This is a genomic window from Microbacterium sp. Ag1, assembly GCF_001005635.1.
GTDB lineage: Bacteria > Actinomycetota > Actinomycetes > Actinomycetales > Microbacteriaceae > Microbacterium > Microbacterium oxydans.
Window position 1 is genome coordinate 1 of record NZ_LBCR01000024.1, and the last position, 55,923, is coordinate 55,923.

The 55,923-nt window shown below is 67.5% G+C and carries 56 protein-coding genes, 2 tRNA genes and 1 pseudogene (1 of these 59 only partly in view); 21 read left to right on the top strand and 38 right to left on the bottom strand.

The genetic code is table 11. The annotated features are described in order from the left end of the window. Positions 1-55 precede the first annotated feature (55 nt). Positions 56-1,015, top strand: coding sequence for a HesA/MoeB/ThiF family protein (locus tag AAY78_RS03535; RefSeq protein ID WP_197077668.1), 960 nt, complete (start codon positions 56-58; stop codon positions 1,013-1,015). Between the two features lie 610 nt (positions 1,016-1,625). On the opposite strand, the gene AAY78_RS19155 is transcribed toward AAY78_RS03535, so the two are convergent. The 4 genes from AAY78_RS19155 to AAY78_RS03555 are packed head-to-tail and all read right to left on the bottom strand — an operon-like array spanning position 1,626 to position 5,315. Continuing rightward, positions 1,626-2,054 (bottom strand): NUDIX domain-containing protein, encoded by a 429-nt coding sequence (locus AAY78_RS19155; protein ID WP_052748633.1) that lies wholly within the window; start codon positions 2,052-2,054, stop codon positions 1,626-1,628. Between the two features lie 45 nt (positions 2,055-2,099). Further along, positions 2,100-4,457 (bottom strand): ATP-binding cassette domain-containing protein, encoded by a 2,358-nt coding sequence (locus AAY78_RS03545; RefSeq protein ID WP_046746991.1) that lies wholly within the window; start codon positions 4,455-4,457, stop codon positions 2,100-2,102. 43 nt (positions 4,458-4,500) lie between these two features. After that, complete coding sequence (locus tag AAY78_RS03550) at positions 4,501-4,911, bottom strand: VOC family protein (RefSeq protein ID WP_046746992.1); 411 nt, start codon at positions 4,909-4,911, stop codon at positions 4,501-4,503. A gap of 5 nt (positions 4,912-4,916) precedes the next feature. Beyond that, a complete protein-coding gene (locus AAY78_RS03555) occupies positions 4,917-5,315 on the bottom strand; it encodes a helix-turn-helix transcriptional regulator (RefSeq protein WP_046747086.1) in 399 nt (132 codons plus the stop codon). A gap of 195 nt (positions 5,316-5,510) precedes the next feature. Between AAY78_RS03555 and AAY78_RS03560 the strand changes: the two genes are divergently transcribed. Then, a complete protein-coding gene (locus AAY78_RS03560; RefSeq protein ID WP_046746993.1) occupies positions 5,511-6,107 on the top strand; it encodes an HdeD family acid-resistance protein in 597 nt (198 codons plus the stop codon). Between the two features lie 67 nt (positions 6,108-6,174). Here AAY78_RS03560 and AAY78_RS03565 read toward each other — a convergent pair whose 3' ends face one another. After that, complete coding sequence (locus AAY78_RS03565) at positions 6,175-6,939, bottom strand: SDR family oxidoreductase (RefSeq protein WP_046746994.1); 765 nt, start codon at positions 6,937-6,939, stop codon at positions 6,175-6,177. A 123-nt stretch (positions 6,940-7,062) separates the two neighbouring features. On the opposite strand from AAY78_RS03565, the gene AAY78_RS03570 reads away from it, so the two are divergent. The 4 genes from AAY78_RS03570 (at position 7,063) to AAY78_RS03585 (ending at position 9,755) form a co-directional block, all read left to right on the top strand. After that, positions 7,063-7,536, top strand: a complete 474-nt coding sequence (locus AAY78_RS03570; protein ID WP_046746995.1) for an NfeD family protein — start codon at positions 7,063-7,065, stop codon at positions 7,534-7,536. 9 nt (positions 7,537-7,545) lie between these two features. Continuing rightward, complete coding sequence (locus AAY78_RS03575) at positions 7,546-8,475, top strand: SPFH domain-containing protein (protein WP_046746996.1); 930 nt, start codon at positions 7,546-7,548, stop codon at positions 8,473-8,475. Next, the gene (locus AAY78_RS03580; RefSeq protein WP_046746997.1) at positions 8,472-9,248 is read left to right on the top strand and encodes a glycerophosphodiester phosphodiesterase family protein; all 777 of its coding nucleotides are present in this window, start codon (positions 8,472-8,474) and stop codon (positions 9,246-9,248) included. The genes AAY78_RS03575 and AAY78_RS03580 overlap by 4 nt, the downstream gene beginning before the upstream one ends. A 123-nt stretch (positions 9,249-9,371) precedes the next feature. Beyond that, entirely contained in the window at positions 9,372-9,755 is a 384-nt protein-coding gene (locus AAY78_RS03585) for an RNA polymerase-binding protein RbpA (protein ID WP_021200565.1), read from the top strand. On the opposite strand, the gene lnt is transcribed toward AAY78_RS03585, so the two are convergent. From lnt to AAY78_RS03630, 9 genes are read right to left on the bottom strand one after another with little or no spacing between them, the layout of a single operon-like run. Further along, positions 9,752-11,284: an apolipoprotein N-acyltransferase gene (lnt, locus tag AAY78_RS03590; RefSeq protein WP_052748634.1), complete on the bottom strand. Its 1,533-nt coding sequence runs from the start codon at positions 11,282-11,284 to the stop codon at positions 9,752-9,754. The two genes, AAY78_RS03585 and lnt, sit on opposite strands and share 4 nt — an antisense overlap. Before the next feature lies 1 nt (position 11,285). Next, complete coding sequence (locus AAY78_RS03595; RefSeq protein WP_046746998.1) at positions 11,286-13,760, bottom strand: DEAD/DEAH box helicase; 2,475 nt, start codon at positions 13,758-13,760, stop codon at positions 11,286-11,288. Beyond that, the gene (gene tatC, locus AAY78_RS03600; RefSeq protein WP_046747088.1) at positions 13,757-14,515 is read right to left on the bottom strand and encodes a twin-arginine translocase subunit TatC; all 759 of its coding nucleotides are present in this window, start codon (positions 14,513-14,515) and stop codon (positions 13,757-13,759) included. Before tatC ends, AAY78_RS03595 begins: the two co-directional genes overlap by 4 nt. A gap of 57 nt (positions 14,516-14,572) precedes the next feature. After that, the gene (gene tatA / locus AAY78_RS03605; protein ID WP_021200561.1) at positions 14,573-14,809 is read right to left on the bottom strand and encodes a Sec-independent protein translocase subunit TatA; all 237 of its coding nucleotides are present in this window, start codon (positions 14,807-14,809) and stop codon (positions 14,573-14,575) included. Positions 14,810-14,853: 44 nt separating this feature from the next. Then, positions 14,854-15,837, bottom strand: coding sequence for a helix-turn-helix transcriptional regulator (locus AAY78_RS03610; RefSeq protein ID WP_046746999.1), 984 nt, complete (start codon positions 15,835-15,837; stop codon positions 14,854-14,856). Next, on the bottom strand, positions 15,834-16,826 hold the full coding sequence (locus tag AAY78_RS03615) for a helix-turn-helix transcriptional regulator (protein ID WP_046747000.1): 993 nt from the start codon (positions 16,824-16,826) through the stop codon (positions 15,834-15,836). Before AAY78_RS03615 ends, AAY78_RS03610 begins: the two co-directional genes overlap by 4 nt. Further along, on the bottom strand, positions 16,826-17,737 hold the full coding sequence (locus AAY78_RS03620) for a hypothetical protein (protein WP_046747001.1): 912 nt from the start codon (positions 17,735-17,737) through the stop codon (positions 16,826-16,828). The genes AAY78_RS03615 and AAY78_RS03620 overlap by 1 nt, the downstream gene beginning before the upstream one ends. A 10-nt stretch (positions 17,738-17,747) precedes the next feature. Beyond that, positions 17,748-18,767, bottom strand: coding sequence for a tRNA (adenine-N1)-methyltransferase (locus AAY78_RS03625; RefSeq protein WP_046747002.1), 1,020 nt, complete (start codon positions 18,765-18,767; stop codon positions 17,748-17,750). Continuing rightward, positions 18,764-19,456, bottom strand: coding sequence for an HAD family hydrolase (locus AAY78_RS03630; protein ID WP_371861856.1), 693 nt, complete (start codon positions 19,454-19,456; stop codon positions 18,764-18,766). Before AAY78_RS03630 ends, AAY78_RS03625 begins: the two co-directional genes overlap by 4 nt. Positions 19,457-19,536: 80 nt before the next feature. On the opposite strand from AAY78_RS03630, the gene AAY78_RS03635 reads away from it, so the two are divergent. Continuing rightward, positions 19,537-20,385 (top strand): PAC2 family protein, encoded by an 849-nt coding sequence (locus AAY78_RS03635; protein ID WP_046747004.1) that lies wholly within the window; start codon positions 19,537-19,539, stop codon positions 20,383-20,385. A gap of 7 nt (positions 20,386-20,392) precedes the next feature. Here the strand turns inward: AAY78_RS03635 and AAY78_RS03640 are convergent, their stop codons facing one another. After that, complete coding sequence (locus tag AAY78_RS03640) at positions 20,393-21,217, bottom strand: undecaprenyl-diphosphate phosphatase (protein WP_017830635.1); 825 nt, start codon at positions 21,215-21,217, stop codon at positions 20,393-20,395. A gap of 41 nt (positions 21,218-21,258) precedes the next feature. Beyond that, entirely contained in the window at positions 21,259-22,554 is a 1,296-nt protein-coding gene (locus AAY78_RS03645; protein ID WP_046747005.1) for a M20/M25/M40 family metallo-hydrolase, read from the bottom strand. A 111-nt stretch (positions 22,555-22,665) separates the two neighbouring features. Here AAY78_RS03645 and AAY78_RS03650 point away from each other — a divergent pair. Beyond that, positions 22,666-22,748, top strand: a tRNA-Leu gene (locus tag AAY78_RS03650). Positions 22,749-22,860: 112 nt separating this feature from the next. Here AAY78_RS03650 and AAY78_RS03655 read toward each other — a convergent pair. Further along, entirely contained in the window at positions 22,861-23,958 is a 1,098-nt protein-coding gene (locus AAY78_RS03655; protein WP_046747006.1) for a VIT1/CCC1 transporter family protein, read from the bottom strand. 146 nt (positions 23,959-24,104) lie between these two features. Continuing rightward, a complete protein-coding gene (locus tag AAY78_RS03660; RefSeq protein ID WP_046747089.1) occupies positions 24,105-25,847 on the bottom strand; it encodes a DEAD/DEAH box helicase in 1,743 nt (580 codons plus the stop codon). Between the two features lie 147 nt (positions 25,848-25,994). On the opposite strand from AAY78_RS03660, the gene AAY78_RS03665 reads away from it, so the two are divergent. Next, positions 25,995-26,822 carry an SGNH/GDSL hydrolase family protein gene (locus tag AAY78_RS03665; protein ID WP_046747007.1) on the top strand — a complete coding sequence of 276 codons (828 nt, stop codon included), beginning with the start codon at positions 25,995-25,997 and terminating at the stop codon, positions 26,820-26,822. Between the two features lie 3 nt (positions 26,823-26,825). On the opposite strand, the gene AAY78_RS03670 is transcribed toward AAY78_RS03665, so the two are convergent. Continuing rightward, positions 26,826-27,626, bottom strand: coding sequence for a TrmH family RNA methyltransferase (locus AAY78_RS03670; protein WP_046747008.1), 801 nt, complete (start codon positions 27,624-27,626; stop codon positions 26,826-26,828). Between the two features lie 114 nt (positions 27,627-27,740). Between AAY78_RS03670 and AAY78_RS03675 the strand changes: the two genes are divergently transcribed. Both AAY78_RS03675 and AAY78_RS03680 read left to right on the top strand, forming a co-directional pair. After that, a complete protein-coding gene (locus tag AAY78_RS03675) occupies positions 27,741-28,580 on the top strand; it encodes a Sir2 family NAD-dependent protein deacetylase (RefSeq protein ID WP_046747009.1) in 840 nt (279 codons plus the stop codon). Further along, the gene (locus AAY78_RS03680) at positions 28,577-29,164 is read left to right on the top strand and encodes a histidine phosphatase family protein (RefSeq protein WP_046747010.1); all 588 of its coding nucleotides are present in this window, start codon (positions 28,577-28,579) and stop codon (positions 29,162-29,164) included. Before AAY78_RS03675 ends, AAY78_RS03680 begins: the two co-directional genes overlap by 4 nt. Here AAY78_RS03680 and AAY78_RS03685 read toward each other — a convergent pair whose 3' ends face one another. From AAY78_RS03685 to AAY78_RS03705, 5 genes are read right to left on the bottom strand one after another with little or no spacing between them, the layout of a single operon-like run. Then, positions 29,165-29,971: an HpcH/HpaI aldolase/citrate lyase family protein gene (locus tag AAY78_RS03685; RefSeq protein ID WP_046747011.1), complete on the bottom strand. Its 807-nt coding sequence runs from the start codon at positions 29,969-29,971 to the stop codon at positions 29,165-29,167. After that, the gene (locus AAY78_RS03690; RefSeq protein ID WP_046747012.1) at positions 29,968-30,456 is read right to left on the bottom strand and encodes a MaoC family dehydratase; all 489 of its coding nucleotides are present in this window, start codon (positions 30,454-30,456) and stop codon (positions 29,968-29,970) included. The genes AAY78_RS03685 and AAY78_RS03690 overlap by 4 nt, the downstream gene beginning before the upstream one ends. A gap of 9 nt (positions 30,457-30,465) precedes the next feature. Further along, a complete protein-coding gene (locus tag AAY78_RS03695; RefSeq protein WP_046747013.1) occupies positions 30,466-31,614 on the bottom strand; it encodes an acyl-CoA dehydrogenase family protein in 1,149 nt (382 codons plus the stop codon). A 2-nt stretch (positions 31,615-31,616) separates the two neighbouring features. After that, positions 31,617-33,548, bottom strand: a complete 1,932-nt coding sequence (locus AAY78_RS03700; protein ID WP_046747014.1) for an acetyl/propionyl/methylcrotonyl-CoA carboxylase subunit alpha — start codon at positions 33,546-33,548, stop codon at positions 31,617-31,619. An 11-nt stretch (positions 33,549-33,559) separates the two neighbouring features. Beyond that, complete coding sequence (locus AAY78_RS03705) at positions 33,560-35,113, bottom strand: carboxyl transferase domain-containing protein (RefSeq protein WP_046747015.1); 1,554 nt, start codon at positions 35,111-35,113, stop codon at positions 33,560-33,562. Positions 35,114-35,225: 112 nt separating this feature from the next. Between AAY78_RS03705 and AAY78_RS03710 the strand changes: the two genes are divergently transcribed. Continuing rightward, complete coding sequence (locus AAY78_RS03710) at positions 35,226-35,834, top strand: TetR/AcrR family transcriptional regulator (protein ID WP_046747016.1); 609 nt, start codon at positions 35,226-35,228, stop codon at positions 35,832-35,834. Here the strand turns inward: AAY78_RS03710 and AAY78_RS03715 are convergent. From AAY78_RS03715 to pdhA, 3 genes are read right to left on the bottom strand one after another with little or no spacing between them, the layout of a single operon-like run. Next, positions 35,827-37,191 carry a dihydrolipoamide acetyltransferase family protein gene (locus AAY78_RS03715; RefSeq protein ID WP_046747017.1) on the bottom strand — a complete coding sequence of 455 codons (1,365 nt, stop codon included), beginning with the start codon at positions 37,189-37,191 and terminating at the stop codon, positions 35,827-35,829. The two genes, AAY78_RS03710 and AAY78_RS03715, sit on opposite strands and share 8 nt — an antisense overlap. Next, complete coding sequence (locus AAY78_RS03720) at positions 37,188-38,198, bottom strand: alpha-ketoacid dehydrogenase subunit beta (RefSeq protein WP_046747090.1); 1,011 nt, start codon at positions 38,196-38,198, stop codon at positions 37,188-37,190. Before AAY78_RS03720 ends, AAY78_RS03715 begins: the two co-directional genes overlap by 4 nt. 2 nt (positions 38,199-38,200) lie before the next feature. Beyond that, positions 38,201-39,316, bottom strand: coding sequence for a pyruvate dehydrogenase (acetyl-transferring) E1 component subunit alpha (gene pdhA, locus AAY78_RS03725; RefSeq protein ID WP_046747018.1), 1,116 nt, complete (start codon positions 39,314-39,316; stop codon positions 38,201-38,203). 171 nt (positions 39,317-39,487) lie between these two features. Between pdhA and AAY78_RS03730 the strand changes: the two genes are divergently transcribed. Beyond that, entirely contained in the window at positions 39,488-39,961 is a 474-nt protein-coding gene (locus tag AAY78_RS03730; RefSeq protein ID WP_045265266.1) for an Lrp/AsnC family transcriptional regulator, read from the top strand. Here the strand turns inward: AAY78_RS03730 and AAY78_RS03735 are convergent. Beyond that, positions 39,933-40,832 (bottom strand): alpha/beta fold hydrolase, encoded by a 900-nt coding sequence (locus tag AAY78_RS03735; protein WP_046747019.1) that lies wholly within the window; start codon positions 40,830-40,832, stop codon positions 39,933-39,935. The two genes, AAY78_RS03730 and AAY78_RS03735, sit on opposite strands and share 29 nt — an antisense overlap. 138 nt (positions 40,833-40,970) lie before the next feature. Here AAY78_RS03735 and AAY78_RS03740 point away from each other — a divergent pair, with 138 nt between their 5' ends. Next, positions 40,971-41,882, top strand: coding sequence for a helix-turn-helix transcriptional regulator (locus AAY78_RS03740; RefSeq protein ID WP_046747020.1), 912 nt, complete (start codon positions 40,971-40,973; stop codon positions 41,880-41,882). A gap of 197 nt (positions 41,883-42,079) precedes the next feature. Next, the gene (locus tag AAY78_RS03745; protein WP_046747021.1) at positions 42,080-42,397 is read left to right on the top strand and encodes a DUF7882 family protein; all 318 of its coding nucleotides are present in this window, start codon (positions 42,080-42,082) and stop codon (positions 42,395-42,397) included. A gap of 94 nt (positions 42,398-42,491) precedes the next feature. Here AAY78_RS03745 and AAY78_RS03750 read toward each other — a convergent pair whose 3' ends face one another. Continuing rightward, on the bottom strand, positions 42,492-42,752 hold the full coding sequence (locus AAY78_RS03750) for a DUF6458 family protein (protein WP_046747022.1): 261 nt from the start codon (positions 42,750-42,752) through the stop codon (positions 42,492-42,494). Positions 42,753-42,868: 116 nt separating this feature from the next. After that, positions 42,869-44,113, bottom strand: a complete 1,245-nt coding sequence (locus AAY78_RS03755; RefSeq protein WP_269430545.1) for a globin domain-containing protein — start codon at positions 44,111-44,113, stop codon at positions 42,869-42,871. A 106-nt stretch (positions 44,114-44,219) separates the two neighbouring features. Here AAY78_RS03755 and AAY78_RS20265 point away from each other — a divergent pair. Next, positions 44,220-44,393 (top strand): annotated as a pseudogene (locus AAY78_RS20265) (helix-turn-helix domain-containing protein); the annotation flags it as partial. Between the two features lie 90 nt (positions 44,394-44,483). On the opposite strand, the gene AAY78_RS20035 reads toward AAY78_RS20265, so the two are convergent. From AAY78_RS20035 to AAY78_RS03775, 3 genes are all read right to left on the bottom strand, one after another. Then, positions 44,484-44,792 carry a hypothetical protein gene (locus AAY78_RS20035; protein ID WP_046747024.1) on the bottom strand — a complete coding sequence of 103 codons (309 nt, stop codon included), beginning with the start codon at positions 44,790-44,792 and terminating at the stop codon, positions 44,484-44,486. A 54-nt stretch (positions 44,793-44,846) separates the two neighbouring features. Beyond that, positions 44,847-44,920, bottom strand: a tRNA-Ile gene (locus AAY78_RS03770). A gap of 30 nt (positions 44,921-44,950) precedes the next feature. Beyond that, the gene (locus AAY78_RS03775; RefSeq protein ID WP_046747025.1) at positions 44,951-45,487 is read right to left on the bottom strand and encodes a gamma carbonic anhydrase family protein; all 537 of its coding nucleotides are present in this window, start codon (positions 45,485-45,487) and stop codon (positions 44,951-44,953) included. A gap of 130 nt (positions 45,488-45,617) precedes the next feature. Here AAY78_RS03775 and AAY78_RS03780 point away from each other — a divergent pair, with 130 nt between their 5' ends. Next, positions 45,618-46,103: a Dps family protein gene (locus tag AAY78_RS03780; protein ID WP_046747026.1), complete on the top strand. Its 486-nt coding sequence runs from the start codon at positions 45,618-45,620 to the stop codon at positions 46,101-46,103. Between the two features lie 75 nt (positions 46,104-46,178). On the opposite strand, the gene AAY78_RS03785 is transcribed toward AAY78_RS03780, so the two are convergent. From AAY78_RS03785 to AAY78_RS03805, 5 genes are read right to left on the bottom strand one after another with little or no spacing between them, the layout of a single operon-like run. After that, positions 46,179-47,675, bottom strand: a complete 1,497-nt coding sequence (locus AAY78_RS03785; protein WP_046747027.1) for an amidohydrolase — start codon at positions 47,673-47,675, stop codon at positions 46,179-46,181. After that, positions 47,672-48,319 carry an FMN-binding negative transcriptional regulator gene (locus AAY78_RS03790; RefSeq protein ID WP_046747028.1) on the bottom strand — a complete coding sequence of 216 codons (648 nt, stop codon included), beginning with the start codon at positions 48,317-48,319 and terminating at the stop codon, positions 47,672-47,674. Before AAY78_RS03790 ends, AAY78_RS03785 begins: the two co-directional genes overlap by 4 nt. 38 nt (positions 48,320-48,357) lie before the next feature. Continuing rightward, the gene (locus AAY78_RS03795) at positions 48,358-49,356 is read right to left on the bottom strand and encodes an Fpg/Nei family DNA glycosylase (protein WP_046747029.1); all 999 of its coding nucleotides are present in this window, start codon (positions 49,354-49,356) and stop codon (positions 48,358-48,360) included. Between the two features lies 1 nt (position 49,357). After that, complete coding sequence (locus AAY78_RS03800) at positions 49,358-49,843, bottom strand: ribose-5-phosphate isomerase (protein ID WP_046747030.1); 486 nt, start codon at positions 49,841-49,843, stop codon at positions 49,358-49,360. Positions 49,844-49,881: 38 nt separating this feature from the next. Beyond that, positions 49,882-51,066, bottom strand: a complete 1,185-nt coding sequence (locus AAY78_RS03805) for a ferrochelatase (protein WP_046747031.1) — start codon at positions 51,064-51,066, stop codon at positions 49,882-49,884. Positions 51,067-51,245: 179 nt separating this feature from the next. Between AAY78_RS03805 and pepN the strand changes: the two genes are divergently transcribed. The 4 genes from pepN to AAY78_RS03825 all read left to right on the top strand — a co-directional run. Next, positions 51,246-53,798 carry an aminopeptidase N gene (gene pepN, locus AAY78_RS03810; RefSeq protein WP_046747032.1) on the top strand — a complete coding sequence of 851 codons (2,553 nt, stop codon included), beginning with the start codon at positions 51,246-51,248 and terminating at the stop codon, positions 53,796-53,798. 147 nt (positions 53,799-53,945) lie between these two features. Continuing rightward, the gene (locus tag AAY78_RS03815; RefSeq protein ID WP_052748635.1) at positions 53,946-55,019 is read left to right on the top strand and encodes a mechanosensitive ion channel family protein; all 1,074 of its coding nucleotides are present in this window, start codon (positions 53,946-53,948) and stop codon (positions 55,017-55,019) included. After that, the gene (locus AAY78_RS03820) at positions 55,016-55,465 is read left to right on the top strand and encodes a globin (protein ID WP_046747033.1); all 450 of its coding nucleotides are present in this window, start codon (positions 55,016-55,018) and stop codon (positions 55,463-55,465) included. Before AAY78_RS03815 ends, AAY78_RS03820 begins: the two co-directional genes overlap by 4 nt. Next, on the top strand, positions 55,462-55,923 hold the start of the coding sequence (locus AAY78_RS03825; protein ID WP_046747034.1) for an FAD-binding dehydrogenase. 1,203 nt of this gene lie beyond the right edge of the window; the window shows 462 of its 1,665 coding nt (coding positions 1-462); the start codon lies at positions 55,462-55,464; its stop codon lies beyond the right edge, outside the window. Before AAY78_RS03820 ends, AAY78_RS03825 begins: the two co-directional genes overlap by 4 nt.

Genomic DNA, 55,923 nt, shown 5'->3' on the forward strand with positions numbered 1-55,923 from the left:
ACCCCATCCTGACGCACAGGGGGGTGAGCGAGCGGAGATCGCACACTTGCGAGTGGTGGATCGTCCCCAGCTGACGCTCGCACCTGGCCCGCTGCCGGCAACACTGGTGGACCCGGGCTACGACAGGCAGACGCGCATCTTCGGCGACCGTGGTCAGGCCGTGCTCAAAGGATCGAAGGTTGCGGTCGTCGGGCTCGGTGGCGCGGGCTCGCTGATCTCCGAGTATCTCGCTCGTCTCGGGGTCGGGGAGTTGGTTCTCATCGATCCAGATCGTATCGACCCGACGAACCTTCCTCGCGTCGTGGGGGCGCGTCGCAGCGACGCGCTGACATGGCTGCGAGGTCCGCGGAAGCCTACCTTCCTCCGGGCAGTAGGCGACCGATTCGCTGCCTTCAAGGTGCGGATTGCCGCCCGGGTCGCTCGGGAGGCATCTTCGACAGTTCGGGTCACAGCGGTGCCTCGCTCTGTGCTCGAACCAGACATCGCGGCGATGCTGACTGACTGCGACCACATCTTCCTCGCGGCGGATTCTGCCCTCGTGCGACGTCTGGTGAACTCCATCACGCACCAGTACCTCGTGCCGCACACGCAGGTCGGAGCGAAGGTGAGCGTGAAGGATGGCAAGGTCACTGACATCTTCTCGGTCTCGCGCATGAGCTCGCCGGGGAGTGGATGTCTGCAGTGCAACGGCCTGATCCCAGCCTGGAAGCTCACGGAAGAAGCCACCAGCCCGGAACAGCGGCGACGGCAGCGCTACATCCAGGACGACGATGTACACGCGCCGAGCGTGATCACCCTCAATGCCGTCGCCGTATCACGCGCCGTCGATGACTGGCTGATGGCCGTCGGCGGCCTCGTCGAGCCCGCCGCTTCCCGTGACCGATGGGTGATGTATCACCCGATGACAGACGAGTTCGTTGAGGTCGATCCGGCGAAGAACGAGAAATGCCTCCAGTGCGGGTCGACGCGATTTGCCAGGGGTGACGGCGCCGCGCTTCCCGTCCTGATGCGCTGAGATCATGCCATGTTTCAGCGGCTTGGTAGTAGCGGTTACCAGCAGAGGAAGGGCCGCCGCGCAGCTGATCCAAGGCGGCGGCCCACCTGTTACTGGGACCGACACGAGAAGGGCGCACACCGTTGAAAAGCCCCTCGCCATAGCCGCCGCTGGATTGCCGGGGCACCGCGCAGGGTGCGACGTCTCGTGTGCGTCGTGGCTCATCAGGGTCGTTGCTTGGTCGAAGATTACTCGATGCCAGCGTGGGGCGTGGAGCGTGACGCTCGGCATCCCACCCTTCGGGAACCACGCCAGCGGCTCGACGCTAAGCGGGAAGTTCGAGTCGCGGTGGAACGAGAACAAGCAGAATCTCCCAGTTCAAACAGCAGAACCTGGGGAGGTTGCGCTAGTGCACGCTCGTCGGCGAGGCTACCTCGGAGGAGTCCCTTCCGATGCCATTCATCCCGGGTCAGGCGATGTTTCCGGATCGCCGAGGATAACTTATCGGTTCGACACCTAAGCGCAAGATCCGCCGATGGGGGAATAACTAGCTGACATAATGTGCATTATCGGATATAGCACACGAGTCGAGAGTGGCGCGAAGAGATGGGACTCTGTGCTCTCGGGCCCCTCATGCTCCCTGGGCTGCTGCATGGGAGACGACGTCGCGAATCCAGCGGTTCGCCGCTGACGGGTACAGCGGTGCCGACACATCGTCGTCGTCGAATGGGCGCCATAGGATCGGCACGATCGATCCGTCGGACTCCGTGAGGGTGCCGCCCTCCAATGCAGGTTCTGGGTGCAGCCTGCCGCAGTACAGCGCAACGATTTCATGACCGAGCTCGCCGTCGTATCGGAAGATGTTCTCAACGACGCCCAGGAAAGCCAGATCGACCACATCGGCTTGGAGCTCCTCCTGGACTTCGCGGAGTATCGCCTTCTCGTGTGTCTCGCCGAGTTCGACACCGCCGCCGATCAGCCGGTGAAAGCCGAGCGGGTTCTCCACCGTCGCACCGTGCTGGCTGACGAGGTGCCGAGCGCCGTCGCTGTGGGTGGCCACAACATGGCTTTGACACGAATGTGGGAGCGGTCGACCGGCATGCCCCTACGCTCCAACGTAGGCGGCGAGGTGCTCCCCCGTCAGTGTGGATTTTTGGGATACCAAATCTGCAGGTGTCCCTTCGAACACGATCTTGCCGCCATCATGACCGGCGCCGGGCCCGATATCGATGATCCAGTCTGCATGGGCCATCACCGCCTGATGATGTTCGATGACGATCACCGTCTTCCCGGCGTCGACGAGCCGATCGAGCAGCCCGAGGATCTTGTCGACATCGGCGAGGTGCAGGCCGGTCGTGGGTTCGTCGAGCACGTAGACGTCGCCCTTCTCCCCCATCTGGATGGCGAGCTTGATCCGCTGGCGCTCACCACCCGAGAGGGTCGACAACGGCTGCCCGAGCGACAGGTAGCCGAGACCCACGTCTTCCATCCGGCCGAGGATGGCGGAAGCCGCCGGGAGCTTCGCCTCGCCCTCACCGAAGAACACCCGCGCTTCGGACACAGGCAGATCGAGCACCTCGGTGATGTCCTTGCCGGCGAGTTTGTACTCGAGAACAGCTGCCTGGAAGCGCTTGCCGCCGCAGTCCTCGCAGGGCGTCTCGATCGTGTCCATGAATCCGAGTTCCGTGATGATCACGCCGGCGCCCTTGCACGACGGGCAGGCGCCCTCTGAGTTCGCGCTGAATAGAGCCGGCTTCACGCCGTTGGCCTTGGCGAACGCCTTGCGGATCGGCTCCAGGAGGCCTGTGTACGTCGCGGGGTTGCTTCGTCGCGAGCCCTTGATCGCGGCCTGATCGATCGCCACGACGCCGTCGCGCTTCGAGACCGACCCGTGGATGAGGGAACTCTTGCCCGAGCCCGCGACGCCCGTGACGACCGTGAGCACGCCCGTCGGGATGTCGACGTCGACGTCCTTCAGGTTGTTGGCCGTCGCGCCTCTGACGTCGATCGCGCCGGTGCCGGTGCGCACCGATTCCTTCAACTGCGCCCGGTCCTCGAGGTGATCGCCGGTCTTGGTGCCGCTGGCCTTGAGACCCTCGACCGTTCCCTCGTAACAGATCTCTCCGCCGGCGCTGCCCGCACCGGGACCCAGGTCGACGACATGGTCGCCGATCATGATCGTCTCGGGTTTGTGCTCGACCACGAGCACCGTGTTCCCCTTGTCGCGCAGCCGCAGCAGGAGCCCGTTCATGCGCTGGATATCGTGCGGGTGCAATCCGATGGTCGGCTCATCGAACACGTAGGTGATGTCGGTGAGCGAGGAACCGAGGTGGCGCAGCATCTTGATGCGCTGTGCCTCTCCCCCGGACAGCGTGCCCGAAGGCCGTTCGAGACTGAGATAGCCGAGTCCCAGGGTCACGAAGGCATCGAGGTTCGCGCTGAGCGCCTGAAGCAGTGGACCCGCGCCGGGAAGGTCGAGCCCCCGGACCCAGTCAGCGAGGTCTGTGACCTGCATGCGGCATGCGTCCGCGATGCTCACGCCCTCGATCTTCGACGACCGTGCACCCTCGGTGAGTCGCGTGCCTTCGCACTCCGGGCACACCGCGAAGGTGGCGACGCGCTCGACGAAAGCACGGATGTGCGGCTGCAACGCATCGAGATCCTTCGACAGCATCGACTTGGTGATCTTCGGGATGAGGCCCTCGTAGGTCATGTTGATCCCGGAGATCTTGACCTTCGTGACCTCTCCGTAGAGGAAGAGCTGACGCTGTTTGTCGGTGAACTGCGAGATCGGCTTATCGGCGGGATAGAACCCCGACTGAGAGAAGCCCTTCACCATCCAGCCGTCCGCCGTGTAGCCGGGAACCATGATGGCCCCTTCGTCGAGAGACCGCGACTCGTCGACGATCTGGGCGAGATCGAGGTCGGACACCGCTCCCCTGCCTTCGCATCGCGGGCACATGCCGCCGAGGTAGATCGCGTCCTTCACGATCTTCTTCTCACCGCCAGGGCCCGTCATCACCCCGCTGGCTCTCTGCGTCGGGATGTTGAACGAGAAGGCGGTGGGTCCGCCGATGTACGGCTGCCCGAGTTTGCTGAACAGGATGCGCAGCATCGCGTTGGCATCCGTCACCGTGCCGACCGTCGAACGCGGGTTCGCGCCGAGCCGCTCCTGGTCCACGATGATCGCGGTTGTCAGTCCCTCGAGGACATCGACGTCGGGCCTCGGCACCGACGGCATGAAGCCCTGCACGAAAGCGCTGTAGGTCTCGTCGATCATGCGGCGCGATTCCGCGGCGATCGTGTCGAAGACGAGCGAGCTCTTGCCCGAGCCGGAGACACCGGTGAAGACGGTCAAACGGCGCTTCGGGATGTCGACGCTGACCTCTTTGAGGTTGTTCTCACGCGCGCCCTGGACGCGGATGAGGTCGTGGGTGTCGGCAGGGTGCGCTTCGGTGCTCATCGGGGTCCTTCGGTTCTGCGGTGGAGATATCAGGTGGTCTGGTCTAAGCGGTCTGATTGATACGGAGCAGATTCCCGGCCGGGTCGCGGAACGCGCAATCGCGCACGCCGTAGGGCTGGTCCATCGGCTCCTGCACGACATCGGCGCCGTGCTCGACCAGGCTCTCGAAGAGCGTGTCGAGGTCATCGCTGGCGAGCGTGAGAGCAGCGTAGCTGCCCTTCGCGATCAGCTCGAGGATCGTTTGCCGCTCGGAATCGGTGATGCCGGGATCTGTTGCCGGCGGGTGGAGGACGATCGACGTCTCAGGCTGACCGACGGGGCCGACGGTGAGCCATCGCAATCCGTCGTAGCCGACGTCGTTGCGCACCTCGAATCCGAGAGCGTCGCGGTAGAACGCGAGAGCGGCTTCCGCATCGGTGTGCGGAAGGAATGCGTAGTGGATGCTGATTCTCATGGCTCTCACGTTAGGTGGGTATCGGGGCGCGGCGCTTCTCTATTCCTGATCGGTCTCGTGACCTGCTTCGCCTGGAAGGACGGTATTCCCTCGATGGTGGTGGCGCGTTCACGGTACACGCTGGGAGAGACACCGATGAGCTCCGAGAACCTCGTGCTGAAGGTGCCGAGCGAGGAGCATCCGACTTCGAAGCACACCTCCGTCACCGTCAGGTCGCCGCGCCGCAGCAGAGCCATGGCGCGTTCGATCCGCCTCGTCATCAGATACGAGTACGGGGACTCCCCGTAGGCTTCGCGGAACTGCCGGCTCAGGTGCCCGGCCGACATGTGCACTCCGCGCGCCAGCGCTTCGACATCCAGAGGTCGGGCGTACTCCCGATCGATGCGATCGCGGACCCGTCGCATGACGGCGAGCTCGCGCAGCCGAGCGTGGTCGAGGTCCGTCACGAGGATGATCTTGCCACGTCGGGGAATCGTGTCGGGGAGTTTCCCGACGTGACGAAGAGAAACGCGGGCGGGCGCTTCTCCCCCGCTCCTGCCCTCAGGGGCGCTACCCTGAGGGGCATCCTCACAGGATTTTCTCAGAAAGGGGTCCCCACCATGTCTGAACCACTCGCAGAGGCGAAGTCGTTGTTCAAGTCGATCCGCGTCACGCTGGCCGTCGCCGGCGTTCTCGCGCTGATCGCGGGTATCGTCCTCCTCGTCTGGCCGGTCAAGTCCGCGGTCATCGTGACGGCGATCTTCGCCTCGTACCTGATCGTCGCCGGGCTCGTCTACGTCGGCCTCGGCATCTTCTCGAGTGCCAAGGGCGGGTGGGCGCGCGTCGGTCACATCGTCCTCGGACTGCTCTACATCGCTGCAGGTGTGATCGCGTTCTTCAACCTGAACGTCGCTGCGGCCACGCTTGCCTTCGTCGTCGTGATCTTCATCGGTGTCAGCTGGATCGTCGACGGCATCGTCGCTCTGTCCTTGCTGGGCAGCGACGGATCGCGCGTCTGGACGGTCCTCTACGCGATCCTGAGCATCGTCGCGGGAATCATCGTGCTGTTCTCGCCGCTGATCGCCGGCTTCGCCTTCTGGCTGCTGCTGGGGATCTCGCTGGTCGTGCTCGGAATCATCCAGATCGTCCGTGCCATCACGCTCGGTCGGGATGCGAAGGAGTACGTCTCCGCCGTTCAGGGCGGAGCGACGAGCTGACGCTCATCGCCTGAAACGAGAGCGGCCCCGACTTGCGATGCAAGACGGGGCCGCTCTTCTCGTGCTCTTACTCGGCCGCGAAAGCGCTCACGTCACCGACGAGGCGCGTGTTGTCAGCGGGCACCGCGTCGACGGCCGCCCTGGCGACCTCGGCAGCGAACTCCGAGACGTTGTAGAGCTTGCCCGCCGACTCCCGGCGCTCGGCGATCGCCCCCGGGTTCGCGCGCTCCAACAGCGTCGCCGTGATGGTGCCCTCGATCATGTCGCCCGACACGACCGTGAAGCCGATGCCCTTCTCGGCGAGGCCGGGGATGCGCTCCCGGAGGGCGTCCTCTCCGGCACGCTTGGAGAGGGCGACCGGCTCGTACTCCGGCATGGTCGGTGTGGTGCGGATGAAGTGCGCCTGGTGGCTGGTGACGAACACCACGCGTGCTCCGTCAGAGAGCAGCGGGGTAGCGGCGTCGAGCACGTTGAGCTGCGCGTCGCGGTTCAGGGTGAGCGCGTAGTCCGCAGCCATGCCCGACTCCATGCCCCCTGAGGCGTTGAGCACGAGTACGTCCAGGCGGCCGTACTCGGCGCGGATAGCCTCGAACATCGCAGCGACGGACTCGGGGTCGGTGAGGTCGGCACCCACGACGAGCGCACGGCGACCGAGTTCCCGCAGCTGGGCGGCGAGCTTCTCAGCGCGCGGGGCCTTGTTGCGGAAGTTGATGACGACGTCGGCACCGGCCTCCGCCAGGTAGCGGACGGTGTCGGCGCCGATCCCCCGCGATGAACCGGTGACAAGGGCGACCTTGCCGTCGAGGGATCCTGCGGGAAGAACGTCGGTCACGGTGACTCCTCATGATGCGCGAAAAAAGCCGTGATCGCACGGCCTTCACACCCTACCAAGCGCACGCAGTGGCGCCCTGATCCAGCGCTCTGCGCGTGATACGTTGACCACAAAGGAGGCCGCATGGACAACATCGTGACGTTCGTCACGTTCATCGAGCAATGGGCGTGGATCGGCTGGCTGGTTCTCATCGCCGTCTTCCTGGTGATCGAGATGCTCTCGCTGGACTTCACGTTCCTCATGCTCAGCTTCGGCGGAGTCGTCGGTCTCGTCACGGATCTGGTCGGCGTCCCGGTGTGGCTGCAGGTGATCATCGCCGCCGCCGCTGCCGCCCTGTTCATCCTGTTCCTGCGCCCTCCCCTTCTCAGACGCCTGCACCGCGGCGAGGATCCGACCAGGTCGAACGTCGACGCCCTCATAGACCTTCGCGGGATCGCGCTGAACGACATCACGCAGATCTCCGGCCAGGCCAAGCTCGCGAACGGCGACACCTGGACCGCGCGCACCGCCACCCCCGTTCCCATCCCCCAGGGTGCCCCGGTCGCCGTGACCGCGATCAACGGCGCCACGGCCATCGTCCGTCCCGTGAACGACTAGGAGAACCCCGTGAACGACGCATCGTTCATCCCCACAGCGATCCTGTGGATCCTCGTGATCGCCGTGATCATCTTCGTGGTGGTCACCGTCGCGCGAGCGATCCGCATCATCCCGCAGGCCACGGCCGGGGTGGTCGAGCGTCTCGGGCGCTATCACAAGACGCTGACGCCGGGCCTCAACGTGCTCGTGCCGTTCATCGACAGGCTGCGGCCTCTGATCGACATGCGCGAGCAGGTCGTGTCCTTCCCGCCGCAGCCGGTGATCACCGAGGACAACCTCGTGGTCTCGATCGACACCGTCGTCTACTTCCAGGTGACCGACGCGCGTGCGGCGACTTACGAGATCGCGAACTACCTGGGCGCCGTCGAGCAGCTGACGACCACCACGCTTCGAAACGTGGTCGGTGGCCTCAACCTCGAGGAAGCGCTCACGAGCCGTGACAACATCAACGGTCAGCTGCGAGTCGTCCTCGACGAGGCGACAGGTAAGTGGGGCATCCGCGTCGGCCGGGTCGAGCTCAAGGCCATCGACCCGCCCATCTCGATCCAGGACTCGATGGAGAAGCAGATGCGAGCCGAGCGTGACCGCCGCGCCGCGATCCTGACCGCTGAGGGGACCAAGCAGTCCGCGATCCTCGAAGCCGAGGGTGCGCGGCAGGCGGAGATCCTCCGCGCGGAAGGTGACAAGCAAGCCGCAGTGCTGCGCGCTCAGGGCGAGGCCGAGGCCATCCAGAACGTCTTCAGCGCCATCCACCAGGGCGAGCCGGACGACAAGCTTCTGGCCTACCAGTACCTGCAGATGCTTCCGAAGATCAGCGAGGGGCAGTCCAACAAGCTCTGGATCATCCCCAGCGAACTCACCGAGGCGCTCAAGGGCATCGGCAGCGCGTTCACGCCGAAGCCCGGCCAGGGCCCGTCGAACACGCTTCCCGGCGCGTGACGCACCCGTACTTCTCGAAGACGCGGAATCCCCGAGTCCTCGCCCACCGTGGTCTGATCACCGCGGCGGGCGAGGACTCCGGCGTCTGGGAGAACTCCGCCGGGGCTTTCGCGGCCGCCCATGCCGCCGGCGTCGAGTACATCGAGACCGATTGTCAGGTCACAGCGAGCGGCGACGTGGTGCTCTTCCACGATGACGACATCGCACGACTCACCGGCGACCCCCGGCCGGTCGGCGAGGTGAGTACACGTGAGCTGCGCACCCTGTTCGAGGACCACGGGGGCCTGCTGACCGTCGCAGAAGCACTCGATTCCTTCCCGGACGTGCGGTTCAACATCGACGTGAAGACGTCGTCCGCTGTCGAGCCTCTCGGGAAGATCCTGGTCGACGACACGCACCGGGTGCTCGTGACGAGCTTCTCCGACGCCAATCGACGGGGAACGGTGGCGTCCGTGTTGCGGGCAGGGGCGGCGCTTCGTCCGGCCACGTCCGGAGGCAGCGCGACGATCGCCTCCCTGCGCGCGCTCTCGGCACTCCGCCTCTCCCCCGCGCGCATCCTTCGCGGCATCGATGCTCTGCAGATCCCGGAGCGCCACCGCGCGCTGACGGTGCTGACTCCTGCTCTTCTGCGGGCCTCGCACCGGCACGGGGTGGAGGTGCACATCTGGACCGTCAACGAGGCCGCAGACATGCGCCGTCTCATCGACCTCGGTGTCGACGGCATCGTGTCGGACCGCGCTGATCTCGCCCTGAAGACTCTCGCCCCGCGTTAGCGGCGACCCGCCTAATAACCTCCTCCGCTGGGATTAACCTGTGAGTTCCGCCGAGAACTCGCCCGCGTGGATGAAGCCCACAGGCTGGAGCGTTATACCTGACAGCGACGAGAGGACCACACAATGGCAGATCGCAGCCTGCGCGGCATCCGACTCGGCGCCCAGAGCCTACAGAGCGAAGAGGGCGTCGTTTTCATGGAGCGCCGTGAGACCACCTACACCTGTGACACATGCGGCCACGTCACGAACCTGATGTTCGCGGCGGATGCCGAGCCGCCCCAGACCTGGGAGTGCCGCGCCTGCGGTGCCGAGGCTCGACTGAACGTCGACGGCCAGGCCGTCACGCTCGAGGCGAGCGACGAGAAGGCCGCCCGCACCCACTGGGACATGCTGCTGGAGCGCCGTACGCGCGCCGAGCTCGAGGAGCTGCTGGAAGAGCGCCTCGCCTTCATCCGGGCCCGCCGCGGTGCCGGAGAAGACCCGACCCGCGAGAAGATCGGCGCCTAGCGCCTCCTGGCGCGCCACCACCCGACGAGGAGCGCGCCGAGACCGCCCCACAGCACGACTGTCTGGATCCAGGGGCCCAGCACCACACCAGCCGTGAGGCCGGAGCGCAGCTCGACATCCTCGAGCATGGCTCCGGCCTCATCTGCGTCCAGGCTCGTGACCGTGGAGCCGTCAGCACGGATGATCTGGCTCGTGCCGACGGTCGAGACGTTCACCACGCTTCTGCCGGTCTCGATGGCCCTCATGCGTGCAAAGGCCAGCTGCTGCAGGTTCTCGTCCGTGCCACGGAAGTCGGCATTGTTCGTCTGGAACACCAGCACCTCTGCCCCCGCGTTCAGGCCCTGCCAGATCACATCGTCGTAGATCACATCGAAGCAGATGGCGAGACCGACGCGGACCCCGTCGACGTCGACGATCGGAGGGTTCGAACCCGGCGTGTACTCCCGTTGGATGAGACCGATCAGCTCCGGGGCGAGCGCGTTGAAGAACGGGCGATCCGGCACGTACTCGCCGAAGGGGACGGGGTGCCGTTTGTCGTGCAGCTGCCTCGCGGTGCCGTCGAGGTTCCAGAGCATCGAGGTGTTGAAGAAGCGGTCGTCACGACCTGTTGGCGCGTTGGCGAGGAGCGGTGCGTCGATCCGGTTAGCGATGAGGGTCATCCGCCGCGCCAGCGCATCGCTCTGAAAAGGGTCCGCGTCCAATGACCCTTCCGGCCAGACCAGCAGATCGACGTCTTCGCCGTAAAGAGGGGCGGTCGCCTCTGTCTGCGCCTGGATCACCGCGAACGGCTCGCGATCGTCGAAGTACCCCGTCGGGCCGTTCCCCTGCACGGCGGCGATCCGCATCGAGCCGCTGGTCGCGGTCGGGAAGAGCGGGGTGAACAGCAGCACCACCACGAGGGCTGCCGGCGCGATCAGCCGCAAGGGCCCGCGCCATGCGTGCAGCCGCACGACTTCGATCAGCATCGCCACGACGAGCACCATGAGGAAGCTGAGCCCGCTCACGCCGACCCAGGAGGAGACGGACGCGAGGGGACTCTCGGCCTGACTCATACCGATACGTGCCCAAGGGAAGCCGCCGTAGGGCCAGGAGCCGACGAAAAGCTCGCGGCCGACCCAGAGGGCCGCGACGACCGTCGGGAGCCCCAGAAGGCGCCCCGCTGTCCCGGGGAAGGCTTTCGGGAGCCAGCGATAGGCGAACGCAATCGGGATGAGGGCGATCGCCGTCAGCACGCCCTCGACGACGCTCAGGGCGGCCCACGGGATGGGGCCGAGGTATCGCGATGTCCAGGAGACCAGGAGCCCGAAGAACAGGATGCCGTAGACCAGCCCGACGAGCAGCGCACCCCCGAACCGTCGTCCTATCAGCGCGAGCAGCAGAAGAGCTGTCGCTGGGAAGGCGAAGATCCAGATCGCGGCCTCCGGATACGCCAGATTCATCACCAGGGCGGCCAGTCCGGCGGCGAGCACAGCAGCCCAGAGGGGCAGGAGGGCGCCTTGTGGCGCGGTTTTCGAGGTCATTCCGTCCATCTCACATCGACGAGTAGGCGACGATGCCGCGGCGCACGCCATCGAGCGCGGCCCGCGCCGTTCGTGCGAGTGCGGCATCTTCCGCGACGATGGAGAGCTGATCGAGCAGATCGATCGTTTGCTTGGCCCAGCGCACGAAGTCTCCCGCAGCCATGTCGGCGTCGATCAGGACGCGGTCGAGCATGCCGCCGCGGGCCCAGGAGTGCATCGCCCCGGCCAGCCCTGCCGCCAGCGGCTCACTCCCGGGCAGGTGGTGATCCTGCTCCAGATCGTCGAGCTCGGCCCAGAGCGTCGTCGTCTTCTCGTATGCGGCCCGGAAGGCGCCTCGGGGCAGACCCCGCTCCCCCGAATTCGCCTCGTCACGGCGAGGCTCATAGACGAGGCAGCACGCCATCGCCGCGAGTGAAGGAGCATCCAGCCCCGACCACAGTCCCTGACGGAGCGACTCCGCGACGAGCAGATCCCGCTCGCCATAGATTCGACGCATGGTGCGTCCCGCTTCGGTCAGCGCCGTCTCTCCGTCGACTTCGGTGAGGTAGTCGAGCGTCTCCAGTACCTCGACCACGCGGTCGAAGACGCGTGCGACCGTGCCGGTGCGCGTCTCGATCTGACGGCGGATCCGATCGGTCTGGCGCTTGAGCTTCCAATACCGCTCCGCCCACCGCGCGTGAGCTTCGCGATCCGGACAACGATGGCACGGGTGCCGCTGCATCTGCGTGCGCAACGACTGGATTCGCTTCATCCGCTTGTCGCGTGAAGCGCGAGGGGCGTTCGAGTCCTGCCGGTTCTTCTTCTCGAGGTCGCTCAGTTCGCGCCGGATGGCCGCGTACTCGGGGTAGTCCCCGTGCTCACAGGCCATCGCGCTCTGGTAGCCGGCCAACGACTCCTCGGCCTCGCGCACCTGGCGTGCGAGCCCGACGACGGCTCGATCTGCTTGGAACTGCGCGAACGACGATTCCAGGATCTGCCGCGCCCTGGGCTTGCCGAACATGTCGATCAGGTTCACGGCCATGTTGTAGGTCGGGCGGAAGCTGGAGTTCAACGGATACGTGCGCCGGGACGCGAGTGCGGCGACCGCCTGCGGATCCATGCCCTCGGTCCACTGCACGACGGCGTGGCCCTCGACGTCGATGCCGCGACGCCCTGCGCGACCGGTGAGCTGGGTGTACTCCCCCGAGGTGATGGCGACGCGGGCTTCGCCGTTGAACTTCTCCATCTTCTCGAGGACGACGGTGCGCGCCGGCATGTTGATGCCGAGGGCGAGCGTCTCGGTGGCGAAGACCACCTTCACGAGCTTGCGCTGATAGAGCTCCTCGACGACCTCCTTGAAAGCGGGCAGCAAGCCCGCGTGGTGCGAGGCGATTCCGCGTTCGAGGTTGTCGAGCCATTCCCAGTAGCCGAGCACAACGAGGTCTTCGTCCTGGAGGGTCCGCGTGCGCTCCTCGACGATGGCGCGGATCTCCGCGCGCTCCTCGTTGGACGTGAGCCTGATACCGGAGCGGCGCACCTGCTGCACCGCGGCATCGCACCCCACGCGGCTGAAGATGAAGAAGATGGCAGGGAGCAGATTCGCGCGTTCGAGCAGACGGACGACGTCGGGCCGATCCATTCGCTCGATGCGGCGCGCGTTGGCAGCACGGACCGGACGTCGTCCCCCGCGCGGCGGACGCTTCGCCTGACGTCCGGCATGGCGGTCGCTGCGGTACGACTGCGCCTGCCGGTTGTTCTCGTATGTCGTGCCCGTCGCGGAGCGGATCCGCATGAGCTCCTGGTTGACCTGCGCGGTGGCCAGACCCGCCCGATCGTCGAACAGCGGCAGCAGGTCGTCACGGACGAGGACGTGCTGTTCGAGCGGCACGGGACGGATCTCGGAGACGATGACCTCGGTATCGCCGCGCACCGTGTCCAGCCAGTCGCCGAACTCCTCCGCGTTCGACACCGTCGCGCTCAACGACACCAGGCGGACGCGGGCGGGGAGGTGGATGATGACCTCTTCCCAGACCGCTCCACGGAATCGGTCAGCGAGGTAGTGCACCTCGTCCATGACCACGTAGCGCAGATCCCTCAGCGCCGCCGAGTCGGCGTAGATCATGTTGCGCAGGACCTCGGTCGTCATGACGACGATCCGCGCATTGCCGTTGATGTTGGTGTCGCCGGTGAGCAGGCCCACCTGATCGGCCCCGTAGACGTCGACCAGCTCGCGGAACTTCTGGTTCGACAGTGCCTTCATCGGCGTCGTGTAGAAGGCCTTGTCGCTCGATGTCTGCATCGCGAGATGGATCGCGAACTCGCCGACGATCGTCTTGCCTGCACCTGTCGGAGCAGCGACCAACACGCTTCGTCCACCCTCGAGTGCACGACAGCCGGCGACCTGGAACGGGTCGAGATCGAACTTCTGCAGCGCCGCGAACGCCGTTGACTGCGGATGCTCCCCCGCTTCCCGCGCGCGAGCGTACTTCTCCGAAGGCGAGCTCATGCCGGATCCGGCAGAAGCCCTGATGCCTCGTCACGCTTGCGCTTGCGCCGGTCGAAGATGAGCGAGAGACCGGCAGCGGCGAAGAACAGCACGATGAGGATGCCGGCCAGCATCAGCATGCTGACGACGTCTGCCGCGGGTGTCGCGAGCGCGGCGAAGACCGTCGCGATGATGATCGCGACGCGCCATCCCTTGAGGATCGCCCGTCCGGACATCACACCTGCGAGGTTGAGGGCGACGAGGAACACCGGCAGCACGAAGGAGATGCCGATCACGATCATCAGCTTGAAGATGAAGTCGTAATAGTCCTGCGCCGAGTACAGGTTCGTCGCGCCTGCCGGGGTGAAGCTCCACATCAGCTCGATGATGTGCGGCATGATCATCACGCCGAGGTAGCAGCCGGCGAAGAACAGCGGAACGGCGGCGACCACGAAGCCGACGGTGTACCTGACCTCCTTGCGCGTGAGTCCGGGCATGATGAACGCCCAGATCTGCCACAGCCACACGGGTGCGGACAGGAAGATGCCGATCGAGAACGCGATGCGCATCCGCATGTCGAACGCGGCCGTGACGGTGCCGAAGTTGAGCGCGCTGAAATCGTCTCCGCGCTTCTCGGCGATGATGCGGACCGGTTCGGTGATGAAGTTGATGATCGGATCGGCGATGAGGAAGGCGATCACCATTCCGACGAGCAGGGCGAGCGCAGCGAACATGAGGCGCTTGCGCAGTTCGACGAGATGCGCGCCGAGCGACATCCGTCGATCCCGATCCGCCTTCGGCATCACGGTCGGTTCGATGGCTGCCACGGCCGGTCAGGCGCGGGGCGGGGTCTCAGGGTCGATGCCCGAGTCCTTCACCGTGGTCGGCTCGGCGGCTGCGGAGTCGGTGCGAGCGGCGTCGTCGTCCTTCATGGCCTTCATCTCGCCCTTGAACACGCGAGCCGACTGGCCCATGCTCTTCGCGAGAGCCGGCAACTTGGCCGCACCGAACAGGAGGAGGATCACGGCGAGCACAATCAGCAGGTGCCAGCCTTGCATTCCAGCGAACATGTCAGGTTTCCCGTCGTCGGTGAGCGTTCGATCCAGTCTACAGATCAAACCTCTGCTTCGGGCTGGTGATAGAGCGCGAGTCCCGCAGCAGCCCACTCCCTCGTCGCGGTACGGCCCAGCGCGGGCTCCAGCACCTCCATCGCCCCGCCGAAGCGCGCAGCGAGCCGCTTGATACCCCGCGGGTCCGCGAGGTGCAGCTGCGCTGTGACCGCACCGTCCACCGCGTCGGTGGTTCCGGTGGGCACGAAACCGCCGAGCAGCGGAGCCAGCCTCTCCGGCACCCGCACCGTGACGGTCCGTTCCTCCTCGAGCCCTGCGAAGGCTTCGGGGACGTGATCTCCCTGATGCGTGATCGGGATGTCGGTGAGCGCCGGCGCGCTGACCCGGTCGAGGTGGAAAGTGCGCATGGCCTTGCGCAGGTGGCACCACCCCTGGAGGTACCACTGACCGTTGGTGATGAGGATCTGCATCGGATCCACGGTGCGAGTGGTCGGCGCGGCGTCGGGAGCCTGATACGTGAACGCGATCGCGACGCCCTCATGCAGTCCGCGGGCCACCGCCTCGCGCACCTCGTCGACGGCACTGGGGGCGACGACGACATCGGCGGGCGCGTCCGCCGCGCCACGGGACAGCTTGGAGATCAGTCCGGCGACGAGACCCGAGTCCGAGACGGCCGGGACCGCCGCGACCATCTGGAGCCCTGCGAGCAGCGCCGCAGCCTCGCGAGCGGTGAAGCGCGGGACGCGGCGAAGAGCCACATCGTTCGTGATCTCGATCACGTCTTCCAGATCGAGGAGGTCCCAGTTGATGTCGAACATCTCCTGCGGCTGCTGCCAGTACCCCGCCTCTCCGGGGAGACCGATCACGGTGAGCTTCTCCACCATCCCGCGCATCTCCTGCGGCGTGACGGCGAACTCCGCGGCCGCCTCCTCGAGAGAGACCTGTCCGTGCTCCAGGAGATAGGGAACCAGTGTGAGATACAGGCGCACGCGATCGGCGGCGAGCAGGGGCTTCGAGCTCGCGCTCACTTCGTCTCCTCCGCTCCGGAGTGGGCGTTCACGACGGCACGCAGCCGCGAGATCACGGCTTCCCGCAAGGGTGCCGGGTCGACCACTCGTACTTCCGGTCCGTACGAGGCGAGCTCGTCGGCGAGGATGTGCAGGTCGACGAAGGGCACGTTGATGCCCTGCGTGGCCGGCGAGGCGCGTCGTCCCAGCCGCAACGCCGCCTCCGTGCCGGGGGTGACCTCCAGAAGGGCCGAGTTCTCGGCGGCGACGCGCTCCAGCCCGGCGAGTGCGCGATCTCCTGCGCCGTCGCGCAGCGCCGGATCGAAACTCTGGGAAGTCATGCGTACGTCCCCGACGATCCGGCTGAGCAGGAAGGTGCGGTCCTCCTCCACATCGACATCGATGCCGTAGACATGCCAGCGTGCCTCGTAGTCGACCAGAGCCAGCGGCCGGATACGGCGGCGGCGCGGCGCATCCTCTCCGGGCTTCAAGTACTCGAACGTGACCACCCTGCACCGCTCGATCGCATCCTGCAGAGGCGAGAACGCCGCATCGCGCGCGGTGATGCGCGGCGCGAACCCGATGATCGGCTCGTCGCCGTCGATGCCGAGGGCGCGAATCTTGCGGACGCCGGACTGCGCGTCCCCGGAGACCGATTCGGAGCTCCAGACGCTTCCGGCGAGCTGCAGCACCGCGAGCTCGGCCGGCGAGAACTCGATGTCGCTGGGGAGGTCGTACTCCGCCTGCGGGATGCGATAGCGCGCCTCGCGGAGATCGTTCGGATCCGCTGCGTCCCCGATGGTCTCGATGGGTACGCCGAGTGAGCGCAGCTCGTCCTTGTCCCGCTCGAACATCTTCTCGAGCGCATCCGACCGGGTACCGGCCTCGGCGCGCTGCCGGTAGCCGGAGACGTTGTCGAGGATCTGCTGCTTGGTCAACCCGATCTCCGTGGCCATCAGCGCCACGACGAGATTCGTCAGACGCTCCTCCGCGGGGATCCGGGCTGCCATCACGGCGTGGGCGCCGTCACTGCGCCCAGGATGTCGACGACGACCGCAGTGGCCGGAGCGTTCTCGGCGGCGGGGAAGACGACGAGGAGCTGGGAGCCGACCGTGGCTCCGACGAGCTGTTCGGCAGCCACGCTGACGCTGGCATCGGCACCCCACGAGCTCGTGGTGACCTTCTTGTCGTCCCAACCGACGCCCATGATGTTGGTGACGACGATGTCGTCCTTCTTCACCTTCGGACCGTCGCCCTTGATCAGCGTCTGCGTGGTGATCTCCTTGGGGGCGGGAACGTCGGGGATGATGACGCCCGGCGTGCCGTCGGGAGCGCGCACCACGGTGGGGAGTCCTCGCGCGTCATTGAACTGCAACGCGCCGGATGCCTTCGCCGGCATCACATCGAGCACGTCGATGACCGCCACGATGTTCTCCCCCTTGTCGAGTCCGAACGCCTGGACGTTCTGCTCGCCGAAGTCCTCCGGGGTGAGCACGGCGAGGACGCGACTGCCCTCGGTCGCGCATTCCAGCACGTCGGACAGACCGGCAGAGCGCTGCGCCCAGTAGTCGATGCTGTGCACGCGGCTCTGGTCGCCGTTGAACTCGGACTGGTAGAGCTTCTCGCCGCTGTCGCCGCCGTAGAAGGCGATATCGAGCACCACGGGCTGGAACTCCGAGCCCAGCGCGAGGCCATCGCCGACCGTCACATCGGCGAAGGCCGTCTTGTCGGACTTGACGGGCCCGAAGACCTCGACGTCGGGCAGCGAACCGAGGTCACCGCTCACGTCGGCGACGTTCAAAATCTTGTCGTCACCACCGCGATCACAGGCGGCGACACCGTCGGATGCGGTCGCGGTGCAGCCCGTCAGGGCGAGGACGGCGAGGCTGAGGGAGGCCAGAACGGCGGACGTTTTACGCACGCGCTCCAGTCTATTCCGTCGGGTGCCCGGAATCGCGCGATGCGGCGGCAAGGCGCGCCCCTTCCGCAGCCTTCTCCGCCTCCCGTGCGCGCTTGCGGAGATTCTTGTCGCTGATCTCGCGGTCGCCCACGGCACCGGGGGTCCACGCCTCCACGTCCTCGTCGCCATAGCTGCTCTTGGATGCACGTCGCTTCACGGAGGGCGCGACCGCACCCGGCGCGAGCCTGCGCGCGGTGAGCAGGAAGCCGGTGTGCGCGACCATGCGATGATCAGGCCGCACGGCGAGACCCTCCACATGCCAGCCGCGAACCATCGTCTCGGAGGCATCGGGTTCGGTGAAGAGACCCGTGGCGCGGATGTACTCCGCCACACGGGAGAGCTGAGTGGCTGTCGCCACGTAGCAGAGCACAACGCCACCGGGGGTCAGCGCATCGGCGACGGCGTCCATGCACTCCCACGGAGCGAGCATGTCGAGCACCACCCGATCGACGGAGGCCGGCGTCACCTCGCGGGGAAGGGATTCCACGAGATCGCCGACCACGACGCGCCAGGTGTCAGGGCGCTCCCCGAAGAACGTCTCCACATTGCCGCGGGCGACATCGGCGAAGTCCTCGCGGCGTTCGAAGGAGATCAGCGTTCCCGTCGGTCCCACGGCTCGCAGGAGGGAAAGGGAGAGAGCGCCGGAGCCGACACCCGCCTCGACCACGACCGAGCCGGGAAAGATGTCGGCCTGCATCACGATCTGCGCCGCGTCCTTCGGGTACACGATCGCCGCTCCGCGCGGCATCGACATCGCGAAATCGCGCAGCAACGGACGCAGCGCCAGGTAGTCGTGCCCCGAGCTGTTCGCCACGACGGAGCCGTCGGGAAGTCCGATGAGGTCGCGGTGGCGGAGCACGCCCTGATGCGTGTGCAGCTCGCCGTCCTCGCGGAGCGTCACGGTGTGCAGGCGCCCCTTGGGGCCGGTGAGCTGCACGCGGTCGCCGGCGCGGAAGGGGCCACTCGGCCGGTTCGGGCTGGCTTCGGTCATCGGGCGGCTCCTGTCGCGGTTGCGCGGCTGTCGTAGAGATCGGTCAGGTCCACCGCGCCTCGGCCGTCCAGCGTGTCCCACAGCTCGTGCGCGCCGAGGTGGTCGAGAGGCACGATGTGCGGGACCGCGAGGGTGAGCGCGCCCGAGGCGAGGCCCGCTCGCACCCCGGTCGGCGAGTCCTCGATGACGATCACCTCGGCGATGTCGACGTCCAGAAGAGCCGCTGCCTGCAGGTAAGGCTCGGGATGCGGCTTGGGGTTGTCCACGTCGTCGCCCGCGACCACGATGTCGAACGCGTCGAACTCGATCAGGTCGACCACGTTGAGGGCCATGCGGCGCAACGACATCGTCACCAGCCCTGTCGGGATCCCCGCGTCGCGGAGGTCGCGGAGCAGTTCGCGCGCACCGGGGCGGAACGGGACGCCCTGGGTGCGCAGCGACTCCTGCACGACGTCGGTGAGATGCGAGACGATCGCCTCGGCTTCCATGGCGACCCCGGCGTTCTGCAGGATGACCGCGCTGTCGATCAGGCCGCTTCCCACGAGCTGAAGTGCATCCTCATGGGTCCAGGAGCCTCCGAACGACTGGACGAGCGCCGTCTCGGCCGCCATCCAATACGGTTCGGTGTCGACGAGTGTTCCATCCATGTCCCACAGGACCGCGCTGGGCTTTCTGCTCACTGAACCCATGCTAGCCGTGGTGCCGCCCGCATCCCGCCTCCGCGGACTAGCCTGGAAGGATCACGACCGCCATCTCGAAGGGAGCCTCGATGGATGTTCTCGGTCCGCGCATCGTCATCGCCGCCTTCGACGGCTGGAACGATGCGGGTGAAGCAGCGAGCGGCGCCATCGAGGCACTGCGGAGATCCTCGGAGTACGACCTCGTGCATTCCGTCGACCCCGAGCTGTACTTCGACTACCAGTACACGCGCCCATCTACACGCATGGACGCCGAGGGACGACGCCAGCTGACCTGGCCGGAAGCAGGACTGTGGCGGCCGCGCGATCCCGGGCCCGGTCCCGAGATCTGGCTGCTCACCGGCGCCGAGCCCGCGCGCACGTGGCAGGCGTTCGCCTCCGAGTTCATCGACGTCGCGTTGCGTGACGACATCACCGGGCTGGTGACCCTCGGTGCGATGCTCTCCGACGTGCCGCACACCCGACCGATATCGATCTTCGCCTCCAGCCAGAACGAGCAGGTGCGCGAGGCGCACGCCCTGGAACGATCGATGTACGAGGGCCCGGTGGGAATCCTCACGGTGTTCGAGCACTTCGCCGAGAATGCGGGAATCCCCACAGCGAGCCTGTGGGCTAGTGTGCCGCACTACGTCGCTTCGGCGACTCCCTCGCCGAAGGTGACCCTCGCGCTGCTGGACCGGCTCGAGGAACTCACCGGCGTCGATGTCGACCGTCAGGCGCTGCGGACGGAGGCTGCCGCGTGGGAGGCGTCCATCGACGCCGCCGCTTCCGAGGATGAGGACATGGCGGAGTACATCCGCCAGCTCGAGCGCACGCGCGACACGTGGGACTCCCCCGAAGCGTCCGGAGACGCGATCGCGCAGGCCTTCGAGCGCTACCTCCGTCGACGGGACGACGGTCCGGGAGACCGCAAGCGCTGATTCGCGCTCAGGCTGCGATCACGCCGGTGCCGAGCAGCACGAGCAGCACGGTTCCGAGCAGGATGCGGTAGATCACGAACGGCAGGAAGCTGCGCTTCGAGATCCAGTTCATGAAGAACGCGATCACGCCGAGCGCGACGACGAACGCGATGCCGGTCGCGGCGAGGGTGTCGCCGAAGGAGAAGAACGAGGGCTCGTCCCAGCTCTTGAACACCTGGTAGAAGCCGCTGCCGAACACCGCAGGGATCGCCAGCAGGAACGCATAACGCGCAGCCGCGGCGCGCTCGTAGCCCAGGAAAAGGCCCATGGTGATGGTTCCGCCCGAACGCGAGACGCCGGGAATCAGGGCCAGCGCCTGCGCGAAACCGAATGCGATGCCGTGCGGGTAGGTCAGGTCGTCGAGCTTGCGGCGCTTCGCCCCCACGTAATCGGCCACACCGAGCAGGATTCCGAAGACGATCAGCATGACCGCGACGATCCACATCGAGCGCAACACGGTCTCGATCTGATCCTGGAAGAGCAGCCCGAGCACCACGATCGGGATGCTGCCGATGATGATCAACCAGCCCATCCTCGCGTCCGGATCGTTGCGAGGCGCCTTCCCCACGAGGGAGCGGAACCACTGGGTCACGATGCGTACGATGTCTCGCCAGAAGAACACGACGACTGCGGCCTCGGTGCCGATCTGGGTGATCGCGGTGAACGCCGCGCCCGGGTCCTCACCGGAGGGGAGGAACGTCCCGAGGATGCGCAGGTGTGCGCTGGAGGAGATCGGGAGGAACTCGGTGAGTCCCTGGACGACGCCGAGGATCAGTGCTTCGAGCAGGTGCATGGAGGGCTTTCAGGTCGGAGGAGGCACGGAGCGCGCGGCGCTCAGTACGTGCGCAGCAGATCGGTCAGCACCCGCTGGCCGAAGACAAGCGATTCTACGGGTACTCGCTCGTCGACTCCGTGGAACATGCCTGTGAAGTCGAGGTCGGCCGGGAGCCTGAGAGGTGCGAAGCCGTAGCCCGTGATCCCGAGGTACGCCAACGCCTTGTTGTCGGTACCGGCACCGAGCAGATACGGAATCACCGGAACCCCGGGGTCATGACGACCGATGCTGGCGACCATCGCCTCGACGAGATCCCCTTCGAAGGGCGTCTCCATCCCGATGTCACGGACGACCGTCTCGATGACGATCTCGTCTCCGACGATCTGCTGGAGCTCGGCCAGGACCTCGTCCTCGGTGCCGGGGATCACTCGCACGTCGATGAGCGCCTCCGCCCGCTCCGGGATGACGTTGTGCTTGTACCCCGCGGTCAGCGCCGTCGGGTTCGTGGTGGTGCGGAACGAGGAGCGGAGGAAGGCCTCGGCCGGCCCTGCGGCTGCGGCGAGAGCGTCAGGGTCGTCCGCGCTGCGACCTGACAGCGTGCTCAGCCCCTCGAGCAGCGCTCTGGTGGTCGGAGTCAGGCGGATCGGCCACCGGGTGCGTCCGATCGCCGCGACGGCCTCAGCGAGCTTCGTGACCGCGTTGTCGTCGTGCAGGCGGCTGCCGTGTCCCGCTCGTCCCTTCGCCACCAAACGGATCCAGATCAGGGCCTTCTCCCCCACCTGCAGCAGATAGGCGCGGCGGTCGTCGACCGTGATCGAGTAGCCGCCGACCTCGCTGATCGCGGCCGTGGCACCCTCGAACCAGTCCGGGCGGTTCTGCACGACGAGCGCCGACCCCTCGACCCCGCCGTTCTCCTCGTCGGCGAAGAACGCGAGAACGAGGTCGCGCTCCGGCTGCTCACCCGCACGCAGGATCTCGGCAACCGAGGCGAGGATCATCGCGTTCATGTTCTTCATGTCCACGGCCCCACGGCCCCAGAGCATCCCGTCCTGCACCAATCCGGCGAACGGGTCGACGCTCCAATCCTCGGCCATGGCCGGGACCACGTCTAGGTGCCCGTGCACGACGAGTGCGGGCTTCTCCCTGTCGCGTCCCGCCACTCGTGCCATGACGTTCGTGCGGCGCGGGATCGGCTCGTAGTACTCGACCTCGAGTCCGAGCCCCTCCAGGTAGGCCCCGACATACTCCGCGGCTTCCCGCTCGCCCTTCGCGTTGCCGCCGCCGAAGTTGGAGGTGTCGAAGCGGATCAGGTCGCTCGCGATGCGCACGACCTCCGGGAGGGACGGTTCAGTCATGGGTCCAGGCTATCGAAACGTCGCGCCACGCCCGGGCGTGCGCCTCGGTTCGAGAGGCCGCGGAGGACATGGTAATGTCATTCTTCGGTCGGCAACGATCATCCAAAACCTGCGCGGGTGGCGGAATGGTAGACGCGCTACGTTGAGGTCGTAGTGCCCGTAAGGGCGTGGGGGTTCAAGTCCCCCTCCGCGCACAGGAAGAAGAAGGCCCCGGATCCCAGGATCCGGGGCCTTCTTCGCGTTCCGCGATGCGGTTCGTGTTCCGCGATCCGGCGGCGACGCAGCGCCCGCCGGATCGCGGATCGTTCAGGCCGCGCCGACGCCGAACAGCACACCGAGCGCGTAGGTGATCGCGGCGGCCCCGAACCCGATGGCGAGCTGGCGGAGTGCTCGACGAAGGGGCGGGCCCCCGGACAGCACTCCCACCATCGCGCCTGTGCTCAGGAGGGCGATGCCGACGAGCACGAGGGCGACGATGATCGCCGTCGTGCCCTGAAGCCCGAAGATCCACGGCAGCACGGGGATGATCGCCCCTGAGGCGAACAGGAGGAAGCTGGAGATGGCCGCCGTCCAGTCGCTGCCGACGATCTCGTGATCATCGCCGCGCTGGATGTGCACGGGACCGGTCGCCGCCTGACGCACGCCGGCCTGCGCCGCCTTCACGATGCGGCGTGCCCGCGCGAGGGATTCCTCCTGCTCCATCCCGCGGGCACGGTAGACGAGAGCCAGCTCGTTCTCGTCGATGTCGAGATCTCCCGCTGATGCGTGTGCGTCCTCGTTGGCCTCCGTCGCCGCGAGCAGTTCGCGCTGGGAACGTACCGAGACGAACTCGCCTGCTCCCATCGACAGTGCGCCAGCCAGGAGACCGGCGATCCCGCTGAAAAGCACGAAGCCGGAGCTCACGCCCGTCGCGCCGATCCCGAGCACCAGCGCGAGGTTGCTCACCAGGCCGTCGTTGGCGCCGAACACGGCCGCGCGGAACGAACCGGACAACCGCCTGCGACCACGCGCAGCGAGTCCGCGCACGACCTCGTAGTGCACCTTCTCGTCTGCCCTCATGGCCGGAGTGGCGTACTGCTCCGAATCGTAGGGCGACCGTGCCTCAGCGCTCTGTGCGAGGGCGAGCACGAAGATCGATCCGAAACGACCGGCCATCCATCCGAGTAGGCGCGAGCGGACCCCGGCGCGGGGCAGACGCCGCGGTTCCTCACCGAGGAGATCGAGCCAATGCTGCTCATGGCGACGTTCCGCATCGGCGAGGCTCAGCAGGATGTCGCGCTCTTCGCCTTCTCGGCGTGCAGCGAGCTTCTGATAGACGGCGCCCTCGGCGCGCTCCTCGACCAGGTAGCGCGCCCAGCGCCGACGATCGGCGGGGGTCGGGGTGGCGGCAGCGGGGGCTGTCATGGATCCTCCAGAGATGGCGGCGCCCTATGCGTGGGCAACCGTTCAACGCTATCCGCGGATGCTCAGCACGACCTCACCCAGGCGCGGATTGACAGCATTTCGGGGATCCGAAGCGCCGTCCCTGCACGGGCGGGGCGCAGATCATGTCAGGACCGCACGCGCTTCCGAAGAACCTCGATGCGGGATTGCAGCTGCGTCACGGTGGCCTGCGCGACTGCCGGTCCTCCGCAGATGCGGCGGAGCTCGGCATGCACCGCGCCGTGCGGCTCACCCTTCTGGCGCGCGTAGAGGCCGACGAGGCTGTTCAGCAGCTGCCTCTGCTCCTTGAGGGTGCGGTGCAGGGGCGGGGGAAGCGTCGTCGACTCGTCGGGCGGTGTGGAGGCCTCACGTGCCTCCCGCAGGCGTGACTGGCGGGACTGACGCTGCATGAGGAGCTCATGCACGTGCTCCGGCTCGAGGAGACCGGGGAAGCCGATGAACTCCTCCTCCTCGGGGGTCCCCGGTTCGGCCAGCTGACCGAACTCCTGTCCTTCGAAGACCACGCGGTCGAAGTGGGCGACGGACGAGAGCGCCTGGTAGCTGAACTCCTGCGTCAGCGCGTCCGAGGTCTCCTCCTCACGGTTCGCACTCTCGAGCAGCGAATCCTCCAGGCCGTCGTCTTCCTTCGACTGCCGGTCGAGCGCATGGTCGCGCTGTTTGTCCATCTCGTTCGCAAGCCCCATGAGCACGGGGACCTGCGGAAGGAACACGCTCGCGGCCTCGCCACGACGCCGGGCTCGCACGAACCGGCCGATGGCCTGAGCGAAGAACAGCGGAGTGGAGGACGACGTCGCATAGACCCCCACGGCGAGACGCGGCACGTCGACGCCCTCCGACACCATGCGCACGGCCACCATCCAGCGGGAGTCGTTGGCGCTGAACTTCTCGATCCGCTCCGACGCCGTCGCATCATCGGAGAGCACGACCGTGGCCTGCTGGCCCGTGATGCTGTGCAGGATCTTCGCATATGCGCGCGCGACCGTCTGGTCCGTCGCCAGTACGAGACCGCCGGCATCGGGGACGTGGTGGCGGATCTCCGTGAGCCGTCTGTCCGCGGCCGACAGGACGGCCGGCATCCACTCGCCCTCGGGATCGAGCGCCGTGCGCCACGCCTGCGACGTCACGTCCTTGGTGTTGTCCTGGCCCAGGTGCGTCTCGAGCTCGTCGCCGGTGGTGGTGCGCCAGCGCATCTTGCCGGCGTACATGTGGAAGAGCACGGGCCGGACGACGCCGTCGGCCAGTGCCCGGCCGTAGCCGTAGTTGTAGTCGGTGCGCGAGATGCGGGCGCCGGACTCATCGGGGTGGTACTCCACGAACGGGATGGGCGCCGTGTCGCTGCGGAACGGCGTGCCGGACAGCAGCAGGCGCCTCTTCGCCGGCCCGTACGCGTCTCGGATGGCGTCGCCCCAGCTCAGCGCATCGCCGCCGTGGTGAACCTCGTCGAGGATCACCAGGGTCTTGGCGTCCTCCGTGAGATGCCGGTGCACCGAGGACTTCGCGGCGACCTGCGCGTACGTCACGACAGCGCCGTGATAGTGCCGAGCCGGTGCCCAGTCGCTGTTGCGGAAGCGCGGGTCGAGGCGGATGTGCACGCGTGCCGCGGCGTCCGCCCACTGGGTCTTGAGGTGCTCGGTCGGTGCGACCACGATGATGCGGTTGACCTCGCCCATGCGCATGAGCTCGACGGCGAGGATGAGTGCGAACGTGGTCTTGCCTGCGCCGGGTGTGGCGGCGACGAGGAAGTCGCGCTGATCCGCCGCGAAGTACTGTTCGAGGGCCTCCTGCTGCCAGGCACGCAGCTTGTTCGCGGTTCCCCATGGGGCACGCTGAGGAAAGGACGGAGAGAGCATCGAGTCCACGATAATCGCTGCCGGGGACACCGGATCACTCCCCGCGATTCCCGCGCGTGCCCTGCCCCGCACCGAGCCCTGCGGGTAGGCTCGGTCACTGCGTCGCGGTCACCGCCGCGTCGCTGAGCGTTCGCGAAGGAGAGCTGGATGACCGACCAGGATTCGACTCGGACCCCTTACATCCCGAACGAGACCGCGCACCCGTGGCGCCGATTCGTCGCGGTCGGCGACTCGTTCACCGAGGGCATCGGCGACCCCGATCCGGCGCATCCGGGGAGCCACCGCGGGTGGGCAGACCGCGTCGCCGAGGTGCTCGCCGCGCAGGTCGACGACTTCGCCTACGCGAACCTCGCCGTCCGCGGCAAGCTGATCGCCCAGATCGTCGCCGACCAGATCGAGCCGGCCGTCGCGCTGCACCCCGATCTGGTCTCCATCTGTGCGGGCGGCAACGATGTGATCCGGCCCGGCACCGACCCGGATGCGATCGCGAGCCAGCTCGACGACGCCGTCGCCCGGCTGTCCTCCACCGGCGCCGCCGTGCTGTTGTTCACGGGCATCGACACCGCCTTCACGCCGGTCTTCCGCGCCTTCCGCGGAAAGGTCGCGATCTACAACGAGAACGTCCGCACCATCGCCGAGCGATACGACTGCATCGTGGCCGACCAGTGGGCGCTCAAGGTCGTGCAGGACATGCGCTTCTTCGACGATGACCGACTGCACTACAACGCGCTCGGCCACCACGAGGTGGCCCGCATGGCGTTGCGTGCCCTGAACGTGCCGAACGATCTCGAGGCCATGCAGCCCGAGCCGTTCCCGCTGCGCACCTGGCGAGAGGCACGCTCGGAAGACCTGGGCTGGGCCAGGGAACACCTGGTTCCGTGGGTGCTCAGAAGGCTCCGTCACCAGTCATCTGGCGACAACCTCGCTGCGAAGCGTCCGGAGCCCTCCCCCGTCGTCCTTCCCGGGAGGGACTGAGCGTCAGGCCTTCATCGCCCAGAGTGCGACCGCTGCCGCTGATGCCACGTTGAGGGAGTCGACCCCACCGGACATCGGGATCGTGACGACGGTGTCCGCTCCGTCCATGGCCTCGCGCGAGAGTCCGTCGCCTTCCGACCCCATGACCAGCGCGACCCGCGCCGGACGTGCGGCCGCATACGCGTCGAGCGTCACCGCGTCGTCGCGCAGCGCCAGCGCGGCGATGTCGAAGCCGTCGGCGTGGAGATCCGCGACCGCGGACTCCCAGTCCGTGATGCGCGTCCACGGCACCTGGAAGACGGTGCCCATGCTGACTCGGACGCTACGCCGGTACAGCGGATCGGCCCCGCCCGGAGACACCAGCACCGCGTCGGCGCCGAGACCTGCTGCAGCACGGAAGGCTGCTCCGACGTTGGTGTGATCCCCGATGTTCTCCAGGATCAGCACGAGGGAGGCGCCGTCGATCACCTCGCGGACGGAGGGCAGCTCTGGTCGGTGCATGGAGGCGATGGTGCCGCGGTGCACCGCGAAACCCGTCACCGCCTCCGCCACCTCGTCCGGAACGACGTACACCGGCACGTCGAGGTCACCGACGATGGCACGGATGTCGTCCACCCTGCGCTCCTGCACCAGGAGGGAGCGGGGACGGTGACCGGAGGCGACCGCGCGCGCGATCACCTTCGTCGATTCCGCGATGTAGAGACCACCGGACGGCTCCGACAGTGCTCGTAGGGCGGTATCGGTGAGGCCGCGGTAGTCGTCGAGACGTCGGTCGGCGGCGTCGGTCACAGGCAGGAGATCCACGATGTCCACTCTGCCACCGTCAGGACACGGCGCAGCACCGGTCGCTGGGGCGTCGGCGGCTCTCGTGGAGGCCCTGGTCGGCCTCGGCACCGTAGACTCGCTCGAGGAGGTCTTGTGAGCGTGTCCAGTCCCGCCGAGCTGTCGGCCACCATCGCCCACGCCGCCGAGCTGCTGCGCGAGAAGCGCATCGCACTCCTCACCGGCGCCGGCATCTCCACCGATTCCGGCATCCCCGCCTACCGTGGCGAAGGCGCGAGGACGCGCAGCGATCCGATGACGATCCAGACCTATCTGGGTGACGAGGCGGCGCGCCGGCGCTATTGGGTCGGCGGGCACCTGGGCTGGCGCGCTTTCGCGCGAGCCGAGCCGAACGCGGGACACATCGCCCTGGCGCAACTCGAAGCATCGGGGAACGTTTCCGGCGTGATCACCCAGAACGTCGACGGACTGCATCTGCGGGCCGGGAGCTCGCACGTCATCGAGGTCCACGGGACCATGCGTCGCGTGCTGTGTCTGCAGTGCGGTCAGGTCTTCGATCGCCGCGACGTCGCCGTGCAGATCGAGGAGCTCAACCCCTGGATCACCGTGCCGGAGAACGTCGCTCTCGCCCCCGACGGCGACGTGCTCCCGGAGAGCACGGAAGGCTTCGTCATCCCCGTGTGCACCGTCTGCGCGGGCATGCTCAAGCCTGACGTGGTGTTCTTCGGCGAGTACGTGCCACAGGATCGCTTCCGCGCAGCGGAGTCGCTGCTGCGTTCGAGCTCCGCCCTGATCGTCGCGGGCTCCTCCCTCGTGGTCAACTCCGGTGTCCGCCTCGTCGAGCGTGCGCGGCGACGCAACATCCCCCTGATCATCGTCAACCGTGAGCCGACGCGCGCGGATGCCTGGGCGCATGTGACCATCGCCGCGGGCACCAGCGACGTGCTCCCCGCCCTCCAGGAACTCCTCTCGTGACCCACCTCACCCTCGTCCGCCACGGTCAGACCGACTGGAACCTCGCGCGACGCATCCAGGGCTCCACCGACATCCCCCTGAACGAGAAGGGACGCGAAGACGCGCGATGGGCCGCGGAGAAGCTCGCGGCAGGAACCCATCACGCCGTCTACACGAGCCCGTTGCTGCGCGCCAAGGAGACCGCGGAGATCATCGCGGAGCGCCTGGGGCTGGAAGTCGCCGGCGTCGTCCCCGACATCCGCGAGCGCGAGTTCGGCGATGGTGAGGGCATGCTCGTGCCGGACTACATCGCGACGTATGGCGACTGGCACGCGGAGGTTCCTGGTGCGGAGTCGCTGCACGAGGTGGGAGAACGCGCGATCGAAGCACTGCACACGATCGCTCGCGAGGCGCGGCGTCGGTCCTCCCCGCGTGCGGAGTCGGTCATCGTCGTCGCTCATGGTGGCGTGATCCGCGCCGTGATCGACCACGTCTCCGGCGGCACTCTCCCGCGCGACGGCGAGGTGCTGCAGAACGGCTCGGCGCACCGGTTCGTCGCCGCACCGGGCTATCTCCGTCTGCTGGAGGAGACGCCCGTCCTCTGATCAGACGGCGCGGGACACGACCGAACGCGCGTGACGGAGGACCGGCTCGTCGATCATCCGTCCATCGAACCGGAACACGCCGCGCTGCGACTCGGCCGCAGTGAGCACGGCGCGCGCCCAGGTGAGCAGCGCGTCGTCCGGACGGTACGCCGCACGGATCGTCGCCACCTGGTTCGGATGGATGCAGGCCGTCGCACGGAATCCCGAAGCGGCGGCGTCGATCGCCTCCTCCTCGAGTCCAGTGAGGTCATCGATGTCGATGTGCACGGCGTCGATGGCTGCTTTGCCGTGCGCACCGGCTTCGAGGAGGACACGCGCTCTGGCGTACCTGGCGATGTCGCGATACGCGCCGTCCGCGTTGCGCGAAGACGTGCCTCCCAGGGAGGCGACGAGATCCTCGGCCCCCCACATCAACGCGGACACCTGCGGGTCTGCGGCGATGCGGTCGGCTGCCTGGACGCCGCGAGCGGTCTCGCACAGGGCGATCAGCGAGTACCTCCCGTCGAACGCCGACAAGCTGTCCGCACGCTCGGTCTTCGCCACCATCACGGTGCGGAAGTCGGTCTGAGCCAGCGCCGCGAGGTCTGCGGCGAAGGCCTCGGTGTCGGGGGCGTTGACGCGGACGATCACGCGGGCCGGGTCGACATCGGCGGCGATCACGTTCCTGCGCGCTTCGTCCTTCGCCTCCGGGAGCACCGCGTCCTCGAGATCGAGGATGATCGCATCAGCCCGCTCCGCGGCTTTCCGGAAGCGCTCCGGCCGGTCGGCAGGGCAGAACAACAGCGCCGGACCGAGGTCGAACGTCATGCGGGGGATCCTTCCTGACGGCAGTGGACGAGCACCGAGCGGACGGCCGTGGCGACGACGGTACCGTCCTGGTTCCGGCCGGTGTGGGCGATCTTCACGATCCCCTGCCCCGGCCGGGAGGAGGAGAGCCGCTTCTCGACGACCGTGCTCTCGGTGTAGAGGGTGTCTCCCGCGAACAGCGGATGCGGAAACGCGACATCGCCGAAGCCGAGCTGTGCGACGAGGGTCCCCTGCGTCAGCTGCGCGACGGACGAACCCACCATGGTGGACAGAGTCCACATCGAGTTCATCAGTCGCGCGCGGAACGGCTCCTGACCGTCGGCGAAGGCCGCATCGAGGTGCAGGGCCTGCGTGTTCATGGTGAGGGTGGTGAACAGCACGTTGTCGGCTTCGGTCGCAGTTCGTCCTGGGCGGTGCAGGTAGCGGGCGTCGGTCTCGAACTCCTCGTAGTACAGACCCCTCTGGACGACGTCGTGCGTGCTCATACCGCCACGCTACCCGGCGAGTCCGAGACCGCGGGCGATGACCAGCAGCTGCACCTCGGTCGTGCCCTCGCCGATCTCGAGGATCTTGGAGTCGCGGTAGTGCCGTGCCACGGAGAACTCGTTCATGAAGCCGTTGCCGCCGAAGATCTGCGTCGCGTCTCTCGCGTTGTCCATCGCCGCCTCGCCCGCGACCAGCTTGGCGATGGCCGCGGCTTCGGCGAACGGCGTGCCCGCGTCTCGGAGTCGTGCCGCGTGATGCCAGGCGAGGCGTGCCGTGTGCACCCGTGCGCGCATGCGGGCCAGAGTGAACTGCGCGTTCTGCCGCGTGCTCAGGGCGGCCCCGAAGATCGTGCGGCTCTTGGCGTACTCGACAGCGGCCTCCAGGCATCCTTCGGCGGCGCCGGTCGAGAGGGCCGCGATCGCGATGCGTCCTTCGTCGAGGATGCTGAGGAAGCTGCGGAAGCCGCTCCCCCGCGTACCCAACAGGTTGGAGGCGGGAACCCGCGCGCTGTCGAAGGTGAGGGGATGTGTGTCCGACGCGTTCCACCCGACCTTGTCGTACGGCGCTTCGACCGTGAACCCCGGCGTCCCGTTCGGCACGATGATGGTGGAGATCTCCTTGCGCCCATCCTCGTTCCCGGTCACCGCCGTGACCGTGACGAACCGCGTGATGGGGGTCCCGGAGTTCGTGATGAACTGCTTCGAACCGTCGATCACCCACTCGTCGCCGTCGAGGCGCGCCGTGGTCCTGGTCGCACCGGCATCGCTGCCGGCCTCCGGCTCCGTGAGGCCGAAGCCCGCCAGGGCTCGCCCGGCGAGCAGGTCCGGCAGCAGCTCCTGGCGCTGCTCCTCCGAGCCGAAGCGGTAAATCGGCATCGCGCCGAGGCTGACCCCTGCTTCGAGCGTGATCGCGATGGACTGGTCGACGCGCGCGAGCGCCTCGATCGCGATGCCGAGTGCCATGTAGTCGCCGCCCTGTCCGCCGTACTCCTCGGGGAACGGTAGACCGAACAATCCGAGATCGCCCATCTGGCGAACGACGTCCATCGACAGCGTGTGCGTGCGATCGGCCTCGTAGGCCTGCGGTGCGACGACCGTGTCGGCGAATTCGCGCACCATGGCGGCGAGCTCGCGCTCCTCGTCGGTCAGCTCTTCCATGTTCAGCTCTCCTCCGTCGTCACGCGGGCGACCGGCTGGTCACGCCGCACCTGGTCGCCGACCGCGACCAGCAGATGCACCACACCGTCGTGCGGTGCCAGTACCGGGTGCTCCATCTTCATCGCCTCGATCGAGACGAGGGCTTCTCCCGCGGACACCGTGTCGCCGTCGGTCACGTGCACCGCCACGACGCTGCCCGGCATGGGGGCACGGCCCTCCGGCTCGGTCGCCGCAGCTCCCGAGTCGTGTGCGGACAACCGGCGCTGCATCCGCTGTCGCCGGTCGAGAGGGCGCAGGCGTATCGTGCGACCTTCGTCCGCGACCCAGACCGCTCCCTCGGCATCGACTGCGGCCAGCACGTCCGCTCTGGAGGGGGAAGGAGACGCGTCATCGAGCTCGACCTCGTCGCCGTCGTCCGTGAGCGCGACGAACGGGGCATACGGCGCGTCCTGGGTCCCCAGGCGCCACCCGGGCAGCTCACGCCACAGCGGGCTGGTGCGTACCGATGCGGGGGGAACCGAAACGGCGTCCCGCGCCGCAACCAACTGAGACGCCGAAGGCTTCATAGTCTCGAGGGGAAGCAGGGACTCGATGAGACCGGTGTCGAGATCGCCTTCGATGACCCGCGCGTCCTGGCACAGCATCCGCAGGAACGCGATGTTGGTCTCGACGCCCAGCACGACGGTGCGCGCGAGTGCCCGGTCCAGTCGTGCCAGTGCCGTGGCGCGGTCATCGGCGAAGGCGATCACCTTCGCGATCATCGGGTCGTAGAATCCGGTGACCTCGCTGCCGCTCTCGATGGCCGCATCCACGCGGACACCCGGCGGTGGGTCGAAGAGGAGCACCGTCCCCGTGGACGGAAGGAAGCCGCGCTCAGGGGCCTCCGCGTACACGCGAGCCTCGACCGCGTGACCGCGCAGGCGAGGTGTGACGTCCAGGGGAAGACCCGCTGCCGCGCGGAGCTGAAGCGCGACGAGGTCGAGTCCGGTGACCTCCTCGGTGACGGGGTGCTCCACCTGGAGCCGCGTGTTCATCTCGATGAAGAAGACATCGTCCGGCGCGTCGGCATCCACGAGGAACTCGACCGTGCCGGCCCCCACGTAGGAGACGCTCTCGGCGGCGAGCACCGCGGCGGAGAGCAGGCGCTCGCGCGTGTCGGCCGGGATCCCCGCCGACGGGGCCTCCTCGATGACCTTCTGATGCCGGCGCTGCAACGTGCACTCGCGTTCGCCGAGGGCGATGACGGTGCCGTGCACGTCGCCGAAGACCTGTACCTCGATGTGCCGTGGTCGTCTGATCAGCCGCTCGAGGATGAGCGCGTCGTCTCCGAAAGCGGCGGACGCGACCCGGCGGGCGGAGGCGAGAGCGCCGCGGAGCCCCGCCGCGTCGGCGACGACCTCCATGCCCTTTCCCCCTCCCCCTGCGCTGGGCTTGACCAGCAGCGGATATCCGACGGTCTCGGCCTCTTCGGCGATCTCGGTGTCGGACAGTCCCTTGGCATCGAAGCCGGGGACGACGGGGACCCCGTACCGCAGCACATGATCGCGGGCGCGGGCCTTGTCTCCCATGATCTGCAGGGCGTCGACGGAGGGACCGATGAAGACGACCCCGCTCTCCTCGCAGGCCTCGGCGAGTCCGACGCTCTCGGAGAGGAACCCGTAGCCGGGGTGTATGGCCTGCGCACCGGTGGCGCGCGCCGCGGCGATGACGGCGTCGATGTCGAGGTAGGAGTCGGCAGCGGGCGCTGGCCCGATCCGCACGGCCAGATCGGCCTCGCGGACATGAGGACTCGTCGCATCGGCGTCGCTGTAGACGGCGACGCTGCGGATGCCGAGCGCCCGCAGCGTGCGGATCGCCCTGCGGGCGATCTCCCCGCGGTTGGCGACGAGGACGGTGTGGAAAAGGACGTCGGACGACGTCGGTGTCGGATTCATGGACAAGGCACTCACATCCGGAAGACGCCGAAGCGCGGTTCGGGCAGCGGGCTGCGGGAGACGACGTCGAGGGCGAGGCCGAGGAGGTCGCGGGTCTGGGCGGGGTCGACGATGCCGTCGTCCCAGAGCCGCGCGGTCGCGTAGTACGGCTCGCCCTGGTGCTCGTACTGTTCCCGGACCGGGGCCTCGAAGGCTGCTCGTTCCTCCGCCGTCCAGGAGCCGCCGCGTGCGGAGAGCTGGTCCTCCTTGACAGTGGCGAGCACCGACGCGGCCTGCGCGCCCCCCATCACGGAGATGCGGCTGGCGGGCCAGGTCCACAGGAACCGCGGCGAGTACGCGCGCCCGCACATCGAATAGTTCCCGGCTCCGAAGGATCCCCCGATGATGACGGTGAGCTTCGGTACACGGGTGCTGGCGACGGCCGTGACCATCTTGGCGCCGTCCTTGGCGATGCCGCCGGCCTCCGCGTCGGAGCCGACCATGAAACCGGTGATGTTCTGCAGGAAGAGCAGAGGGATCCCCCGCTGGTCGCAGAGCTCGATGAAGTGGGCGCCCTTGAGCGCCGACTCGCTGAAGAGCACGCCGTTGTTCGCGACGATGCCGACGGGGTGACCGTGGAGACGGGCGAAGCCGGTGACCAGGGTCGTGCCGTACTCGGGCTTGAACTCGAGGAACGAGTCGCCGTCGACCAACCGCGAGATGACCTCGTGCACGTCGTACGCGGCATTGACGTCGACAGGGACGGCGTCGTAGAGGCTGGACAGCTCGGAGGGAGCGCGGCTGCCGAGCACCTCCCAGGCCGGGGAGGCGGGAGGAGGGAGCGTCGCCACGATGTCGCGCAGGATCTCGAGGGCGTGCTCGTCGTCTTCGGCGAGATGGTCGACCACACCGCTGCGTCGTGCGTGCAGCTCGCCGCCGCCGAGTTCCTCCGCCGTGACGATCTCCCCGATGGCGGCCTTCACGAGCGGGGGGCCACCGAGGAAGATGGTCCCCTGGCCGCGCACGATGACGGTCTCGTCGCTCATCGCCGGTACGTAGGCGCCGCCGGCGGTGCACGAGCCGAGAACGGCGGCGAGTTGAGGGATGCCCTCCGCGGACATGCGCGCCTGATTGAAGAAGATCCGCCCGAAGTGCTCGCGGTCCGGGAAGACCTCGTCCTGCTTGGGGAGGAACGCGCCCCCCGAATCGACGAGGTAGAGACAGGGAAGGCGATTCTCCAGCGCGATCTCCTGCGCGCGAAGATGCTTCTTGACGGTGAGGGGGAAGTACGTGCCGCCCTTGACCGTCGCGTCGTTGCAGACCACCATGACGTGCCGCCCGTGCACGAGACCGATACCGGCGATCACGCCCGCGCCCGGCGCCTCTCCCCCGTACAGGCCGTCAGCCGCGAGGGGCGCGACCTCGAGGAAAGGGCTGCCCTCATCGAGCACACGGGTGACGCGATCGCGAGGGAGCAGCTTCCCTCGCGCCAGGTGACGCTCGCGAGAAGCGTCCGGTCCTCCGCGCGCGGCGGCGGCGAGGCGGTCTCGCAGTTCGTGCGCGAGCGACTCCTGGGATGTCGGCATCGTGATGTCCTCCTCGACCCACGTCCGCCCTGGGCCGAGCCCTGGCGCGGTGCATGCACTTTCGGTTAGTGTTCACTAACCCGTTGATTCAGGTTAGCGAGGATTAACTGAGATGACAAGCCCGGTCACCGCCCGAGACCGCGCCAAGGCCGAACGGTCCGATGCGATCCTGCACGCCGCAGCACGACTGTTCGCCGCGCGCGGGTACAGCGGCGTGAGCCTGGAGGACATCGGCGCTGCCGTCGGTGTGTCCGGCCCGGCCGTCTATCGTCATTTCGCCGGTAAGCAGGCTCTGCTGGGAGCGGTCCTCGTCAAAGTCAGTCAGGACCTCATCCACGGCGGACGCCGCGTCGCTGACGAGGCCCCGACGCCCGACGCGCGGATGCGTGCCCTGATCGAGTTCCACGTGGACTTCGCCCTGGGTAACGCCGAGGTGATCCAGGTGCAGGACCGCGATGTCGCGTTCCTGTCCGATGCCGACCGCGCCGAGGTACGCCGCCTGCAACGCGCCTACATCGAATTGTGGATGGCGGCCCTGGCTCCGTTGCATCGAGGCGGCACGGGCGGCGCCGATCCGGACGAGCTGCGTCTGCGCGTGCAGGCCTGCTTCGGACTCATCAACTCCACGCCGCACAGCACGCGTGCGGCGGCCAGACGGCACTCCGCCACCGCGACCGTGTTGATCGCGATGGCGGATGCTGCCGTGCGCGCGACTAGCTGAGGAGCATCGCCCGCCCTGGCTCCTCGAGGAGGTCGGCCACATCCTTCAGGAACCGGGCGCCCTCCGCGCCGTCGATCATCCGGTGGTCGAAAGAGAGACTGAGGGTCATCAGCTGCCGCAGCGCGATCTCGCCCCGGTGTTCCCAGGGCTGACGACGTACCGCGCCCACGGCCAGGATCCCGGACTGACCGGGGGGAAGGATCGGCGTACCGGCATCGACACCGAACACGCCGATGTTGGAGATCGAGAAGGTGCCGCCCGCGAGCTCCGCCGGCGAGGTCTTCCCCGAACGCGCGACCTCGGCGAGGGATTTCACGGCGTCCGCGAGTTCGGTGAGTGTCAGCCGCTCGGCATCTCTGATCATGGGGACGATCAGTCCACGCTCCGTCGCCGCCGCGATCCCGAGATCGACGTAGTTGTGCTGGACGATCTCGCCGGCGGCCTCATCCCAGCGCGAGTTGAGGCCAGGAGTCCGCCCGAGAGCGAGGCAGACCGCCTTCGCCACCACGGCGAGCGGCCCGATCCGATGTGCGCTCAGCGATCGATCTTCGCGGAGACTCGACAGCAGGTCCATGGTCGCGGTCACGTCGACGGTATGGAAGACGGTGACGTGCGGGGCCGTGAAGGCGCTCTGGACCATCGCCGCCGCCGTGTGCTTTCGCACTCCGCGGATGGGGATCCGGGTCTCGCGCTCCTCGCCGGCGAGTGCGGCGGGGCTGGCCGGAAGTGCAGCGGACGACGTGGAATGCACGCCCCCGCCGGCGCGATCGTGCGCGCCGACGCGTTCCGCATAGGCGTCGACATCGTTGCGGGTGATGAGGCGGTCGCCCACTTCTGCCGCAACCAGCACGAGATCGATGCCGAGCCTCTTCGCGTGGGCGCGCACCGGGGGCGTCGAGCGTGGGCGCTCGATCACGGCGTCGACGGCTGACGGAGCAGCGTCGTGCGGTGCCGCCTCGAGAACGGCCGTGTCGATGGTGGCCGGAGCGGACGCGCCGATCCTCCGTGCCCGCCGCGCTGGTCGCCCTGAGCTCGTGGGCGCGGCGCCGTACCCCACCAGGTTCGGCTCGGCCTTCTCCCCAGGCTCCGAGGAGGGCGACGGGGCCGCCGGCTCCTCCCCCACGACATCGAAGGCGATCAGAGGAGCACCGACGGCGATGGTCTGTCCTGCTTCCGCGTGCAACGTCGAGACGATGCCCTCGTAGGGCGAGGGCAGCTCGACGACCGCTTTCGCGGTCTCGACTTCTGCGAGCGTCTGGTTGAGAGTGACGCTGTCGCCGGGAGCGACGAGCCAGGTCACGACCTCGGCTTCTGTCAGTCCTTCCCCGAGGTCGGGAAGGCGGAACTCCGCGATCATGCCTCTGCTCCCGTCAGGCTGTTCGGCCGGTCCAATACCCGGTCGACGGCGTCGAGCAGTCGATCCAGGTCCGGGAGGTGGTACTTCTCGAGCTTCGCGGGCGGGTAGGGGATGTCGTGGCCGGTGACCCGCAGTGGAGCCGACTCGAGGTACTCGAAACAGCGCTCCGTGATGCTCGCGATCACTTCCGCGGCCACTCCCGCTTCCCGCGACGCCTCGTGAGCGACCACGACGCGGCCCGTCTTCCGCACCGAAGCCGCGACGGAGTCATAGTCGACGGGCGAGAGGGAACGGAGATCGATGACCTCGAGCGACGTTCCCTCATCCGCCGCGGCGTCCGCTGCCTGCAGTGCGGTGGACACCATGGCGCCGTACGTGATGAGGGTCGCATCCGTCCCGGTCCGCACCACGCGCGCGAGACCCATCGGCGGCGCGTCGGCCAGCGGGGCTTCGAGGTCGACCTCGCCCTTGTGGTGGTACAGCCGCTTCGGCTCGAAGAAGATCACGGGGTCGTCGGAGGCGATGGCCTGTCGCAGGCTTCGATACGCGTCCTCCGGGTTCGAGACCGTGATCACGCGCAGTCCTGCCGTGTGCACGAAGTAGGCCTCCGGAGACTCCGAGTGATGCTCGGCAGCGCCGATGCCGCCCGCCCACGGGATCCGGATGGTGATGGGCATCTTCACCCTGCCCTGAGTGCGGTAGTGCAGCTTCGCGACCTGAGCGACGATCTGATCGAAGGCGGGATACACGAAGCCGTCGAACTGGATCTCGACGACGGGTCGGTAGCCGCGGAATGCGAGGCCCACCGCCGTGCCGACGATTCCGGACTCGGCGAGCGGCGTGTCGATCACGCGCGCTGCGCCGAACTCGTCGAGCAGTCCGTCGGTGATGCGGAAGACGCCTCCCAGCTTGCCGATGTCCTCCCCGAGCAGCACGACCTTGTCGTCATCGCGCATCGCCTGGCGGAGACCGGCTCCGAGGGCCTTCCCGAGAGTCAGCTCGGTCATGGTCATACCTCGCTCTCGAAGGTGGCGAGGTACGAGGCGTACTCATCGCGCTGCCGCTCGAGTCCGGTGTGCGGCTCCGCGTAGACGCCGTCGAACACGGCGAGTGCCGGCCGTGTGACCATTCCGAGGCACGCGGCACGCATCTCCTTGGCGACGAGATCGGCTGCGGACTGGGTCTCGGCGACGTGCTCTTCGGTGAGCTCCCCGCCGGCGCGCAGGTGTGCCTCCAATCGCGCGATCGGATCGCGGCGGCGCCAGGAATCCAGTTCCTCCTGGTCGCGGTACCGGGTCGGATCGTCGGCCGTGGTGTGCGGACCCATGCGATAAGTGACGGCTTCGATGTAGGCGGGGCCCTTGCCGGACCGTGCGTGATCGAGAGCCCAGCGCATGGCCGCCATGCAGGCGAGCACGTCGTTGCCGTCCACCCGCAGGCTGGGGATGCCGAATCCTGGTGCCCTTCCCGCGATCGGATACTGCGACTGCACGGCCACCGGCTCGGAGATCGCCCAGTGGTTGTTCTGGCATACGAAGACGACCGGCGCCTGGTACGACGCGGCGAAGATCATCGCCTCGTTCACGTCACCCTGGCTGGTGGCTCCGTCACCGAAGTAGGTCACCGCCACCTCGTCAGCGCCGTCGTGCTGGATGCCGAGCGCGTAGCCGACCGCATGCAGTGTCTGCGCTCCGATGATGATCTGCAAGGGAGCGACACCGAGGTCGGCGGGATCGTGAGCCGCACCTTCCTCACCGCGCCACATGCGCACGTAGTCTCCGGGCTCCGCGCCCCGCGCGTAGATGACTCCGGTCTCCCGGTAGCTGGGGAACACGAAGTCCTCGGGAGCGAGGGCACGGGCCGTGCCGATCTGCGCCGCTTCCTGTCCCTGGCAGGGCGCCCAGAGTCCGAGCTGTCCCTGGCGCTGAAGCGCGACACCCTCGGCATCGATGCGGCGGAGGATGACCATGTCCCGGAGCAGAGAACGCAGCTGCTCGGCATCGACGTCGGCGACGAACGGGTCCAACCGGGGGTTCGGGATGCGACTTCCGTCGGGGTTCAGGAGGCGCTCCGAGAGCTCCAGATCCTGTGCCGTGTCTGCGATGGGCGTGGCCTGCGGTGACATCGTCGTCCTCCTCGTCCTCGGCGGCCCTCGTGAGGCTCCGCGCACTGATGCCAGCGTCATCACCGGCATGGTCTGAGAGTACGTCCGCTCAACACCTCGCTCAAGCATTCCAAGAGTGCTTGAGCATGTTGCTCAATTTCGCTCGAGAGAGTGCTGCTATAGTTTGGCACTATGCCAGGACTGGACCGCATAGATCTCGAGCTTCTCGCCGCACTCGCCGACGACCCGCGCACGACGATCGTCGCGCTCGCGGAGAACCTGGGGCTCTCGCGCAACACGATCCAGGCGCGGATGGCGCGGTTGGAGCAGAGCGGGATCTTCCTGTCCTACGAACGGTCCTTCTCGCCCGACGTGCTCGGTTTCCCCCTGCAGGCCTTCGTGAGCATCGGGGTCCGTCAGACGGAACTGCCCCGCATCATCAACGAGCTTTCCCGGATCCCCGAGGTCGTGCAGGCGCACGGCCTCAGCGGATCGATCGATCTGCTCGCGCGGGTGGCCTGCCGCGATGCGCGGCACCTCTTCGACACGGACGCGCGCATCCTGTCCATCGAGGGCGTCGAACGCACGGAGACGTCGTTGGCGATGGGTGAGGTCATCCCGTTCCGTGTGGCCGGCCTCATCGGCCTCGCGCGACGGGAATCCTGAGGAATCGGCGAACGGCTCCCGCAGCTTCGGCCGGGGTCTCGTAGTGGATCAGGTGTCCGACGTGCGCGATCTCGACGAGGCGGGCGTCCGGGAACATCGTCGCCAGCTTCCGCTCCGCTTCGATGGGTGTGATGTCGTCCCGCTCGGCTGCGACGAGCAGTGTCGGAACGTCGATCTCGGGGGCGAACTCGCGTACGTCGTGCGAAACGCTCGTGACGAAGGCGTCGCGGAGCACATCCCGATCCGAGAATCGGGAGAAATAGGTGTCGTGCTGGTCGTGGATGAACCGGCGGAGTTCCGGATCCCTCGTCTTGGCCATCGTGATGCTCATCACACGGACGATGATCCGGTTGCGCAGCAGGGCCGTCCCGACCTTCTCGGGGAGCCTGGCGCCGAGAGCGTAGTAGAGGACCGCAAGTCGTGTCATCAGTCCCTTCGGCCCCTCGAGCGCCGGCGCACCGATGGGGTTCAGCAGGATCAGGCGCGGGGTCTGCAGTCCGCGTGCCACGGCGGCTGAGGCCACGATCGAACCGAAGGAATGGCCGAGGATCACGGCACCTGGGGCGACTTCGGCGACGAAGTCGGTGAGCCACTCCGCATACTCGTCGAGATCATGCGTGCGTCGTGGCACAGGGGCAGACTCGCCGAAACCGGGAAGATCCGGCGCGATCACCCGCACCTCGGGCAGGAACGCGAGCACCGGTTCGAGGCCGTGGTGCTCCCCTCGGAAACCGTGCACCGCGACGACGGTGGTGTCTGCGTCGTCGGGGCCGTACGCCCAGTAGGCCGTGGTCCCCCCATGCACCTCGACCTCGCGACGCTGCACGGGAAGGCGACGAAGACGGTCCGCATACGGGGAAGGCACGCTCATACTCCCGAGTCTACGAGCGGCCTCGCGGGTTCTGGTGCATCCCGGATACCTGCACGGCGGAGGCTCAGGCATCGTGGGATACGCTCCTGATCGTGCGCTTTCGAGTGGGATCGACGCGCGTAGCACGAGGAGTAGCCCATGCAGTTCACGTCCACCGATCTGGCCCAGGTGGAGTCCACATGGCAGCAGTACGTTCCGTCGTCGTCGCTGCAGGATGCGGATCCGCGCAGCTTCCGCTTCGACTGGCGATCCGAGGAACTCGGCACCGCGTCCCTGATCGACTACCGACTCACCGCCAAGGTGCACTCTCGGGCAGAACCTCAGGAGCAGCTGCTGGTGTGTCGGGTCGACGCTCCCGATGCGCGTGTCTGGTCGGGACGCGAGTCCCTGGATGCAGGCTCGGCCTGGATGTCCGACGGCACCGAGGTCGAAGCCCGATGGGACCGGACAGCGCGCGTACGGGCGTTCGTGTTCGATCATCGCGCCGCCCAGGCGCGCGCGAGGCAGATCACGGGTGATGACCGACGGGAGTTGCGCACGACGGGGTTCGTGCCGCACTCCCCTGCCGACGCTCGGCGCTGGGAGCGGATGTTCGAGTACGTGGATCAGTCCGTGAACGCGGGGCCGACCGATCATCTGCTCCTCGCCGAACTCGAACGGCACGCCCTGGCGATGACGCTTTCGGCGTTCCCGACCACATTCACCGACTCCCTCAGGCGGCCGGCACAGCGAGCCGGAGCGCCGGCCTCGGTCCGTCGTGCGCTCGCCTACATCGACGCGAATGCGCACCTGGCGATCACCATCGATGACGTCGCCGCCGCGTCTTACATCTCCACACGAGGACTGCAGTACGCCTTTCGACGAGCGTTGGACATGACGCCCGCCGACGCTCTGCGGCGGGCGCGCCTCGACGGGGCGCACCGGGATCTCCGCAACGGCGAGGGCCGATCGGTCGCCGAAATCGCGCGCCGCTGGGGCTTCAGCAACTCGTCTCGCTTCACTGCGGCGTATCGTGACGCCTACGGCGCAGCGCCCGTCCTCGCCTCGTGATCGTGACGCTCGCCTTGTGAACGTGACACTGAGCGAACAGATTGTTCGCTCAGTGCAATGTGGTGCGTCAGGCGCAGGGTGCGCGTCGATTTGTTGGCTAGAGTTCGAATTCCCGGACCACTTCCCGGTCCGTCGAGCACGCCATCGAGGAGAACCATGGCCCGCCCCCTGACCGTCGTGTCCCGCCGCCACTGCTGATGGGCAGCCTGTACTACGGCGACACATCGACGCCGATCTACATCGAGGATCGCGCCTTGGCGCACCTCAAGGTGGTCATCGCCACCAAGCTCCGCCGGAACGAGAGCTTCACCCTCTCCTGGCGTCACCCCGAGGGTGAGGCCCCTGGGCGATCGACCCTCTGGCTCCACCCGTCGATTCCTCTGAGGTTCGTCTTCCAGGAACCGGAGTCTCCCGATCTGAGCCGGAGGTGGATCGAGGAGCTCGCGCACTCGGCGAGTTCGAGCGGCGGCATCGTCCTGGTCGAGGAGCACCTCGAGACCATCGCGCCGGACTGATCACCGCTTCGCAGTGACGGCGTCGGACACTCTGGTGACCGACGCCGTCACTGCGTGTATTCAGAAGCCGGTGTCGCTCACAGGGCGGCGCAACTCACAGGGCCTCGTCGCCGCTGGAGCTCACGGAGCGACGAGTGGTCGGCTCCCCCGTGGCGGGGTCGACGTATGTGCGTGAGACCGTCTCCGTTCGCCGGCGACGCGCGAGCAGCACGATGCCGATGAGGAAGATGATGACTCCCGCTCCCATCAGGATGTAGCCGACCATGTCGAGGTCGACCCAGGGAACGTCGACGTTGATCGCGAAGACGAGGATCGCCCCGATCACGAAGAGCGCGATTCCGCTGCCGATGCTCATTGTTCCTCCTGTCTCTGCGGCGCGGTGCCGCACTCCGGAAGCATGGCGTGGGGTCGCGGCGCCGAGGAGGGGCTTGACATCGGCGCGAACCCTTCTCCTCCGCGGCGCTCCGCGCGTCAGGCGGCGTCGACGGTCGGCTGCTGCAGCCAGAGGTCGGGGCCGAAGACCTCGTAGGCGATCCGCTCCGCAGGTATCCCCCGGCCGATCAGCGTCGCCCTGACAGAGCGCATGAACTCGAGAGGGCCGCACATGAAGACGACCGCGTCGTCCGGGAGCTCGACATTCGAGAGGTCCATCCGCCCGGGGAGCGCGGGGTGGAGGGTCGGGGCCGCGTCCGCCCCGTCCGCGTACCAGTTCTGCGCCTTGGCATCCTTCATCGCGAGCACCTGTCGCCGCAAGGAGGGATACAGCACATGGGCGTCGTGGTTCCGGTCGGCATGGAAGAGTCGGATGGTGCGGTCCGGGGCGCGACGGGACAGATCCTCGACGATTGCGGTGATCGGTGTGATGCCGATGCCTGCGGAGACGAGGACGAGGGGATGCCCGGTGTCATCGAGCACGACGTCACCTGCTGGTTGGGACACATCGAGCACGGTGCCGGGGTGGGCGTGCTCGTGGAGCCAGGTCGAGACCTGACCGTCGGGGACGCCTGCACTGCCGCGGACGCGCTTGACGGTCACGCGCAGCGCATCGCCTCGCGGACCGGAGGAGATCGTGTACTGGCGGGGCTGTCTGGACCCGTCCGGCAGGTCCACCGCGATGGCGACGTACTGCCCCGTCCGATGTGACGCGACGACACCGTCGACAGGCGCGAGGAGGAGCGAGACAACGTCGTCCGACTCGACGACGCGCTCCACCACCCGATGCTTGCGCCACGGATGGGCGGGATCGGTGCCGCCCTGCGCGTACAGCTTCGCCTCTTCGGCGATGAGGGAGCACCCGAAGAGCCAGTAGACCTCGTCCCAGGCGGCTCTGACCTCTGTGGTCACCGCATCGCCGAGCACCGTCTGCACCGCATCGAGGAGGTAGTGGCCGACGATCGTGTACTGGCGTGCCTGGACACCCAGCGAGACGTGTTTGTGGGCGATCCGACTCATGATCGGCGTGAAGTCGGGGGCGTCCGGGTCGATGAGGTGCACGGCGAAGGCGACGACCGACGCGGCCAGAGCTCGCGGCTGCTCGCCGATAGCCTGGTTCGCACGGTTGAACACCCGCAGCAGTTCGGGGTGCGCGGTGAACATCTCCCGGTAGAACAGCGTGGTGATCTCATCCGCGTGCGCGGCTACGACTCCTGCGGTCGCACGTACGACCGCCTCGGACTCCGTTGAGAGCTTCATGACTTCCCTTCTCTTCAGCGTCATGGTCGTTCCACCATCGCCGGACCAGACCGAGTGCGCGCGCCCTTTCACCGGGTTATTTCCGGCCGAAACGCGCCCTCCTCTCTGCCGGCGTGCTTATCCTCGCCCCATGCCCCGTCGAGCCCATGACTTCCGAGGTCTGACCCAACCGCGGCGCCTGCGCCTGCTCCGCGCCATACAGGAGACGCCCGGCCGAGACGCCGGCGCGCTCGCCGAGGAGAGCGGGATCCCGTTGAACACCGCACGTGACCACCTGCGGGTGCTCGAAGACGAAGGCCTGATTCGCAGTGAGCCCGTCAACACCGGCCATCGCGGTCGTCCACCCCTCGTCTTCCACCCTGTGCGTGAGACATCGTCGAGCCAGAGAGCACGGTCACGGGTCGAAGGCGCCGATGTGAGGGGCCGCATGCTCCGCGCAGTGACGTCGGAGAGTCCGCGCCTCGGCGAGCAGGCCCTCCGGCAGGTTGACGTCCTGTACGAGCACCTCGACGATGCCGGTCTGAACCCCGTCGTCGACGAGGAAACGCTCCGATTCGATCTTGCTCCCTGCCGCTACCGCGGCCTGCTCGCCGAAGATCAGGCGCTCGTATGCGCCGTGCATGCGCAACTCGTGCGCGATGTGCTCCGACTGGGCGATGGTCCTCTGGAGATGCGGCGACTCGATCCGTTCGTGACGCCGCATCGCTGCACGCTGCTGCTGTCATCGAGCGAGCAGGGATCCGCTGAGGATCGTGAGTAGGGCGGGTCGGACTTGAACCGACGATCGTTGGGTTATGAGCCCACTGCCTTAACCAGCTTGGCCACCGCCCCGTACGGGTCCCAGCCTAGCGGCCAGGGCGCTCACACCCGCGTCGCCGCCGAGTGCGTCTGCGAGTGTCCGAGATAGATGTCGGCGTTGGCCAGGAGATCCGCTCGCTCCTCTTCGCTGAGCGCTCGACGCACCTTCGCCGGCACGCCGGCGACGAGAGAGCCTGCGGGGATCTCTGCCCCCCCGAGGACGACCGCTCCTCCGGCGATGAGACATCCTTCGCCGATGACGGCACCGCTGAGGATCACCGCCCCCATCCCCACCAGGCTTCCGTCGCCGATCGTGCAGCCGTGCACGACCGCGTTGTGTCCGACCGAGACCTTGGAGCCGATCACCACAGGATGCGCTGCATCGACGTGGACGGAGACGTTGTCCTGGAGATTGGAGCCGGGGCCGATGACGATCTGCGCCGAATCCCCGCGAAGGACGGCGTTGTACCAGACGCTGGAGCCCGCCGCGAGGCTGACGTCGCCGACGATGCGAGCGCCGTCGGCGACGAATGCGGTCGCGTCGACCGACGGCGTACTGTTCGGCAGGGCGAGGATGGAGGCTCCGGACGCGATGCTCATGAGGCGAGACTACCCTCACTTCCGCGGAATCACGCGGAAGTGAGCCGAGCCTCAGCTTGCTTGCGGAATGTCTGACGCTGAGTAGCGTTGTCTTCATCAGATACGAGAAACCGTTCCGGAGGAGCACAAGATGAGCAAGGCACAGACCGTTTCCACCACCGCCATCGACCCGACCGTGGCTGCAGGGGCGGCCCAGTTCCTCTCCCCTGTCGTCCTCGGTCTCCAGGCACTGACCATCAACGGCAAGCAGGCCCACTGGCATGTCCGCGGCGCGAACTTCGTCGGCGTGCACGAGCTGCTCGACACGATCGTCGCCCACGCCGGCGACTTCGCCGACACCGCCGCTGAGCGTATCGTCGCTCTCGGTCTGCCGATCGATGCACGCGTGAGCGCCGTCGCGGAGAAGGCGGGCTCGACGTCGGTCGCGGCCGGCTTCGCACAGTCCGACGAGCTGATCCGCGCGGTGATCTCCGACATCGACGCCATCCTCGTCGACGTCAAGGCCGCTGTGGAAGGCCTCGACGAGGTCGACCTCACCAGCCAGGACGTCGCGATCGAGATCCAGCGCGGCCTCGAGAAGGACCGTTGGTTCCTCGTCTCGCACATCGCGGCCTGATCGCAGACATCGTCTGAACGTGGCAAGGGCGGTCCTCGGTTCTCCGAGGGCCGCCCTTGCTGCACGAGTAACCCATCAGTGCGCGTGTGTGACGTATCCCCCCAAGACGGTGGAGAGCACGCTCATCGAGCGCAGAGCCGGCCCCGTCGACGTCAGCGGGTCCGCCGCACACAGGACGATGTCGGCGGGCTCACCCGGCCGCAGCGAAGTACGCACGCTCGCTTCCAGTGCCTGGTCGACCGTGATCCGCTCTTCCGGATGCCATGCTGCTCGCGCGTCGGCCGTCCGGGACACCGCTGCGGAGATGGCCTGCCACGGATCGAGCGGGGCCACCGGGGCGTCGGAACCGAAGCGCAACTGTGCCCCTGATGCGCGCAGTGATTCGAGGGGATAGCCGATCGAGGTCTGCTCCGACCAGTGCCGGTCCACCAGATCGCGATCATCGACGGCGTGCTGCGGCTGAACGCTGGCGATCACACCGAGGCGAGCGAACCGCGTGAGGTCGGTGTGTCGCACGAGCTGGACATGCTCTATCGATCCGGCTGCGCCCGTGGTGGTGAAGGCATCCAGCGCCGAGGTGATGGCCCTGTCGCCGATCGCGTGGACCGCCACCCCCAGTCCTGCGCCGGTCGCGCGGGTGAGGAGGTCGACCAACTCGTCGGAGGGCACCGTGAGCATGCCGAAGTTGCCAGGATCTCCCGGGTAGGCGTGCGAGCACGCGGCTGTCCGAGTGCCCAGGGAACCGTCTGTGATGATCTTCAGCGGCCCGACGCGCACAAGCCCCGCCCCGCGGGACGGAGTCTCGGTCTGTTCACGGAGTTCACCCGTGCGGAGCCCGGCGTCGATGGCGCGTTCGAGGTCGAACGGGTACACCGCGAACTCGACGCGATGGGAGGCGAAGCCCGCCTGCACCCGTCGCGGCCACGCTTCCGCACTCCACGCCATGTCGAAGTCGACGAGGCCGGTGACGCCTCGAGCCGCGGCCTGCTCCCCTGCCCGCACCATCGCACGGTCACCATGAGTGGCGTCGACGGCATTGAGGCGCCGCGAGATCTCGAAAGCATCGGTCTCGCGCAGCACGCCGTCCTCGCTGCGGAAGCCCTCACGAGCGAGTGCAGCGCTGTTCAACCAGACGCTGTGGACGTCGGCGTTGATGAGGTAGGTGGGAACGCCGCCGGTGGCTGTGTCCAGGAGTTCGAGTGACGGACGATCCGGCCATAGCGCATCTCGGAAACCGGTCCCGACGCGTCGACCGTCCGCCAGCGGGGGAACACCACTCATCGCACCCGCGGCGGCCGCTGCGGATTCCGCGTGTCCGAGCGGCGCGCGCTCCGATGTCAGCGCCCATTGGACGGTGTGGACGTGGTTGTCCCAGAGCCCGGGAACCGCCCAGGCGCCGTCGGCGGCGAGGACGCGGCCGCGGGCGGACAGAGCACCGGTCGGGGCGATGTCGACTATGCGTCCATCGGCGATGAAGATGTCGACCGGTTCGTCGTCCATCAGGAACTCGCGTCCTGGTCCGGCGATCCGCACGGCTGTGATGGTGTCGATGGCGGCGCCGCGTTCGGTCACTGCTGTACCCCTCCTCGGCGTGCGTCCTGCGCGCGCCGCATCTCCGCGGCGAGGGCCGGGTTCGCGTAGGGTCCGTCGCCGGAGAGCTCCTCGATCACCGTCTCGATCGTCTCCGGCGCCTTGTTCTGGCTGAGCTTCCTCTTGGCGACGACTCGTGTCGGTGTCAACCGGAAACCCACCGTTCCCGCGGCCAGCCGCTCCACGTAGGCCGCGTCGTTGGGGCGCTCCCACATGCGTCGCGGTTCCGGCATCAGGGATTCGAAGTGCGCGACGAGGCGGTCGAGCACGACGAGGTTCTCCTCGGCGCTCAGGATCTCGGGAACGCCGGACAGATGGACAGCGGTGTAGTTCCAGGTCGGTACCGCGGGCACATCGCCGTACCATCCGGGCGAGATGTAGCCGTGTGGGCCCTGGAAGGCCACCAGCATCTCTCGGTCCTCCCCCAGCCCGTGGATGAGGTCGTCAGGACGACCCACGTGACCCACGACGGTGAGGTCGTCGTGGGCGTCGTCGAGCAGGACGGCGTAGTGCGAGGCCACGAGCCCCTCCCCGCCAGAGCTCATGATCGTCGCCCAGGGGTTCGCCTCGATCACGCGGCGGATCTCGGGCACATCGGCCAGCGTGAAGCTGGGATTCTGTCGCATTCGATCAGCCTAGATCCGGTGGTGGCGGCGCGGGCGGATCACGCCTGGCAACGCGGGCACCAGTACAGCTTCCGAGCGCCGATCTCCTCCAGCGCGATCTCGGTCCCGCAGATACGGCAGGGCAGACCAGCGCGGTGATAGACCCAGTGACGATCGTCCCGGTTGGCCATGGCGGCGCGGTAGTCCGGGCCGGTCAGACCGTCCATCGTCATCATCTGCCCCGTCTCCACACCGATGGCGAGCAGACGCAGCCAGTCGTGCCAGAGCGCGCGCACGACGTCTTCGGGAACGTCGCGACCCGGCGTGTGCGGGTTCAGCCTCTGCCGGAACAGCATCTCGGCGCGGTAGACGTTCCCGATGCCGCTCACGACCGACTGGTCCATGAGCAGGAGTGCGATCACCGTCGGCTTCTTCCTGACAGCGCGGACGAAACGCTCCTCGTTCTCGACCGGATCGCCGACCAGCGGGTCAGGGCCCAGTTTTGCGACGGTCGCGAGCATCTCCTCAGGCGTCTGCAGGACGCACGCGGTCGGCCCTCGGAGGTCGGCCGCGGTGATGTCGGTCATCAGACGCAGTCGAACCTGGCCGACCACGGGCGGCGGCCACTCCATGCCCTCATCAGCGAGCCCCTTCGTCTGCTCGGACATGCGCACGTGCACCCGCGTGCGTCGGGGCGCACCGATCGAGGACAGCGAGTTCTCCCCCGCATCATCGAGGATCGCGTCCTCGAGGATCGTGCCCCGCTGATTGGTCTGGCCCATACGGCCGTTGGCGGAGGCGATGGTCGGGTCGACGACGATCTCACCGGCGAAGTCCCACGCTCCATACAGGCCGAGATGCACCCGGAGCCACAGGTCGCCTTCCGTCTCCAGGAACATCTGCTTGCCGACCGCCTGCACGCTCACCGCGGCACGGCCGTCGAGCAGGGATGCTCCCTCGGCGAACCGACCCTGCGGGCTGGAAGCGCTCAGCGTCTTGCCGACGAAGTTGCGGTCGAACTGCCGAGCGATCCGGTGGACGGAATGACCCTCGGGCATGTCAGGCCCGCGGGTCCGGGAGCAGTGAGCCGTCGCGTTCGAAGTCGGCGATCTGTCCGATGCGCCGCACGTGGCGCTCGTCGCCCGAGAACGGGGTCGTGATGAAGCGGTCGATGAACGAGGTGACCTCGTCGTACGTGTGCTGACGCGCGCCGATGGAGATCACGTTCGCATCGTTGTGCTCGCGGGCCAGCTCCGCGGTCGAGAGGTTCCAGACGAGCGCCGCACGTACGCCCTCGACCTTGTTCGCGGCGATCTGCTCGCCGTTTCCGGAGCCGCCGAAGACGACGCCGAGCGCCTCGACGCCCGCACGCTGATCGGCGATGACGGCCTGCGCCGCGCGGATGCAGAACGCCGGGTAGTCGTCGACCGCGTCGTACTCGACGGGGCCGTGATCGACGACCTCGTGCCCGGCGGCGCGCAGATGGTCCTGCAGCTGCGTGGAGAAGTCGAGGCCCGCGTGGTCGGTGGCGATATGGATGCGCATGTGTCCCATCCTAGAAGCGCGCGCCGGTCACCGAGAGGTCACGGAGCGACGCCTGCGGCAGCCCGCTTGAAGCCCGCCCGGATGTTCTCGCAACAACCGGGGCGGCACACGTCGAACCCGCCGGGAAGGGAAGTGACGTGAGCGCGTTCCTCGTTGGGACGCCCCTGGAGGCGCTCCTCGATCAGATCGACGATGCCCGCGACGAATGCCGGCGATACGCCGGGGGTCGGAGTACGGGTGAAGGAGAGTCCCGCTTCCTCCGCGGCCTCCGCCGCCTCGGTGTCGAGGTCCCACAGGACCTCCATGTGGTCGCTCATGAATCCCACCGGCACGACGGCGACGGCCTTGCGTCCGCGCTCGGGCAGCTCGCCGATCACGTCGCAGACATCGGGCTCGAGCCACGGCTGCGAGGCGGGACCGGAGCGGGACTGGTAGACGAGCTCCCACGACACGTCGGCGGCCGCCGGGACGGTCTGGCGGACGCGATCCATGACCCACGCGGCGACGGCGAGGTGCTGCGCGGCATAGGCGCCGCCCTCACCCCACTCGATGTCGCGGGCACCCGAGCGCTCGGCGTCGGCGGTGGGGATGCTGTGCGTCGAGAAGAGGATCTGGATGTCCGCGGCTGCGATGCCTTCGGCGAGGAAGTTCTCGATGGCCTCACGGACACCGGTCTCGAACGCCTCGACGAAGCCGGGGTGATCGTAGAACGGGCGGATCTTGTCGATCGTGACGGTCTCGCCCAGGCCGGTCTCCTCCAGGATGCGGGCGAAGTCCTCCCGGTACTGGCGGCAGCTGGAGAACGAGCTGTACGCACTCGTGGCGAAGGCGAGCAGGGTGTTGTGCCCGTTGCTCGACGCCTCGGTCACGACCTCTTCCAGGTACGGCGCCCAGTTGCGGTTGCCCCAGTAGACCGGGAGCGTGATGCCCCGCTCGGCGAGAGCGTTCTGCAGCGCCTCCTTGAGCACGCGGTTCTGACCGTTGATCGGACTCACTCCGCCGAAGTGGCGGTAGTGGTGCGCGACTTCCTCGAGCCGCTCGTCGGGGATGCCGCGGCCGCGCGTCACGTTCCTGAGGAACGGGATCACATCCTCCTGGCCCTCGGGCCCGCCGAATCCGGCGAGAAGGATCGCGTCATAGGCGACCGGTGCGGTCACGAAAGGTGCACCACCGGAGGCAGCAGGCGAGGCAAAGGGGACGACATTCGGCTCGATCGCAGTCACCCGTCCATCCTCCCACTTCTACGGAGTGCCGGAGTGCGCGCGAGCACCGTTTCTATCCGATTCCCCTGCACCGCGATGGAGATCAGCCATTCCCCGCACTGGCGTAGGCTGTCAGGGTTGCCGTCGGCGCCAACTGCGCCCAGCCCCGGTGACATCCCCTCACCCCTGGGAGTACAGCTGTGCCTGGAGAGAACCTCACCCGTATCGAAGCGCAGGAGCGCCGCGACGTCGTCGACACGCAGTCCTACGAAGTCGCCCTCGATCTGACCAAGGGCGCCGAGGTCTTCGGCTCTCGGAGCGTCGTCCGCTTCACCGCCACGCCCGAGAGCTTCACCTTCATCGATCTGATCGCGCGGGAGGTCCGTGAGATCTCGCTCAACGGGGAACAGCTCGACCCCGACGAGGTCTTCGCCGACTCGCGCATCACGCTCGAGGGACTCCAGGCGGAGAACGTCCTCGTCGTGGACGCCGACTGCGAGTACACGAACACCGGCGAGGGCCTGCACCGTTTCGTCGATCCCGTCGATGGCGAGGTCTACCTCTACTCGCAGTTCGAGGTGCCCGACTCACGTCGAGTGTTCGCGGTCTTCGAGCAGCCCGATCTCAAAGCGACGTTCCAGTTCACCGTGACCGCACCGGCCGCATGGAAGGTCGTCTCCAACTCGCCCACCCCCGAGCCCATCGTGCACGACGATGACGTCACCGCCACGTGGGGCTTCGAGCCGACGCCGCGCATCTCCTCGTACATCACGGCGTTGGTCGCCGGTCCCTACGAGTCGACCTTCTCGGAGCTGACGAGCGCCTCCGGCCGCGTCATCCCCCTCGGCGTGTACGGCCGCAAGAGCCTGTGGCAGCACCTCGACGCCGACTACATCTTCGACAAGACCCGCGAGGGCTTCGCCTACTTCGAGTCGAAGTTCGGCGTGCCGTACCCGTTCGCCAAGTACGACCAGCTCTTCGTGCCGGAGTTCAACGCCGGCGCCATGGAGAACGCGGGAGCCGTCACCTTCACCGAGACCTACGTCTTCCGCAGCAAGGTGACGGACGCCGTCAAGGAACGTCGCGTCGTCACGATCCTGCACGAGCTCGCTCACATGTGGTTCGGCGACCTCGTCACGATGAAGTGGTGGAACGACCTCTGGCTGAACGAGTCGTTCGCCGAGTGGGCCTCGACCATCGCCACGGCGGAGGCCACGGAGTGGACCGAGGCATGGACCACGTTCAACGCCATGGAGAAGACCTGGGCCTACCGCCAGGACCAGCTCCCCTCGACCCACCCGATCGTCGCCGAGATCAACGACCTCGAAGACGTGCAGGTGAACTTCGATGGGATCACCTACGCCAAGGGCGGCTCCGTCCTGAAGCAGCTGGCCGCCTGGGTCGGTATCGAGGCGTTCTTCTCGGGCGTCTCGCAGTACTTCCAGAAGCACTCCTGGGGCAACACGGAGCTCAGCGACCTGCTCACCGAGCTCGAAGCCACCAGCGGCCGCGACCTCGGCACGTGGTCCAAGAAGTGGCTGGAGACCGCCGGCGTGAACACGCTGGAGCCGGTCATCGCCGAGGGCCACGACGGCACGATCTCGCGCTTCGCGATCACGCAGACCGCTCCGGCCGACTACCCGACCATCCGTCCGCACCGTCTCGGCATCGGCTTCTACACCCTCACGGACGGCTCGCTCACCCGCACGCACTACCTCGAAGTGGACGTCGACGGCGACCGCACCGAGATCCCCGAGCTGCAGGGTCTCACCCGCCCCGACCTCGTGCTCCTCAACGACAACGACCTCGCCTACGCGAAGATCCGCCTCGACGAGAAGTCTCTGGCCACCGCGATCGCACACCTCGCCGACATCCACGACCCGCTCGCCCGTTCGCTCGTCTGGGGCGCGGCATGGGATCAGACCCGCGACGCCGAGACCGGCGCTTCCGAGTACATCGACCTCGTGCTCGGCAACATCGGGCGTGAGACCGAGTCGACGACGGTGCGCACCACGCTCGCGCAGCTGCGCACCGCGGCGAACCTCTACGTCGCACCGGCCGACCGCGAGGCCGCGCGCCTCAAGGTGGCGGATGGTCTGTGGAGCCTGGCAGAGTCGGCCGACCCCGGCAGCGACAGCCAGCTGCAGTTCGTCACGGCCTTCGCCAACGCTCTGGTCACTCCTGAGCACGCGGGCATCGTCGGACGTCTGCGCTCCGGTGAGGACACGCTCCCCGGGCTGGAGATCGACGCTGACCTGAACTGGCAGCTGCTCGCCGGGCTCGCCACGATCGGCGCGACGGACGCCGCCACGATCGATGCCGCTCTCGCCGCGGACAACACCGCGAAGGGTGGGGAGTTCGCGGCTCAGGCACGCGCGTCCCTGCCGGACTCCGCCTCCAAGAAGGCCGCGTGGGCGTCGTTGATCGAGCGCGATGATGCTCCGAACACGATCGTGCGCTCCGCAGCACTCGGGTTCACCCACCCGGCGGGGGCTGCGGTGCTCGAGGAGTTCGTCCCGGCGTACTTCGACATGCTGCTGCCGATCTGGGAGTCGCGGACCTACCAGATCGCCCAGTACCTGATCGTGGGGCTGTTCCCGACCGCACTGGCGGACATCGCCCTGCGCGACGCGACCCGCGGCTGGCTCTCGGAGCACCAGGATGTCGCCCCTGCTCTGCGACGCCTCGTGCTCGAGAACCTCGCCGATGTCGAGCGCGCCCTGGCCGCGCAGGCCCGCGACGCCGAGGACTGATACCCGAACACCGGCGAAAACGGAGACCATCCGCTCTGATCCCCGTGTGTCCACCAATGACACGCTGCGGTCGGGCCGGATGGTCTCCGTTTTGACGCGGGGTTCCACCCAGCCCGCACAGAGGCCCGCTCGCTAGGATCGGAGGTGATGATTCTTCCCTCCACTGTCACCCAACCGCCCGCCGAGACCCCGCTCCCCGACTGGGTGACGGCGCTGCTCGCCTGGCTCGGCGAGGTCGGCATGAAGGCAATCGCGGTCGCCATCATCATCGTCAGCTGCATCGTGATCGGGCTCGTCCTGCGGCTCGTCATCCGACGTGTGGTGCACCGCATCGTCGACAGCGCGAAGAACAAGGCATCGGTCGACGACACTCAGGCACTCGAGCGCTCTCCGCTCGCGGATATGCGCCTGGTGCAGCGCACACGCACGCTCGGCACCATCCTGCAGAACATCGTGAACGTGATGCTGGTCGTGATCGCGATCGTGCTGATCGTGAACGCGCTCGATTCGAGTCTGCTCGGCTCACTGACCCTCCTGACCGCTGCGGTCGGCGCTGGTCTCGGTTTCGGCGCCCAGAACATCGTCAAGGACGTGCTCAACGGCATGTTCCTCGTGGCCGAAGACCAGATCGGCATCGGCGATGTGGTGGATCTCGGTCTCGCGAGCGGTGTGGTCGAATACGTGAGTGTGCGCATCACCCAGGTGCGTGACGTCAACGGCACGCTCTGGTACGTGCGCAACGGTGAGGTGACCCGGATCGGCAACATGTCGCAGGGGTGGGCGCGCTCCATCATCGACATCGGCGTGCCGGCCGACTCCGACCTCGAACAGGTCGAGCACATCATGCTCGAGACCGCGCAGGGACTGTCGAAGGACCCGAAGTGGCGTACGCGCATCATCGAGAAGCCCGAGCTGTGGGGCTTGGAGTCCATCGACGGAGACGCGCTCGTGGTGCGTATCGTCATCAAAGCCAGGGCCAATGCCAAGGACGACGTGGCCCAGGAGCTGCGTCGCCGCCTGCGTGCCGCCCTCCTCGAGAAGGAGATCGGCGTGCCCCGCATGGTCGACGTGGTGCCGACAGGGCTCGACGGTGCGCGGCGGGTCCGCGGTGCGAATCCGCCCAGGACCCGGCCGAACGCGGTGACCGGCGTGCCCATCATCCCTGACCGGGGTATCTGGCGGCGGAAGAAGCCCAACGACGACGGGAGCACCCAGAAGTGACCTTCTACGACGAGATCGGCGGGCACGAGACCTTCCGGAGGATCGTCTCGGTGTTCTACCGCGAGGTCGCGCTGGACCCCGTCATGAAGCCCATGTACCCGGAGGAAGACCTCGGCCCTGCCGAAGACCGTCTTCGGATGTTCCTCGAGCAGTACTGGGGCGGCCCCACGACGTACGGTGAGACCCGCGGGCATCCCCGACTGCGCATGAGGCACATGCCGTTCCACATCGATGCGGATGCGCGGGACCGTTGGCTTCGTCACATGCGCACCGCTCTCGACGAGGCGCAGTTGTCTCCCCTGCACGAAACCACGCTGTGGGACTACCTGGAGCGCGCGGCCTATGCCATGGTGAACACACGCGAACCTTCCGGGATCGGCGCCGGACCCGGCGGCCGGCCCACGCTCGAGACCCGCTCACGTCAGGAATCAACGGAGACCCCATGACGACAACGCCCCTGTCCGCAGACGTCCTGGTGATCGGATGGGGGTTGGCGGGCCTGGTCGCCGCCGCCGAGGCGCTCGATGCCGGGCGGCGTGTCATCCTGGTGGATCAGGAACCGCGCACGAACCTCGGTGGGCAGGCCTGGTGGTCGTTCGGAGGGCTGTTCTTCATCGACTCCCCCGAGCAGCGGCGCCTCGGCATCAAGGACTCGTTGGAACTGGCGACCCAGGACTGGTTGGGCAACGCCGGATTCGATCGACCGGAAGACGAGTGGCCCCGGCGATGGGCCGAGGCGTACCTGCAGTTCGCCGCCGGCGAGAAGCGCGCGTGGCTCCGTGAACGTGGGGTCGGCTTCTTCCCCGTCGTCGGCTGGGCGGAGCGCGGCGGCTACGGCGCTATCGGACCTGGCAACTCCGTGCCCCGCTTCCACATCACGTGGGGCACCGGCCCGGGAATCGTC

Bases quoted from the DNA above. Each gene is read 5' to 3' on its own strand.
- AAY78_RS03795 (WP_046747029.1), bottom strand. From the start codon at position 49,356: ATGCCCGAGGGTCATTCCGTCCACCGGATCGCTCGGCAGTTCGACCGC.
- AAY78_RS03745 (WP_046747021.1), top strand. From the start codon at position 42,080: ATGGGCAGCCTGTACTACGGCGACACATCGACGCCGATCTACATCGAG.
- AAY78_RS03700 (WP_046747014.1), bottom strand. From the start codon at position 33,548: ATGAATCCGACACCGACGTCGTCCGACGTCCTTTTCCACACCGTCCTC.
- AAY78_RS03550 (WP_046746992.1), bottom strand. From the start codon at position 4,911: ATGAGAATCAGCATCCACTACGCATTCCTTCCGCACACCGATGCGGAA.
- AAY78_RS03715 (WP_046747017.1), bottom strand. From the start codon at position 37,191: ATGATCGCGGAGTTCCGCCTTCCCGACCTCGGGGAAGGACTGACAGAA.
- AAY78_RS03775 (WP_046747025.1), bottom strand. From the start codon at position 45,487: ATGAGCATCGCGTCCGGAGCCTCCATCCTCGCCCTGCCGAACAGTACG.
- AAY78_RS03645 (WP_046747005.1), bottom strand. From the start codon at position 22,554: ATGACTGAACCGTCCCTCCCGGAGGTCGTGCGCATCGCGAGCGACCTG.
- AAY78_RS03625 (WP_046747002.1), bottom strand. From the start codon at position 18,767: ATGACCGAAGCCAGCCCGAACCGGCCGAGTGGCCCCTTCCGCGCCGGC.
- AAY78_RS03545 (WP_046746991.1), bottom strand. From the start codon at position 4,457: ATGAGCACCGAAGCGCACCCTGCCGACACCCACGACCTCATCCGCGTC.
- AAY78_RS03640 (WP_017830635.1), bottom strand. From the start codon at position 21,217: ATGCACCTGCTCGAAGCACTGATCCTCGGCGTCGTCCAGGGACTCACC.
- tatA (WP_021200561.1), bottom strand. From the start codon at position 14,809: ATGTTCGCTGGAATGCAAGGCTGGCACCTGCTGATTGTGCTCGCCGTG.
- AAY78_RS03750 (WP_046747022.1), bottom strand. From the start codon at position 42,752: ATGAGCATCGGCAGCGGAATCGCGCTCTTCGTGATCGGGGCGATCCTC.
- AAY78_RS03685 (WP_046747011.1), bottom strand. From the start codon at position 29,971: ATGACGTTCGACCTCGGTCCGGCGCTGTTGTTCTGCCCTGCCGACCGG.
- AAY78_RS03730 (WP_045265266.1), top strand. From the start codon at position 39,488: ATGCCAGGACTGGACCGCATAGATCTCGAGCTTCTCGCCGCACTCGCC.
- AAY78_RS03815 (WP_052748635.1), top strand. From the start codon at position 53,946: ATGATTCTTCCCTCCACTGTCACCCAACCGCCCGCCGAGACCCCGCTC.
- AAY78_RS03705 (WP_046747015.1), bottom strand. From the start codon at position 35,113: ATGCCGACATCCCAGGAGTCGCTCGCGCACGAACTGCGAGACCGCCTC.
- AAY78_RS03555 (WP_046747086.1), bottom strand. From the start codon at position 5,315: ATGCGACGGGTCCGCGATCGCATCGATCGGGAGTACGCCCGACCTCTG.
- AAY78_RS03660 (WP_046747089.1), bottom strand. From the start codon at position 25,847: ATGCTCTCTCCGTCCTTTCCTCAGCGTGCCCCATGGGGAACCGCGAAC.
- AAY78_RS20035 (WP_046747024.1), bottom strand. From the start codon at position 44,792: ATGCGGCGTCACGAACGGATCGAGTCGCCGCATCTCCAGAGGACCATC.
- AAY78_RS03560 (WP_046746993.1), top strand. From the start codon at position 5,511: ATGTCTGAACCACTCGCAGAGGCGAAGTCGTTGTTCAAGTCGATCCGC.
- AAY78_RS03690 (WP_046747012.1), bottom strand. From the start codon at position 30,456: ATGAGCACGCACGACGTCGTCCAGAGGGGTCTGTACTACGAGGAGTTC.
- AAY78_RS03665 (WP_046747007.1), top strand. From the start codon at position 25,995: ATGACCGACCAGGATTCGACTCGGACCCCTTACATCCCGAACGAGACC.
- AAY78_RS03735 (WP_046747019.1), bottom strand. From the start codon at position 40,832: ATGAGCGTGCCTTCCCCGTATGCGGACCGTCTTCGTCGCCTTCCCGTG.
- pdhA (WP_046747018.1), bottom strand. From the start codon at position 39,316: ATGTCACCGCAGGCCACGCCCATCGCAGACACGGCACAGGATCTGGAG.
- AAY78_RS03655 (WP_046747006.1), bottom strand. From the start codon at position 23,958: ATGACAGCCCCCGCTGCCGCCACCCCGACCCCCGCCGATCGTCGGCGC.
- AAY78_RS03595 (WP_046746998.1), bottom strand. From the start codon at position 13,760: ATGAGCTCGCCTTCGGAGAAGTACGCTCGCGCGCGGGAAGCGGGGGAG.
- tatC (WP_046747088.1), bottom strand. From the start codon at position 14,515: ATGTCGCTCGGCGCGCATCTCGTCGAACTGCGCAAGCGCCTCATGTTC.
- AAY78_RS03780 (WP_046747026.1), top strand. From the start codon at position 45,618: ATGAGCAAGGCACAGACCGTTTCCACCACCGCCATCGACCCGACCGTG.
- AAY78_RS03720 (WP_046747090.1), bottom strand. From the start codon at position 38,198: ATGACCGAGCTGACTCTCGGGAAGGCCCTCGGAGCCGGTCTCCGCCAG.
- AAY78_RS03710 (WP_046747016.1), top strand. From the start codon at position 35,226: ATGACAAGCCCGGTCACCGCCCGAGACCGCGCCAAGGCCGAACGGTCC.
- AAY78_RS03635 (WP_046747004.1), top strand. From the start codon at position 19,537: ATGGATGTTCTCGGTCCGCGCATCGTCATCGCCGCCTTCGACGGCTGG.
- AAY78_RS03615 (WP_046747000.1), bottom strand. From the start codon at position 16,826: ATGGCAGCCCGGATCCCCGCGGAGGAGCGTCTGACGAATCTCGTCGTG.
- AAY78_RS03755 (WP_269430545.1), bottom strand. From the start codon at position 44,113: ATGACGCTGAAGAGAAGGGAAGTCATGAAGCTCTCAACGGAGTCCGAG.
- AAY78_RS03630 (WP_371861856.1), bottom strand. From the start codon at position 19,456: ATGGGTTCAGTGAGCAGAAAGCCCAGCGCGGTCCTGTGGGACATGGAT.
- AAY78_RS03740 (WP_046747020.1), top strand. From the start codon at position 40,971: ATGCAGTTCACGTCCACCGATCTGGCCCAGGTGGAGTCCACATGGCAG.
- AAY78_RS03695 (WP_046747013.1), bottom strand. From the start codon at position 31,614: ATGGAAGAGCTGACCGACGAGGAGCGCGAGCTCGCCGCCATGGTGCGC.
- AAY78_RS03570 (WP_046746995.1), top strand. From the start codon at position 7,063: ATGGACAACATCGTGACGTTCGTCACGTTCATCGAGCAATGGGCGTGG.
- AAY78_RS03585 (WP_021200565.1), top strand. From the start codon at position 9,372: ATGGCAGATCGCAGCCTGCGCGGCATCCGACTCGGCGCCCAGAGCCTA.
- AAY78_RS03790 (WP_046747028.1), bottom strand. From the start codon at position 48,319: ATGCGACAGAATCCCAGCTTCACGCTGGCCGATGTGCCCGAGATCCGC.
- lnt (WP_052748634.1), bottom strand. From the start codon at position 11,284: ATGGACGGAATGACCTCGAAAACCGCGCCACAAGGCGCCCTCCTGCCC.
- AAY78_RS03800 (WP_046747030.1), bottom strand. From the start codon at position 49,843: ATGCGCATCCATATCGCCACCGACCACGCGGGCCTCGACTTCTCCACG.